Annotated in this window: 50 protein-coding genes; 33 read left to right on the top strand and 17 right to left on the bottom strand. The window is 36.2% G+C overall.

Annotated elements, in window-relative coordinates; all coding sequences use genetic code 11:
• Nucleotides 1-48: 48 nt before the first annotated feature.
• Nucleotides 49-687, top strand: coding sequence for a V-type ATP synthase subunit D (locus RQ907_RS00250; RefSeq protein WP_311491400.1), 639 nt, complete (start codon nt 49-51; stop codon nt 685-687).
• Nucleotides 688-754: 67 nt separating this feature from the next.
• Here the strand turns inward: RQ907_RS00250 and RQ907_RS00245 are convergent, their stop codons facing one another.
• Complete coding sequence (locus RQ907_RS00245; RefSeq protein ID WP_311491399.1) at nt 755-934, bottom strand: hypothetical protein; 180 nt, start codon at nt 932-934, stop codon at nt 755-757.
• A gap of 55 nt (nt 935-989) precedes the next feature.
• Complete coding sequence (locus RQ907_RS00240) at nt 990-1,397, bottom strand: hypothetical protein (protein ID WP_311491398.1); 408 nt, start codon at nt 1,395-1,397, stop codon at nt 990-992.
• Nucleotides 1,398-1,558: 161 nt separating this feature from the next.
• On the opposite strand from RQ907_RS00240, the gene RQ907_RS00235 reads away from it, so the two are divergent.
• The 3 genes from RQ907_RS00235 (at nt 1,559) to RQ907_RS00225 (ending at nt 5,606) form a co-directional block, all read left to right on the top strand.
• Nucleotides 1,559-3,157: a Na+/H+ antiporter NhaC family protein gene (locus RQ907_RS00235; RefSeq protein WP_311491397.1), complete on the top strand. Its 1,599-nt coding sequence runs from the start codon at nt 1,559-1,561 to the stop codon at nt 3,155-3,157.
• A 72-nt stretch (nt 3,158-3,229) separates the two neighbouring features.
• The gene (locus tag RQ907_RS00230; protein WP_311491396.1) at nt 3,230-4,180 is read left to right on the top strand and encodes a CorA family divalent cation transporter; all 951 of its coding nucleotides are present in this window, start codon (nt 3,230-3,232) and stop codon (nt 4,178-4,180) included.
• A gap of 67 nt (nt 4,181-4,247) precedes the next feature.
• Nucleotides 4,248-5,606 (top strand): hemolysin family protein, encoded by a 1,359-nt coding sequence (locus RQ907_RS00225; protein WP_311491395.1) that lies wholly within the window; start codon nt 4,248-4,250, stop codon nt 5,604-5,606.
• A gap of 63 nt (nt 5,607-5,669) precedes the next feature.
• On the opposite strand, the gene RQ907_RS00220 is transcribed toward RQ907_RS00225, so the two are convergent.
• Nucleotides 5,670-6,536 (bottom strand): hypothetical protein, encoded by an 867-nt coding sequence (locus RQ907_RS00220; RefSeq protein WP_311491394.1) that lies wholly within the window; start codon nt 6,534-6,536, stop codon nt 5,670-5,672.
• A gap of 485 nt (nt 6,537-7,021) precedes the next feature.
• On the opposite strand from RQ907_RS00220, the gene RQ907_RS00215 reads away from it, so the two are divergent.
• On the top strand, nt 7,022-8,056 hold the full coding sequence (locus RQ907_RS00215; protein ID WP_311491393.1) for a LacI family DNA-binding transcriptional regulator: 1,035 nt from the start codon (nt 7,022-7,024) through the stop codon (nt 8,054-8,056).
• Nucleotides 8,057-8,058: 2 nt separating this feature from the next.
• Nucleotides 8,059-9,543: a 4-alpha-glucanotransferase gene (gene malQ / locus RQ907_RS00210; RefSeq protein ID WP_311491392.1), complete on the top strand. Its 1,485-nt coding sequence runs from the start codon at nt 8,059-8,061 to the stop codon at nt 9,541-9,543.
• 122 nt (nt 9,544-9,665) lie between these two features.
• Here the strand turns inward: malQ and RQ907_RS00205 are convergent, their stop codons facing one another.
• Together RQ907_RS00205 and galE are read right to left on the bottom strand one after the other, a co-directional pair.
• The gene (locus RQ907_RS00205; protein WP_311491391.1) at nt 9,666-10,592 is read right to left on the bottom strand and encodes a sugar phosphate nucleotidyltransferase; all 927 of its coding nucleotides are present in this window, start codon (nt 10,590-10,592) and stop codon (nt 9,666-9,668) included.
• A 1-nt stretch (nt 10,593) separates the two neighbouring features.
• Nucleotides 10,594-11,619 (bottom strand): UDP-glucose 4-epimerase GalE, encoded by a 1,026-nt coding sequence (galE, locus tag RQ907_RS00200; RefSeq protein ID WP_311491390.1) that lies wholly within the window; start codon nt 11,617-11,619, stop codon nt 10,594-10,596.
• 143 nt (nt 11,620-11,762) lie between these two features.
• Between galE and RQ907_RS00195 the strand changes: the two genes are divergently transcribed.
• From RQ907_RS00195 to RQ907_RS00170, 6 genes are all read left to right on the top strand, one after another.
• Nucleotides 11,763-12,029 (top strand): type II toxin-antitoxin system RelB/DinJ family antitoxin, encoded by a 267-nt coding sequence (locus RQ907_RS00195; RefSeq protein WP_311491389.1) that lies wholly within the window; start codon nt 11,763-11,765, stop codon nt 12,027-12,029.
• The gene (locus tag RQ907_RS00190; protein ID WP_311491388.1) at nt 12,019-12,282 is read left to right on the top strand and encodes a Txe/YoeB family addiction module toxin; all 264 of its coding nucleotides are present in this window, start codon (nt 12,019-12,021) and stop codon (nt 12,280-12,282) included. The genes RQ907_RS00195 and RQ907_RS00190 overlap by 11 nt, the downstream gene beginning before the upstream one ends.
• Nucleotides 12,283-12,573: 291 nt before the next feature.
• Nucleotides 12,574-14,496 carry a threonine--tRNA ligase gene (thrS, locus tag RQ907_RS00185; RefSeq protein ID WP_311491387.1) on the top strand — a complete coding sequence of 641 codons (1,923 nt, stop codon included), beginning with the start codon at nt 12,574-12,576 and terminating at the stop codon, nt 14,494-14,496.
• An 8-nt stretch (nt 14,497-14,504) separates the two neighbouring features.
• Nucleotides 14,505-15,686 carry an ATP-grasp domain-containing protein gene (locus RQ907_RS00180; protein WP_311491386.1) on the top strand — a complete coding sequence of 394 codons (1,182 nt, stop codon included), beginning with the start codon at nt 14,505-14,507 and terminating at the stop codon, nt 15,684-15,686.
• A gap of 88 nt (nt 15,687-15,774) precedes the next feature.
• Nucleotides 15,775-16,947, top strand: a complete 1,173-nt coding sequence (locus RQ907_RS00175; protein ID WP_311491385.1) for a peptidoglycan bridge formation glycyltransferase FemA/FemB family protein — start codon at nt 15,775-15,777, stop codon at nt 16,945-16,947.
• A gap of 166 nt (nt 16,948-17,113) precedes the next feature.
• On the top strand, nt 17,114-18,475 hold the full coding sequence (locus tag RQ907_RS00170) for an MATE family efflux transporter (RefSeq protein WP_311491384.1): 1,362 nt from the start codon (nt 17,114-17,116) through the stop codon (nt 18,473-18,475).
• 88 nt (nt 18,476-18,563) lie between these two features.
• Here RQ907_RS00170 and RQ907_RS00165 read toward each other — a convergent pair whose 3' ends face one another.
• Nucleotides 18,564-19,736, bottom strand: a complete 1,173-nt coding sequence (locus tag RQ907_RS00165) for a hypothetical protein (RefSeq protein WP_311491383.1) — start codon at nt 19,734-19,736, stop codon at nt 18,564-18,566.
• A gap of 221 nt (nt 19,737-19,957) precedes the next feature.
• Between RQ907_RS00165 and RQ907_RS00160 the strand changes: the two genes are divergently transcribed.
• Both RQ907_RS00160 and RQ907_RS00155 read left to right on the top strand, forming a co-directional pair.
• On the top strand, nt 19,958-20,443 hold the full coding sequence (locus tag RQ907_RS00160) for a GNAT family N-acetyltransferase (RefSeq protein WP_311491382.1): 486 nt from the start codon (nt 19,958-19,960) through the stop codon (nt 20,441-20,443).
• A 76-nt stretch (nt 20,444-20,519) separates the two neighbouring features.
• Nucleotides 20,520-21,380: an ROK family protein gene (locus RQ907_RS00155; protein WP_311491381.1), complete on the top strand. Its 861-nt coding sequence runs from the start codon at nt 20,520-20,522 to the stop codon at nt 21,378-21,380.
• A 112-nt stretch (nt 21,381-21,492) separates the two neighbouring features.
• On the opposite strand, the gene RQ907_RS00150 is transcribed toward RQ907_RS00155, so the two are convergent.
• Nucleotides 21,493-21,666, bottom strand: coding sequence for a hypothetical protein (locus tag RQ907_RS00150; protein ID WP_311491380.1), 174 nt, complete (start codon nt 21,664-21,666; stop codon nt 21,493-21,495).
• 178 nt (nt 21,667-21,844) lie between these two features.
• On the bottom strand, nt 21,845-22,522 hold the full coding sequence (locus tag RQ907_RS00145) for a hypothetical protein (protein WP_311491379.1): 678 nt from the start codon (nt 22,520-22,522) through the stop codon (nt 21,845-21,847).
• 406 nt (nt 22,523-22,928) lie between these two features.
• Between RQ907_RS00145 and RQ907_RS00140 the strand changes: the two genes are divergently transcribed.
• From RQ907_RS00140 to RQ907_RS00130, 3 genes are all read left to right on the top strand, one after another.
• The gene (locus RQ907_RS00140; RefSeq protein WP_311491378.1) at nt 22,929-24,854 is read left to right on the top strand and encodes an acyl-CoA dehydrogenase family protein; all 1,926 of its coding nucleotides are present in this window, start codon (nt 22,929-22,931) and stop codon (nt 24,852-24,854) included.
• Between the two features lie 13 nt (nt 24,855-24,867).
• Entirely contained in the window at nt 24,868-26,121 is a 1,254-nt protein-coding gene (locus tag RQ907_RS00135) for an FprA family A-type flavoprotein (protein ID WP_311491377.1), read from the top strand.
• A 325-nt stretch (nt 26,122-26,446) separates the two neighbouring features.
• Nucleotides 26,447-26,860, top strand: a complete 414-nt coding sequence (locus RQ907_RS00130) for a hypothetical protein (RefSeq protein ID WP_311491376.1) — start codon at nt 26,447-26,449, stop codon at nt 26,858-26,860.
• Between the two features lie 265 nt (nt 26,861-27,125).
• Here the strand turns inward: RQ907_RS00130 and RQ907_RS00125 are convergent, their stop codons facing one another.
• The 4 genes from RQ907_RS00125 to RQ907_RS00110 form a co-directional block, all read right to left on the bottom strand.
• Nucleotides 27,126-27,713 carry a PepSY domain-containing protein gene (locus RQ907_RS00125; protein WP_311491375.1) on the bottom strand — a complete coding sequence of 196 codons (588 nt, stop codon included), beginning with the start codon at nt 27,711-27,713 and terminating at the stop codon, nt 27,126-27,128.
• Between the two features lie 150 nt (nt 27,714-27,863).
• On the bottom strand, nt 27,864-28,439 hold the full coding sequence (locus RQ907_RS00120; protein WP_311491374.1) for a PepSY domain-containing protein: 576 nt from the start codon (nt 28,437-28,439) through the stop codon (nt 27,864-27,866).
• Nucleotides 28,440-28,562: 123 nt separating this feature from the next.
• Entirely contained in the window at nt 28,563-29,177 is a 615-nt protein-coding gene (locus RQ907_RS00115; RefSeq protein ID WP_311491373.1) for a PepSY domain-containing protein, read from the bottom strand.
• 153 nt (nt 29,178-29,330) lie between these two features.
• Nucleotides 29,331-29,957, bottom strand: coding sequence for a PepSY domain-containing protein (locus RQ907_RS00110; RefSeq protein ID WP_311491372.1), 627 nt, complete (start codon nt 29,955-29,957; stop codon nt 29,331-29,333).
• A 221-nt stretch (nt 29,958-30,178) separates the two neighbouring features.
• Here RQ907_RS00110 and RQ907_RS00105 point away from each other — a divergent pair, with 221 nt between their 5' ends.
• The 7 genes from RQ907_RS00105 (at nt 30,179) to RQ907_RS00075 (ending at nt 35,208) form a co-directional block, all read left to right on the top strand.
• Nucleotides 30,179-30,859 (top strand): response regulator transcription factor, encoded by a 681-nt coding sequence (locus RQ907_RS00105; RefSeq protein ID WP_311491371.1) that lies wholly within the window; start codon nt 30,179-30,181, stop codon nt 30,857-30,859.
• Entirely contained in the window at nt 30,840-31,949 is a 1,110-nt protein-coding gene (locus tag RQ907_RS00100; RefSeq protein ID WP_311491370.1) for a HAMP domain-containing sensor histidine kinase, read from the top strand. Before RQ907_RS00105 ends, RQ907_RS00100 begins: the two co-directional genes overlap by 20 nt.
• A 54-nt stretch (nt 31,950-32,003) precedes the next feature.
• The gene (locus RQ907_RS00095; protein WP_311491369.1) at nt 32,004-32,141 is read left to right on the top strand and encodes a CD1871A family CXXC motif-containing protein; all 138 of its coding nucleotides are present in this window, start codon (nt 32,004-32,006) and stop codon (nt 32,139-32,141) included.
• The gene (locus RQ907_RS00090) at nt 32,134-32,997 is read left to right on the top strand and encodes a 4Fe-4S binding protein (RefSeq protein WP_311491368.1); all 864 of its coding nucleotides are present in this window, start codon (nt 32,134-32,136) and stop codon (nt 32,995-32,997) included. The genes RQ907_RS00095 and RQ907_RS00090 overlap by 8 nt, the downstream gene beginning before the upstream one ends.
• Complete coding sequence (locus RQ907_RS00085; protein WP_311491367.1) at nt 32,987-33,637, top strand: TlpA disulfide reductase family protein; 651 nt, start codon at nt 32,987-32,989, stop codon at nt 33,635-33,637. The genes RQ907_RS00090 and RQ907_RS00085 overlap by 11 nt, the downstream gene beginning before the upstream one ends.
• A gap of 103 nt (nt 33,638-33,740) precedes the next feature.
• Nucleotides 33,741-35,036 (top strand): C39 family peptidase, encoded by a 1,296-nt coding sequence (locus RQ907_RS00080; RefSeq protein ID WP_311491366.1) that lies wholly within the window; start codon nt 33,741-33,743, stop codon nt 35,034-35,036.
• A gap of 10 nt (nt 35,037-35,046) precedes the next feature.
• Entirely contained in the window at nt 35,047-35,208 is a 162-nt protein-coding gene (locus RQ907_RS00075) for a hypothetical protein (RefSeq protein ID WP_311491365.1), read from the top strand.
• 29 nt (nt 35,209-35,237) lie between these two features.
• Here RQ907_RS00075 and RQ907_RS00070 read toward each other — a convergent pair whose 3' ends face one another.
• Complete coding sequence (locus RQ907_RS00070; RefSeq protein ID WP_311491364.1) at nt 35,238-36,092, bottom strand: hypothetical protein; 855 nt, start codon at nt 36,090-36,092, stop codon at nt 35,238-35,240.
• 56 nt (nt 36,093-36,148) lie between these two features.
• Between RQ907_RS00070 and RQ907_RS00065 the strand changes: the two genes are divergently transcribed.
• The 5 genes from RQ907_RS00065 to RQ907_RS00045 all read left to right on the top strand — a co-directional run bounded on the left by RQ907_RS00065 (nt 36,149) and on the right by RQ907_RS00045 (nt 40,163).
• Nucleotides 36,149-36,769 (top strand): hypothetical protein, encoded by a 621-nt coding sequence (locus tag RQ907_RS00065; RefSeq protein ID WP_311491363.1) that lies wholly within the window; start codon nt 36,149-36,151, stop codon nt 36,767-36,769.
• The gene (locus RQ907_RS00060; protein WP_311491362.1) at nt 36,766-37,653 is read left to right on the top strand and encodes a CPBP family intramembrane glutamic endopeptidase; all 888 of its coding nucleotides are present in this window, start codon (nt 36,766-36,768) and stop codon (nt 37,651-37,653) included. The genes RQ907_RS00065 and RQ907_RS00060 overlap by 4 nt, the downstream gene beginning before the upstream one ends.
• An 80-nt stretch (nt 37,654-37,733) precedes the next feature.
• The gene (locus RQ907_RS00055; RefSeq protein WP_311491361.1) at nt 37,734-38,042 is read left to right on the top strand and encodes a helix-turn-helix transcriptional regulator; all 309 of its coding nucleotides are present in this window, start codon (nt 37,734-37,736) and stop codon (nt 38,040-38,042) included.
• Between the two features lie 53 nt (nt 38,043-38,095).
• Nucleotides 38,096-38,611: a hypothetical protein gene (locus tag RQ907_RS00050; protein ID WP_311491360.1), complete on the top strand. Its 516-nt coding sequence runs from the start codon at nt 38,096-38,098 to the stop codon at nt 38,609-38,611.
• 79 nt (nt 38,612-38,690) lie between these two features.
• Nucleotides 38,691-40,163: an ABC transporter ATP-binding protein gene (locus RQ907_RS00045; RefSeq protein WP_311491359.1), complete on the top strand. Its 1,473-nt coding sequence runs from the start codon at nt 38,691-38,693 to the stop codon at nt 40,161-40,163.
• A 45-nt stretch (nt 40,164-40,208) separates the two neighbouring features.
• Here RQ907_RS00045 and RQ907_RS00040 read toward each other — a convergent pair whose 3' ends face one another.
• Complete coding sequence (locus tag RQ907_RS00040; protein WP_311491358.1) at nt 40,209-41,480, bottom strand: glucose-6-phosphate isomerase; 1,272 nt, start codon at nt 41,478-41,480, stop codon at nt 40,209-40,211.
• A 349-nt stretch (nt 41,481-41,829) separates the two neighbouring features.
• Here RQ907_RS00040 and rbr point away from each other — a divergent pair, with 349 nt between their 5' ends.
• Together rbr and nagB are read left to right on the top strand one after the other, a co-directional pair.
• Nucleotides 41,830-42,423: a rubrerythrin gene (gene rbr / locus RQ907_RS00035; RefSeq protein ID WP_311491357.1), complete on the top strand. Its 594-nt coding sequence runs from the start codon at nt 41,830-41,832 to the stop codon at nt 42,421-42,423.
• A gap of 505 nt (nt 42,424-42,928) precedes the next feature.
• Nucleotides 42,929-43,651 carry a glucosamine-6-phosphate deaminase gene (gene nagB / locus RQ907_RS00030; protein ID WP_311491356.1) on the top strand — a complete coding sequence of 241 codons (723 nt, stop codon included), beginning with the start codon at nt 42,929-42,931 and terminating at the stop codon, nt 43,649-43,651.
• Between the two features lie 117 nt (nt 43,652-43,768).
• On the opposite strand, the gene RQ907_RS00025 is transcribed toward nagB, so the two are convergent.
• Nucleotides 43,769-44,233 carry a hypothetical protein gene (locus RQ907_RS00025; RefSeq protein WP_311491355.1) on the bottom strand — a complete coding sequence of 155 codons (465 nt, stop codon included), beginning with the start codon at nt 44,231-44,233 and terminating at the stop codon, nt 43,769-43,771.
• A 1-nt stretch (nt 44,234) separates the two neighbouring features.
• Nucleotides 44,235-44,750 (bottom strand): hypothetical protein, encoded by a 516-nt coding sequence (locus tag RQ907_RS00020; protein WP_311491354.1) that lies wholly within the window; start codon nt 44,748-44,750, stop codon nt 44,235-44,237.
• A 77-nt stretch (nt 44,751-44,827) separates the two neighbouring features.
• Between RQ907_RS00020 and RQ907_RS00015 the strand changes: the two genes are divergently transcribed.
• Entirely contained in the window at nt 44,828-45,853 is a 1,026-nt protein-coding gene (locus RQ907_RS00015) for a M42 family metallopeptidase (protein WP_311491353.1), read from the top strand.
• Nucleotides 45,854-46,043: 190 nt separating this feature from the next.
• On the opposite strand, the gene RQ907_RS00010 is transcribed toward RQ907_RS00015, so the two are convergent.
• Nucleotides 46,044-49,568 (bottom strand): adhesin domain containing protein, encoded by a 3,525-nt coding sequence (locus RQ907_RS00010; protein ID WP_311491352.1) that lies wholly within the window; start codon nt 49,566-49,568, stop codon nt 46,044-46,046.
• 269 nt (nt 49,569-49,837) lie between these two features.
• Between RQ907_RS00010 and RQ907_RS00005 the strand changes: the two genes are divergently transcribed.
• Nucleotides 49,838-50,314 carry a pyridoxamine 5'-phosphate oxidase family protein gene (locus RQ907_RS00005; RefSeq protein WP_311491351.1) on the top strand — a complete coding sequence of 159 codons (477 nt, stop codon included), beginning with the start codon at nt 49,838-49,840 and terminating at the stop codon, nt 50,312-50,314.
• Nucleotides 50,315-50,377: the final 63 nt, after the last annotated feature.

Below are 50,377 nucleotides of genomic sequence, written 5' to 3'. Positions count from 1 at the left end.
CTTAAGAGAATTGACGACGCCCTAATAGAAAAATACATGGACTAGCCTATGGCAAAGCTAAAAGTAACCCCTACTAGGATGAACCTAAACACTCTAAAGGGAAGGCTTGCCACTGCTAAAAGAGGATACAAACTCCTTAAAGACAAGCAAGATGAGCTAATGAGGCAATTCTTGGAGCTTATTAGGGAAAATAAAAAACTCAGAGAAGACGTAGAAAAGGAACTATCAGACTCCTTTGCAGCTTTTTTGATGGCATCAGCCTTCATGAGTCCAGAAATCCTCGAAGAAGCAGTTAGTTTTCCAACCCAGGAAGTTGGCGTTGATATTACAAGTAAAAACGTCATGAGTGTTAGGATTCCTAAGATGGAATTTAAGGTAAAGGTAAACGAAAAAGCTTCGATGTTTCCCTACGGCTACGCCACAACAAGCGTGGGCCTAGATGAAGCAATCCTAAAGCTAAACCATGTAGTAGACAGGCTTTTGCAATTAGCTGAGCTAGAAAAAACAACCCAGCTAATGGCAGATGAGATTGAATCCACAAGAAGAAGGGTAAACGCCCTAGAATACAGGACCATCCCTGACCTTGAAGAAACAATCAAATACATCAGAGCCAAACTAGAAGAAAACGAAAGAGCAACTATCTCTCGTTTGATGAAGGTAAAAGATATAATTTCAGAAGAAAGATAAAAAAGACCACCGATTTTTCGGTGGTTTTTATGGTTATTTATAGTTGGATGCCTACGACTTGAAAATCCTAAGCTTGGTTTTCTTTTTTGCGAACTGAAAAATACTTGCCAAAAGATCCTATAGCTATAAGGCTTGTTCCTATTATCCATCCGTACTCGATTTGGTGAGTTTTATAAGACATGTATATTGACACAAGCAAAACTATTAAAGCAAGGCTTCCTACAATTAAATCTCTGTATGTATTCATTATTATCCTTCCTGATATTTTTTTACCCGTTTTTTGAAATGATAATCATAAGACGTTAGTAAAATACTGAAACATTATCAGGGGTTTGTCCGCTTTTTTGATATTCCAGATTCAATTTAAAAATCAAATCTAAGGCTATTCTATCAATGCCGTTTTCTGACAAATAGCTGGCGTGTGTAGAGTTTTCGACAGAAATTTTCCCGGATTTTATGAAATCTTCCAATTCAACCTCAGGATATTTTTTCTTTTCAATCCACACCTTCTTTCCGTTTGATTTTTTAATTTTCTTTTTACTAATAGTAGGTTTTGGGAAATAGTCTTTATGGACTATAATTATTCCATCAAAAGTATTCTGTGCTTTTTCCGAATTCTCATTATTATAATTAAATGAACAATATTTGAACATAAGATAGTCTATATCTTTAGATATCAGTATACACTTTCCTCCAAAACCTAAACTCATAATTTTATCTCCTCTATTATTGATTATTATACTAGAAATTACAAATAAATATATTTAATATAGGTTTTCCTTTCTAATCTCTCAAAATTAAGTATAATGTTAACCGTGCTCTTTTTTGAGATATTATTTTATTTATTTAATTTTAGATAGAGGAAGGTTTTATGAAGAAGAAAAATATGAAACTTGCCCTTTTTGTGGGACTTGTTTCGATAATTTTATCAATATATATTTCCCTAAGTGGGAAGGATACTTTTGCCACTGCCTGGGCGCTTTTCCCGCCTGTGCTCGCGATTTTTATGGCGCTTTTGACCAAGGAAGTTTATTCGTCCTTGTTTTTGGGAATCTTAGTCGGAGGGATTTTGGGATCAGGTGGGTCCTTGTCCCAGTCGCTTGACAATGTTGTTGAAAAGGGGCTTATTGCATCAGTTTCTCAAACTGCGGGGATTTTTATTTTCCTAGTTGTTTTGGGAATCATGGTTGTTTTGATAAATCATTCGGGTGGGTCAAGAGCTTTTGGAGAATTTGCCCACTCAAAGATAAAATCGAGAAAGGCCGCCCAACTTTCGACTTTTTTCCTTTGCTCCATGCTTTTTATTGACGATTATTTTAACTGTCTGACATCAGGCTCTGTTATGAAGCCTGTGACTGATTCTTATAAGATTTCAAGGGCCAAACTTGCCTACATCATCGACTCAACTGCAGCTCCTATCTGTATGATTGCGCCGATTTCATCTTGGGCAGCGGCGGTTTCTGGCTATGCTGAGGGAATTTCTGGAATTGAGATGTTTGTAAGGGCCATTCCCTTTAATTTCTATTCGCTTTTGACCCTAGTTTTTGTAGTGTCAATTATACTTTTTGACAACGACTTTGGTCCGATGAAGGATGTTGAGAAAAAAGCCATAGAAACAGGCGACCTTGGCGCAGTTAAGACAACAAAGATTACAGCTGAAGATGGCAATCCAAATGGAAAAGTGATTGACCTTATCTTTCCGATTTTGGTTTTGATTGTAGTTTCTGTTTTATCTTTAGTCTACGTTGGCGGATTTTTTGATCCTGCAAGTGAGTTTTATAGAGACTTTGTAAATGCCTTTGCCAACACAGACTCATCTGTGGCCCTAGCCATGGGGTCCCTCTCTGCCCTAATTATTTCCATAATTTATTTTGTGATTAGGGGTGTGATTAGCTTTGAAAAGTCAATGGAAAGTCTGTCCGAAGGATTTTCTTCAATGGTTGGGGCGATTTTGATCTTAACCATGGCCACAAGTCTTAAAAACATTTCAAACGACCTTTTGGGTTCTCAAGAATTTGTTGCAAATCTCATGAAAGGAGCTGTTGGCAGCCTAAATTCATTTTTGCCTGCAGTTATCTTTGTGGTTGCGATTTTCCTTGCCTTTGCCACAGGAACATCTTGGGGAACTTTTGGAATCCTAATTCCAATTATAACTGCCATGTTTGAAATAGGTCAACCTCTGTTTTTCATAGGCATATCTGCTTGCCTATCTGGGGCGGTTTGCGGTGACCACATTTCGCCAATTTCAGATACAACCATAATGTCATCGGCAGGTGCTGGTTGCGTCCACGTTGATCACGTCAAAACCCAGTTAGCCTATGGGCTTACCGTAGCAGCCATTGCCAGCATTTCCTATATCGTAGCTGGTTTTACCCATTCGGCAATTATTTCCCTTGCCTTTGGGATTTTTGCAATCATGGTCTTTATGGTGGTTTTAAAATCTATAAACAAAAAGAAATCCCTAGCCTAAGTGCTGGGGATTTTTGACAAGGAAGTCACTATCCCATAGAATGATTAAGATATTTGAAAAATAGGAGTTTACATGGAATATATTTATAAATTTGATACGGACAATGGCTTTGAAGAAACGACCATGCCAAAGTTTTACGATGCCATAGAAGACGACGACTTTTACCTCATGTATTTGGGAAAGGCTGACTTTATTGATTTTGCAAAAAAATACAAGCTTGACAATGCCTTGGTTGACTTGCTTGTCACAGAAAATAGCAAAAAATCCTATGTGGCAGTTGAGGATACCTACACCTTTGCGATTTTGGAGCTTTTAGACATAAGGGGTAATCTTGACACCTCAGACCTCATAGGATTTTATATAGAAAATAACAGGCTAGTTGTAGTTGATATGTACGACAAGGACGATTCCACAACTCGTGCCTTCAATAAGATGGTGGCCAAGAAATTTTCATCAAGGTCGCCAGGTCGTGCCTTAAAACACTTCATCACAGCCCTAATTGACGGGCACACAGGGATTTTTGATTCAATAAAAAATTCTACAGCCCAAATTGAGGATTCGATAATAAATAACAAGTCAAGTAAGGATAAGATTGGAGTAATTTCAGACAATAGGCACAAGGCTCTAAATCTTTACACTTCCTACGAGAGACTCCTAGACACAATCGAAGTTTTTGTAGAAAATGAAAATGAAATCTTTGATGAAGATGACATCAAACACTTAAAATCCCTGGCCTACAGGGTTGAAAGGTATTCGGCGAATATTTCCTATTTGTCCGACTACATTACCAATGTCAAGGACTCCTATGATTCAAAAATGGATCTTTCCATGAACTCAACTATGAAAATCCTCACAGTTGTAACTACGATTTTCACCCCGATTACAGTCCTAACTGGCTGGTACGGAATGAACTTTGAAAACATGCCGGAACTTAGCTGGGAATTTGGATATATGTACATCATAGGCCTTTCTATCCTAAGCGTCATCATTTGCTATCTTTTATTTAAAAAGATTGACAAATAGGGTCTAGCTTTGACAAGGGTGAGGATTGTTGATATAGTCAAAGTGTATTATATTTAAAGGAGAAATTATGGACTCTGTTCCCTACCACAGTTTAATTTTGGTTTTAATAGTAATTTTTTTAGTTTTAATAAATGGGTTTTTTACAGCCCTCCATACTGGAGTGATTAGCCTTTCTCAGGATAAGCTCCGTGATTTAGAAGAAAAAGGCAGTAAGGATGCTGAGGTCTTGCTAAGGATAACTTCCAACCAAGATAGGCTTAACCAGTCTTTTTCTATGATAAATTCTGTCATATCTCTTGTCACAGTCGCTTTTATAGCCGATATGATTAGGGATTCGAGATTTATTATGACTTATGTTTCCATGAAGACTGCGCTTTTAATCACTATCTTGCTTTACATAGTAATAAAAATAATTTTTGTAGATAAGATTCCTCAAAGGATAGGGGTTAGAAATCCTCTGGGTTTTGCCCTTAATACCACAGGCACTTTGAGGTTGGCCCTTGCTTTAACCAAGCCTTTTGTTCTTGTTACTGACAAGGTAACAAATTTCATAATGAAAATTTTTGGCATAGAGGCAGGTGTTATCCAAAAGGAAGTTACCAACGAACAGATAAAATCAATCGTCCAAATCGGTGAAGACCAGGGTATTATTAGGCCTATGGAATCAAAGATGATCCATTCCATCATGAATTTTGATGACATAATCGTAGAAGAAATCATGACCGCAAGGACTGACGTCTTTATGATTGACATCAACGACAAGGATAGGGAGTACATGGAAGAATTTGTGAAAATTCGCCACAATAGGATTCCGATTTTTGAAGATGATGTTGATAATATCTTGGGAGTTTTGTACACAAAGGACTACCTCTTGGAGGCGACCAAGGTTGGACTTTATAATGTAGATATAGAAAAATTAATCAGGCCTGCCTACTTTGCGCCAGATAAAATCGAAGCTGACAAGCTTTTTTCAGATATGCAAAAGGGTCATATTCACATGGCGATTTTGATTGACGAATATGGTGGTTTTTCAGGTGTAATTACCATGGAAGACTTGATTGAAGAAATCGTAGGCGACATGGAAGATAGTTTTGACTACGATATACCAGAGATAAAAATCAACAGCAAAAACGTCTTTGTTGTTAAGGCTTCGATTGGAATTAAGGACCTAAATGAGAAAATTCCTATAAATATTGATGAAGATAATGAAAATTACGATTCGCTCGGTGGTTTTATTATAGACAAGCTCGGCTATATACCAGAAGCAGGTGACAATGAAACCATAATCTACAATGGTTATGAGATAAAAATCCTCTACATGGAAGATAACAGGATAAAGGCTTGTAGGATTAGGAAACTAAAGGAAAAACCAAGCGAAGAAAATTCTGAAAAAGAAGCAGGAGACCAAGTCAAAGAAGAAAAATAAAAAAAATCGTCCGTTTTGGGCGATTTTTTCGTATTAATTTTAAAACCATTAGCTATAAGGGTTTTATTTTTCGTCAGGACTTACTCCCAGGGAAATAAGTCTCATATCTTCTGTAAAAACAAAATCATAGACGATTTTTTCTATATGTTCAAAGCTATAGACAAGCCTAACCTGGACTAGGTTTAAGTTGGCAGGGGCTTTTTTAATGACGTCCTTAGCAAAAGAGACTTTTACAGATGACTTGTCTGTCAGGGGTTTTCCTGCCATTTTCAGGTCTTTTGCAAGACCTTGGTACATTTCATCAAATTTTTTCTCATCAAGACTTAGGCCAGCAATATCTTTGGCAAAAAGGTCCTTGTCTTCATTTTTTAGGGCATCGATTATTTCATAAGCCTTGTCTACAAAGGCTTGGTTGTCTTTTTTTAGCTTCTCATTTTTGGCAAGGGTCGAGCCAAGAGTGATATCTAATTTCTTTAGCTTATCCCCATCTTTATCAGCTGATATAAGTAGGGAATCATCTTCATTTTTAGTTGTGATTATAAAAGACTTATCCTTTTTTTCTAATTTTTTTATACTTAAAATAGGTCCTGCGATGTCAACTGGGTCAAGCTTGTTAGTTAAAACCCTAAGATCTCCTCCAACTTCGCTCTTAAGAGGGTCGCCTAAAATTTTTGATAATTTTTCTGAGTTTTTATTTTCTATATTTTTTAGAAGTTCAGCCAAAAAAGTTTTTTCTTCGTCGGTTAAATCTTTATTTGAATCTTCTATGAGTTTGTAAAAGTCATCGGTTACATTTTCGTCTTTGATTTCTTCTTCACTTTTGATTACAACTGATTTTTCATTTGAGGTATCTGGGGATTTATTTTCCTTGCAAGCAGAAAAGATTAAGCCAAGAGCCAAAAGTAAAACCAGGGATTTTCTATTTTTCATATATCCTCCTCTTATTATTATAACATAAAGGCCAGCTAAGAAAAATTTTTAAAAAAATTTTTGCCAATAAATTTAAGCGAAATCTCCAAATAAAAAAGGTAAATTAAGACGCGAAAAATTTTTGATAGGGATTGCTTTTAAAAGCAAGGGCAAGCTAATAATTTAGCAAATAAAGTAAGAAAATTTCTTATATTTACATAAAAAATTCTTCAGCTCTTGTAATTTATACAAAGATGTGATATATTAAAATTACGAAAACGATACCGAGTATTGTTTTCTTTGAGTACTAATTTATGCCAAATAAGGCTAGGTTAGGAAAAAAATTAGATTGTTAATTAAGAAATGTTCCTAAAAATTAGATACATAGAAATTTTAGCATATAAAAGAGATTTTATCAAAGATTTATAGAAAAATTTTTGGTCAAACTTCCATGAAAAGAGGGACATTTTCTTAAAAAAGGAATGATAATTATAACGAGGGAGCTTATGACTAATCCAACTATCAAAGATATAGCAAGTATTTGTGGCGTAAGCGTAAGTACAGTTTCTAGGGCGATTAATGACGCTGAGGGAATTAGCGTTTCAACAAGGGCAAAAATTCTTGCCACAATTGAAAAAATAGGATTTGTACCAGATACTAACGCAAGAAATTTAAAGATAAATAAAAATAAAACTATAGCTGTTTTAGTCAAGGGAATAACCAACCCCTTCTTTACACCAATGATTAAAGTCATTGAAGAAGAGATAAGTAAGACTGAATATTCCTTTGTCCTAACTAAGGTAGAAGAGCATTCTTCTGAGCTTGAGGTAGCAAAAAGGGCGACAAAGATTTTAAAACCTGAAGGGATAATTTTTTTGGGTGGCCATTTCATAAGCGATGCCGAAGAACTCGAGGCTCTTGATACACCATATTCAATGACAACTATTGTAAATAAGGATATCATAAATAAAAATGCAACCTGTGTTGGAATTGATGATTTTAAGGAAAGTGCAAGGATGGTTGACTACTTAATAAGCCTAGGCCACAGAAAGATTGCCTTTATAGCTGCTAGGGCTGATGATTTAAGTATTGGACATTTGAGGATGGAAGGTTATAAAAAAGCCCTTGCTGATCATGGCATCGACTTTGATGAGAATTTGGTTATTTATCCTCCAAAGGGCTTAAATCCATATTCCCTAAGCCATGGCTATGAGTCAGCAAAAAAAATTGTAAAAGAAGGGCTTGATTGCACAGCTATTTTTTCCATATCTGATTTTGTGGCGATTGGAGCAATAAAAGCCATCCACGACATGGGAAAATCCGTTCCCGAAGATTATTCTGTGACAGGTTTTGATGGGCTAGAGATAAATGAATTTCTCTTAAAACCAATTACAACCATAGCCCAACCGACAGTTAAGATTGCCTACACATCTGTTAGGGAATTATTCAAAATAATTAACAAAAAAGACCACGAAGAAGTAACAAGTTTTGACGCTGAACTTTTTGTTGGCGAAACAACTGCAAATATAAGGAAGGTGTGAATATGAAAAAAGCAGGAATTTTATGGCCCCTTGCAAGCCTTAACGGTAGCCATGGCATAGGGGATTTTGGCAAGGCAAGCTATGATTTTATTGATATAAGCAAGGAAGCTGGATTTGATATGTGGCAAATCCTACCTCTAAACCCACTTGGATATGGTAATTCTCCTTACCAACCATATTCATCTTATGCAGGAGATGAGGTTTACATCTCCCTTGATATGCTCTATGAAGATGGGTTGTTAGACAAGAGAATTGCTCCACTTAAGCCAAAAGACAGGGTGGATTACAATTTTGTAAGAGAATTTAAGGGTGAATACCTCAAAAAAGCCTATGAAAAATTCAAGGAAAAAGGTCTAGAAGAAAGTGATTCCTATAAGGAATTTTTAAAATTCGACTTTGTTTATGACTATGCAGTATTTATAAGTTTCAAAAAAGATAATGGACTTATAGCTTGGAATGAATGGCCAGAAGGGCAAAAGTCTTGGATAATTGATAGGAAATTCGACCTAAGCCCATATGAAGATCAAATTGGTTATGAAATTTTTATCCAATATATTTTCTATATGCAATGGATGAAATTAAAAGCCTATGCCAACGAAAATGGCATCAAAATTATCGGAGATATTCCATTCTATGTGGGACTTGATAGTTTGGATGTTTGGCAAAATCAAAAAGATTTTGAAATCACTGAGGAAGGCAAACCAATCCTAATAGCAGGAGTGCCACCAGATGCCTTTTCAGATGAAGGACAAAGATGGGGCAATCCTATTTATAGGTGGGACGAGCTCGAAAAAGATGGTTTCAAATTCTGGATAGATAGACTTGCCTACAATGCAAAGCTATATGATATTGTAAGATTAGACCACTTTAGGGCCTTTGATACCTATTGGCAAATAGATGCGAAAAACGATACAGCTGTTGAAGGTGAATGGATTTGTGCACCTGGTTTTAAACTTTTTGATAAAATCACAGAAGAACTCAAAGACGTAGAATTTATCGCAGAAGACCTTGGTACAATGATGCCAGGAGTTTACAAACTCCGTGACCACTACGACCTAAAGGGTATGGTAATCATTCAAGAAAACCTAAGACCTTGGGAAGACCATTATATAGAAGCTAGGGAAAATTCTGTTGCCTATCCAGGTACCCACGACAACAAAACTCTCTTCCAATGGTATGGCGAACTAAACGAAGCCCAACACGAATCTATAAAAAAATATTTCAAAGACTTGGGCATAGACCACGGAGACATCAAGGAAGATTTCTTTGACTATGTTATGAGCACAGCTAGTGATTACGTAATTGTCTCACTTGCAGACATCCTAGGACTTGGAGAAGAAGCAAGAATCAACGAACCAGCAACCTTAAGCGATAAAAACTGGTCCTACAAATTAAAAGACTTAAAAGACTACGCAAAAAAAGCTAGCTTTATAAAAGAAACCATAGAAAAAAACAAGAACAAGCCAAGAAATAAGGCTGAGAAATAATTTTAAAATACAAGCGAACAACATTAATCCTATACAATTAAAATCCTAAAAAAAACCCCACCTTACTACCAACTCCAATTGGAGTTTGGGTCAAAGGTGGGATTTTTTTTCCTAAATTAAAATTAATCTTTCTTCCAAATATCAGCTGGGTAGGTTTTTTCTGCAAACATCTCCCCAAAGGCCTTCTGGGCTGGCTCTAGGTCTTCCCTATAGGTAATGCCAATCCATTTTTCGTTGGTAGGAATGATTGTAATATCGGCTAGGTCTTCTTTAATCCACTCACCAACCATATCTGGCAATACGTATTCACAAGTTTCTAAATTTTCCCTATTTTTTTCCAAATAGGCAGAAAAATGTTCTTCGGCAAGGTCAATGAATTTTGGAAAAGATGCCCAAAGGTTCATGGAAACCAGACTTTCAAAATTCAATAAATCTGGGCCCAGCTTTTCCTTTGAGGAAAAAGTCCCATCTTCCTTGTTGTATTTGATTTCGTGGGTTTCTATGATATTAACAAGCTTGTTTTCCTTATTTCCTACAGAAACGCCCCTGGTAACAGTGCCATTATCAGATAGGGTATTTTTTAACTTGTAGCCTGCCATGGCTACTTGGAGCCTTCCGTCAATATCTGCTGGTGAATTTAGCAAAAAGTTATGAAGGTCTCTAAAAACTCCCTTGCCGTAGTAGTCATCTGCATTTATTACCAAAAATGGCTCATTAACAAGCCCCTTGGTTGCAAGAACAGCGTGGACTGTTCCCCAAGGCTTGGTTCTGGATTTTGGAGAAGTAAAGTCGCCAGGCAAGTCTAATTCCTGGTAGGCATATTCGACCTTGATAAATTTTTCAATCCTAGAGCCGATTACTTCCTTAAAATCTTTTTCTATATCTTTTCTAATGATAAATACGACTTTATTAAAGCCAGCTTCGATGGCATCAAAGATTGAATAATCAATGATTGTATAGCCGTTGGCATCCATTTTGGCTAGTTGTTTGATCCCTGCCTTGTACCTCGAGCCGATACCTGCTGCTAAAACAACGAGGCTAGTATCCATTTTATTTCCTTTCTTCATAACCATTAGGGTTTTGAGATTGCCATCTCCATGAATCTTCGCACATCTCTTGGATTCCATTTTCTGCTTTCCAGCCTAAAAGTTGGTAGGCTTTTTTTGCGTTGGCAAAGCATTTAGCTATGTCACCTTCCCTACGACCGACAATCTTGTAAGGAACCTCTCTGCCAGAAGCTTTTTCAAAGGCCTTTACCACTTCAAGGACTGAGTATCCATTGCCTGTAGCGAGATTTATTATAGAAACTCCGTCAAGGTCATCAAGCTTATCTATAGCACAAACGTGGCCTTTGGCGAGGTCTACAACGTGGATGTAATCCCTAACCCCAGTGCCGTCTACTGTGTCATAGTCATCCCCAAAAACTCTGAGGTAGTCAAGTTTGCCAACAGCAACTTGGGCTATATATGGGAGTAGATTGTTAGGAATACCTCTTGGGTCTTCGCCAATCCTGCCTGACTTGTGAGCGCCAATTGGGTTAAAATACCTTAGTAGAACGATTTTCCACTCTGGGTCTGATTTTTGAAGGTCAATCATAATTTGTTCCATCATAGACTTTGACCAACCGTAAGGGTTGGTGCATTCGCCCTTTGGAAAATCTTCTGTAATTGGAACGCTTGCTGGATTACCATAAACAGTTGCAGATGAAGAAAATATAAGGTTTTTACAGCCTACTTCCTTCATGGCTTCGAGAGTTGTTAATGTTCCTGTTAGGTTGTTGTGGTAATATTCAAGTGGTTTTGAAACTGATTCGCCAACAGATTTGAGGGCTGCACAGTGGATTAAAACGTCAATTTTTTCCTTGGTTAAAACCTCTTTGAGCCTTTCCTTATCTAAAATATCTGCCTCATAAAAACTTATTTTTTTGCCTGTAATTTCTTCTACCCTGTCAACAGCAATTTTTGATGAGTTTGAGAGGTTGTCATAGATTACAACCTTATAATTTTTGTTTAATAATTCTACAGCGGTGTGGGTGCCAATATAGCCAGCCCCACCGGTTATTAGGACATTTTTCATAAATCTACCTTTCTATTTACATATATTATGATTATACTATAATGTGGTGAAATTTTGAAGTTTTGAAAAAAATGTTGGTTTTTCCTGACTTGTTTACTTTTTATATAAAATTGGTATAATATTTATAGAAAAGAGGTGTATTTATGGCTCAAATAAATGTAAAAATTGACGATGATGTAAAAAAACAAGCAGATTTAGTTTTAAGCGAACTTGGTCTTTCTATGTCAGCTGCTATTAACATTTACCTAAAAAAAATAGGCAAGGAATACAGGATTCCTTTTGAGTTGAATGTGGATCCTTTTTATAGCGAAAAAAACCTGGCTTATCTTGAAAAATCTTATGAGGACTACAAAAAAGGAAAATTAGAGCTTGTAAACCATGACATCATTGAGGATTTTGATGAAGATTAACTATATAAATTGGAAATACCAAGCCTGGGAAGAATACTTGTACTGGCAAAAAACTGATAAGAAGAATTTTGCCAGAATAAATAAAATAATAAAGGATATTAAAAGGTCACCTTTTGAAGGCCTTGGCAAGCCAGAAGCTTTAAAAGACAATCTTTCAGGTTTGTGGTCAAGGAGGATTGACCAGGTGCACAGGATAGTTTATTTTATAGACGGCGATGTCCTAGTAATTCTCCAGGTTAGGGGCCACTATTAAGAAATAATTTGCAAAATTTTTCCACATGAGTAAAGTAGTTACATGATAAAAGACGATGACGGGACTAGTAGGTCGGATTTAACTTACAGAAAGAGGTGCTAGCTGAGAAGCCTTAGTGATATTTCGATTGAATACCAACCCTGAGTTTCTTGTGACTAAGCAAGACGTATGACTACGATACAGTCCTAATGAGTAGTAAATTAGGTGGAACCACGGAATATTGCCGTCCTATTATCCGAGAAGGATAGTGGGGCGGTTTTTTTATTCGTGATAAAAAAATAAGGAGAAGACATGATTAAGATTAAATTACCAGACGAATCAGTAAAAGAATATGAAGCGGGAGTCCTTGTTGGTGACGTTACAAAGGACATCTCAATGGGACTTTATAGGGCAGCTTTAGGTGCTGTTGTAAATGGAAAAGTTATGGGCTATGCTGAACCAATTATGGAAGATAGCGACTTTAGAGTTGTAAAATTTGAAGATGCAGAAGGCAAGGAAATTTTCTGGCATACAACAAGCCATGTAATGGCTGCTGCAATCAAGGAACTTTGGCCAGAAACAAAATTCGCTATAGGACCTGCCATAGCAGATGGTTTCTACTATGATATGGACCTTGAACACAGATTTACTCCAGAAGATTTGGAGAAAATCGAAAAGAAAATGAAAGAGATTGCCAAAAAAGATCTCAAATTAGAAAGAATTGAAGTTTCAAGAGACGAAGCCCTAAAGATGTTTAAGGAAGAAGGCCAAGACTACAAGGTAGAACTAATCGAAGACCTTCCAGCAGATGAATTAATCACTCTTTATAAGATGGGAGATGCTTTTACAGACCTTTGCAGGGGACCACACCTTGAATCTACAAAGGAAATCAAGGCTATAAAACTAAAGACAATAGCTGGTGCTTATTGGAGGGGAGATTCTGATAAGGCTATGCTTCAAAGAATCTACGGTATTTCCTTCCCAAAGGCAAAAGACCTTGAAGAATACGAAGAATTACAAAAAGAAATCGCTAGACGTGACCACAGAAAGATTGGTAAGGAAATGGACCTATTTGCCTTCCACGAAGAAGGACCTGGCTTCCCATTCTTCTATCCAAATGGCATGATCCTAATGAACGAGCTTCTTGGTTGGTGGAGAGGTGTCCTTGACAATTCTGGCTACGGAGAAATTAAAACTCCACTTATCCTAAATGAAGACCTATGGCACAGATCAGGTCACTGGGATCACTACAAGGAAAATATGTATTTTACAAAGATAGATGACGAAGACTATGCAATTAAGCCAATGAACTGCCCAGGATCAGTTTTAACTTACGCATCCCGCCAACATTCCTATAGAGACCTACCAATCAGACTTGCAGAATTTGGCCAAGTTCACAGACACGAATTATCTGGTACTTTACACGGCCTATTCAGAGTAAGAACTTTCACCCAAGACGATGCCCACGTTTACTGTCTTCCATCTCAAATTAAGGAAGAAGTTTACAAGATGATTGACCTTGCAGACCTTCTTTACTCTACATTTGGTTTTAAATACACTATGGAATTATCAACAAGACCAGACGACTACATGGGAGATATCAAGGATTGGGACTTCGCAGAAGAACAACTAAAACTTGCCCTAGAAGAACGTGGCATTGATTATCAAATAAACCCAGGTGATGGTGCCTTCTACGGTCCAAAAATCGACTTCCACTTATTAGATGCAGCTAAGAGGGAATGGCAATGTGGTACAATCCAACTTGACTTCCAACTTCCAGCCAATTTTGAGCTTGAATATATAGACGAAAACGGCGAAAAGAAGAGACCAGTAATGCTCCACAGAGCCCTACTTGGATCAGTTGAGAGATTTATCGGCGTTCTTACAGAACACTTTGCAGGCAGATTCCCACTTTGGATTAACCCAAGACAAGTAGAAGTAATCCCAGTAGCAGACAGATTTGCTGACAAGGCTCATGAAATAGCTAAAGAAATCGAAAAAGCAGGTTTCAGGGTAGGAGTAGATGAGAGAAGCGAAGGTGTTGGCTACAAGATTAGGTCAGCTCAAATGATGAGAACAAACTACATGCTAGTAGTAGGCGATAAGGAAATCGAATCAGGCCTCCTCACAGTTAGAAATAGGGACGGCGAAGAGACAAAGGATGTAAAACTAGCTGACTTTATCGAAAAAATTTCTGAAGAAAGAAAAACCAAGTCACGTGAATCAATTTTTTAGGTGATTTGATGAAAAAAGTAAAAGCTTTAATCCTAGGAACAGATGACAATTCTTATTCTGTTGCTAGGAGCTTCTTTGAAGCCTATGGAGAAAAAGCTGTCACAGTCGGGGCAGGTGTCCTAAACGTATATAAGGATACAAAAATATCAACCCTAACCTATGAAAAAGGATTTTCAAGTAATGATGACAAGTTTGTTGCCATGCTAAATGAAGAAGCAAAAAAATATCCAGATACTAAATTTATAATATTTGCGCCAAATGAAATCTATTTGAATATCTTGTGCAAAAACTTAGATAGACTTGATTTTGACTTTGAACCAGCCTATCCTTTTGGATCTATATATAAAAACTTATTTTATAAGTCAAAATTTTATGCATACCTAGATACAATCGGTATTAGGTATCCTAAGACAGAGATTATAAATAAGGATAATATCGAAAGCCTATCCCTAGATGGGGACTTATTTATGAAACCAGATGACTTTCCAGCCCTCTACGCCTTGGATTTTAAAGAAAAGCAAAAGGGCTATAAGCTAAGCTCAAATAGGCAAGCCAAGGAAGTTCTTAAAAAGATTTACCAGGCAGGCTATCCAGGAGAAATGATTGTCCAAGAATTTGTCAATGGTGGGGACGGGTCAGAGTATTCCCTAAATGGCTATAGGTCAAGCCAAAAAGATACCTCTATGGTTCTAGCAAGAAATATCTTATCTGACGAAAGACCACTTACAGTCGGCAACCACTTGGTTCAAATCGACCACAATGATTCGAGGATGTACGAAATGGCAAAGAAAATCGTGGATAGTCTTGATTATGTAGGCTTATTTAATATTGATTTCAAGGTTGATTCTAAAACCGGGGAAATTTTTGTTTTTGAAATGAACCAAAGACAGGGAAGAACCTTCTATTACTCAACCCTTGCTGGAGTTAACCTCATAAAATTAGCTATAGAAGATAAGGGTTACCATAGGAGCGAAGTCCTAAGGCCAAGCAAGAAATTTAGGCTAATAAAACTAGGCGAAAAATGTTTGGAAAATCACATGAATAAGGAACTCTTGCCAGAATTTAAGGATAAGGACCGTGTTACCAACACTGCCAACCCAAACATTATGGACTACGATAGGTCTATCAAAAGAAATTTTATGCTTTTCAGAGAGATGAATAGACGCGAGAAAGAAATATTTCCTAATTAACTTGGCTAGTTGATAGCTTTTGGTTTTATAAAAATATGGCTTTGTGTTAAAATAGGACTAAGAGTTATGAAAAAACTGAGGGGAAGATATGATAATTAAAGAAATTTCAAGAAAAGAATATGATGATTACCTAGCTAGGCTTAGGAACTATTCTTTTTTACAAACCAGCCAAATGGCTGAGGTACTAAAGAGCAATAACAGAAAAACCAAGCTTTTGGCCCTCCACGATGAAGGGGAAATCCTAGCTGTGGGACTCGCCTTCATGAGGAAATTTTACGGTGGCGAGAGAATGGACCTTATGGTTGGAGCAAGCTCAGAAGTTAAGGAAAATGAATATATTTTTTATGACAAATTAAAAGACTATGCCAAGGAAGAAGGCTATCTGAAATTAGTTGTAAAACTTGATAGCGACTACCAAGAAATTGATCAAGAAGGCGAAGAAATCCTAGCAGAGGATGGGTCATTTTTTGAAAAAATGAAAGAAGTTGGTTATATAGGAAATGATGGTTCTGTTCCAACTTTTGATGGGTCGCCAGACTACCAATTTATAAAAAATTTGGGAGAATTTTTGCCAGATAAGGACGAAGAACTTTTAAAATCTTTTAATAAAAATGCCCAAAGGAAAATCAAAAAAGCCTTGGAGTTGGGACTTAAGGTCAGAAAAATATCTAAGGACGAATTGGAAGAATTTAGGACTCTTACTTCTGAAACGGCAGAAAGACAAGGATTTGGAGATAAGTCCATAAATTATTATCGTACATTTTTTGATGAATTTGGACCAAGTACAGAATTTTTAACATCAGAAATAGATTTCGCCTATTCTATAGGAAAGATGAGAGACTTGTTGGATAAAATAGGAGATACACCTAAAAATAAACAAAGAAGGGAATCTCTCGAAAATGATATAAAGATGTTAGAAGATTTCGAAAAGGAAGCGAATAAGCCAGTTGTTCCTTTAGCAAATATGATTTTAGTCTATGGTGAAAAGGAGGTCATCTACTTTTTGGGAGGATCTCTCACCAAGTACCAAAAATTGCCAGGTGCCTTTATCCTTCAATACGAGGCGATGAGGAGAATCATGCAAAGAAACATACCAATTTACAACTTCTTTGGAATTGACGGGGTCTTTGATGGTAGCGATGGGGTATTAAGATTTAAGCAAAATTTCAATGGCTATATACTCAGGAAAACTGGTGCCTTCATCTATTATCCATATCCAGAAGAGCTTGAAAAGGCTAGAAATAGTAAAAAAAAAGATTGATTTCCGCCCTTAAAAAAATATATAAGGCGATTTTTAGATAATAATTAGTATAAATCTTTTCAAGGGGTATAGTGACTTAGTAATTTATATGATATTAGTGAATTATAACGGCTTTTGCCGTTATTTTTCTGTTGAAAAATTTATTAGATTTTTAGAAGGGGGTTATATGACAGAAAATAAAATTGAAAAAAACAGGATGGGAACAGAGGCCATTCCATCCCTCTTATTTAAAATGAGCCTGCCAATTATTATTTCATTCTTGGTCCAATCAGTTTATAACTTGGTTGATTCGATTTTCGTAGCGAGGCTTTCAGAAAAGGCTCTAACAGCTGTTTCCCTTTGCTTTCCAGTCCAGAATATCATGGTAGCTTTTGCAGTAGGAACAGGTATAGGTACAACAGCCTTGCTTTCCAGATACTTGGGCATGAATGATAAAAAAAGAGTAGGGGCGATTGCAACCCACGGCCTAATCTTGGCGGCAGCTTCTATGGTGACTTTCATTTTATTTGGCATATTCTTTACAGATTTTTATGCAAAAAGCCAGTCAACAGACCCAGAAATCGTTGAATATACCAAGGACTACCTCTATGTTATCTTGCTATTTTGTGGTGGGGTGTTTTTCCAAATATTTTTCGAAAAGACCCTCCAATCAACAGGCAATACCGTCTACACCATGGTTACCCAAGGAACAGGGGCGATTTTAAATATAATTCTTGACCCAATTATGATTTTTGGGCTTTTTGGTTTTCCAAAGCTTGGCGTGACTGGTGCGGCTCTTGCAACTGTAATTGGACAAATAGGTGGATCTTTAGTTGGGATTTATTTCCATACCAAGAAAAATAGGGATGTGAATTTTATTTTCAAAAATTTGCACTTTCACCTTGATAATATCAAACAAATCTTTTCAATTGGCCTTCCTTCTGTTTTGATAAGTGGGATTGGCTCAGTGGTTTTGTTTTTTATAAATAATATGCTCTATACTTTCGGCGCTTCAGCTGTAGCTGCCTATGGAATTATGTACAAGCTTCAGTCATTTTCCTTTATGCCTATGTTTGGGATTTCAAATGCCCTTTTGGCCATAGTTTCCTATAATTATGGGGCAAAAAACAAGGATAGGATTAGGGAAGCTATTAGGATTGCCTTTATAGCCTCCTTTGCTATTGTTGGTACGTCAGTCGTTTTGATGTGGGTATTTTCTAAACAATTGTTTGACCTCTTTTCTGCAACAGATGTCATGAGGGAAATTGGAGTGCCAATGATTAGGATAGTTTCACTTTCCTTTATCATTTCCATCCCATCAGTAGTTGGAGTTGGAGGGATTTTTCAGGCTATCGGCAATTGGAAGTTCCCAGTTATCCAGTCTTTTTTAAGGCAGGTTATCCTACTTTTGCCAATCTTTTATCTTTTTACAAGGCTTGGCAGCCTCAATTCTGCCTGGTGGGCCTTTGCTATAGCGGAAGTTTTAAATGCTATAGTTTGTGTTATATTTTTAAAGAAGGATATTAGGGAAAAAATTGATATCCTTTAGGATTAAAAATTTGTAAAAAAAGACCAGAAGTCGTTAACTTTTCCAATCAAAGGAAAGGATTAAGGCTTTCTGGTCTTATTTTTATTTTCTATTTTGTGGCTGTTTTGTAGATTTCGTCTAGGTAGCCAACTGTGCTTGAAAGAGTTGCTTCTGAGATGGCGTCTACTGGTTTACCTGGTTTGTTGCCGTCAACTAGGCCCTTGATTTCTTCAGGAGTCTTGCCTACAACATAGGCTTCGATAGCATTTAGGTTTTCCCTTAGGGTGTGTTTTGCCTTGGCGATATCTTTCATTTGCTTAGAATATGCTTCGTTGTTTTCTAGTTTGGATGCTAGAACTTTTTTAGAATCAGCGTAGTTTTCGCCAAATTTCTTATCAGAGTTTGGCACGCCCTTTCCTTCCATGTATTGGTATTCATCGATATTTGCTGCGATAATTTTGCCATCTTCCATAACTACAAAGGTATCTGTGATTGCATTTTTGTTGCCAGCTGTACCAAAACTTTGCTTGATTTGGATATCATTGGCCTTATTAGCTTCAAAAACACTTGTGTTTTCGTCATCTTCTGCTGTTTCGATTATTGCTTCTAGGTAGCCTTTTGTATCAACAAGAGTAGCTCCTGTGACAGAATCAATTGCCTTGCCAGGTTCAGCTCCAGCTACAACTTTCTTAAGTTCATCTATAGTTTTACCCTTAGCAAAATTTTGGATTGCCTTGTAGTTATCTGCAATAGAAACTGTTGCCTTAGCTTTTTCTTTCATAAGGGCTGAATATTTCTCATCATTCACAACCTTTGATCCGAGAAATTTCCCTGATTTATTGCCAGATTTGAATTCTGTATCCTCATCTTGATTTGGAAGGGCAAGGAAACCTGAACCCTCATCGAAATATTGGAATTCATCGATAGCTGCATCTACAATCTTATCTCCATCTGTAATTACAGCGATTCTTGCAAAGGAACCTTCTCCATGGGCAGCCTTTAGGCTTCTTCTAAGAACTAGTTTGCCTTCTAGGGTTGATTTGGCCTTATCTAAAGCATCACTTGCCTTATCCTTGGCTTCATCTTTTGCATCTTCAGCAAGATCTTTGGCATCTTCCTTGGCCTCGTCGGCGGTATCTTTGGCGTCATTGGCTACTTCTTCTACCTTTTCTTTAGCATCGTTAGCTGCATCATCTACTTTTTTGCCTGCTTCTTGGGCACATCCCGCAAAACCCAATGAAAGGGCCACAAGTAGTGCTGTTAACTTATATTTGTTCTTCATAAATTCCTTCCTTTTCAAAATATTCTTCTCATGTGAACATTTACCCTATGAATTATACTGAAACACCAGCGATTTGCAATCGTTTAGCAGGTATATTTAAACAAAAAAAGAAATATAAAACGCTAAAAATCATTAAAACATGGTTTAAAGTGGAATGCTTATTAAAATCCTAGTTTAGTAAGTAATGAAAATATAGATTATTTCATATAGGAGCATATAAGGTGGAAGCAGTCATAACCAATAAAATAGAAGGCATAAATTTAGATAAGTTAATGGATTTATATGAGGAATCTAATCGGGAAAATCTATCCATGGTAGAATCGAATCCTGGTGAAAAAACCGATAAAAATATTTTATATCAAAAAGTAAGGGAGTCCTACAAGGCCTATATCAAAAATGAATTCCTAAAAGAAGGCAAAAATCGTCTGGCAATTTTAATCGATGGAGAAAAGTATCTTGCTGGTCTTAGGATTTATGATGAGGGGAAATTTTACCTCCTTGAGGCCCTTGAAACAAATACTATTTACAGGAGGATGGGTTACGGAGAAAGGCTTGTAAGGCAAGTAGTGAAATCCTTAGAAAAAGGCAAGGAAATAAGGGTAGAGGTTAGTCTTTCTAATAAAACATCCTTGGCCTTCCACAAAAAAGTTGGTTTTAAGCCTAAGACCAAGGAAGAAAATCACTGGGTTTTATCAATAAGAGGATAAACATTTGGATTTTCTTGACTAAAAATAAGGATTTCGGGTAGAAATATTAAAAATGAAAAGTTTACAAGGAGAGCTTATGTTTGGAATATTAGAAGCTGGTGGAACTAAGATGATTTGTGCTGTAGGTAATCGTGATTTAGAGGTTTTGGACGAAATAAGGATTGAAACAAGAAGGCCAGAAGAAACCTTCGCTGAAATAAAAAAATTTTTTGCAAAATATAAGGCAGAGATAGAATCTATTGCCGTTGGTTCTTTTGGTCCTATTGAAATAAACCCTGATTGCAATGATTATGGCAAGATTTTAAATACTCCAAAAGAAGGATGGAAAGATTTTAATATTGTAAAATGCTTGGAAGAAGATTTCCCTGTTCCGATTTTTGTGACAACAGATGTCAATGCCTCAGCCTACGGTGAATATAAAATTGGTCGAGGAGAAGGAAAGGCAAGCCTAGCCTACTATACTGTTGGAACAGGTGTTGGTGGGGGTGTAGTCCAAAATGGAAATTTTGCAGGAGGTATAAGTCATCCGGAAATGGGACACATGATTATAAAAAAAGACCCAAGAGATACTTATCAAGGTGGTTGTGCCTGCCACAGCGATTGCCTAGAAGGACTTGCATCTGGCCCTAACATTGGCAAAAGATTTAAAAGATCAGCTGAAAGTCTAGATCCAAATGACGAATTTTGGGATATAGAAGCAAGTTACCTAGCCCAAGCAGCCTACAATACTAGCCTAATGTTTAGCCCAGCTGTCATAGTTTTTGGTGGAGGAGTTATGCAAGTTGAGGGCTTAATCGAAAAAGTTAGGGAAAAATTCAAAGAATTGATGAATGGATATATAGAAATAAAGGATTTAGAATCTTATATAGTAAGACCAAAATATGATGGCAAGTCAGCCACCTATGGACTTTTAATCCTAGCCCAAGAAATTTTATAAAAAAACATGGCCCCGTAAAGGGGCCTTTATAATGTGCAAGAACAGTTAAAAGAATTTAATAAAGCGTCTTATCGACTAAAAGGGAGGAAGGCCTTGCTCATTATATCGAATCTTAGTATTTCTTATCTAGGAAAAGACCAAGCAGATAACCAAATCCTAGGCAAGCAAGGAATACTAAAATTATATTTTCTTTTAAAACCAAGCTTGAAAAAGCTCCGAGACCTGCTCCGACTTGGGTAAAAAACATCTTAAATGAAGTAAAATCGTTTTCTTTATAGTTGAACATAATGGATTCCTTTCTATACAAAATACAGGTTCGTTTTGTAAATTATTCAGGTAACTTATTGATACGTATATTCTACCACACTTTTATTACTTTATCAAGATAATATGATAATTTTTTAATAAAATAAAAAAACCTCCAAAAAGCGGAAAAATTCGCCTTTGGAGGTTCTAGTTTTTTTCTAAGATGAGATTGATACAGTTTTTGCAACTCCATTTTCTACGAAGATTATTAGGGCAAGACCAGAATCCTTGCACTCTTCTAGGTATTTTAAGAAGTCTTCACGGCTAAATTTTTTGGCAGGGGCCATGCCACCTACGGCTTCAAATTCAGTTTTATCGGTAATTACAAATCTTTGTTCAGTTTCATTTTTGATTGCTGTGGCATTTTCATAGTCATCTGGGTTTTTGAAATAGTCAAAGGATCCAGATACTATAAACCTATCGTCTTCTATCTTGTAGGCGTAGGCTGTTGATGTGATATAGTCGCTAGGTTCTCCCTTAAATTTGGAAACTAGGGTTGTTACATACTTGCCGTCTTCCTTGTGGAGATTTTTTTCTTTATCGTCTTTTTTTGTGGATGGAGCTTGGTTTTTTTCTTCCTTTTTGATATCTTCTTTATCTTCTTCTTTATCTTCTTCTACATCTTCTTTTTTATCTTCTTCTGTATTTTCTGCTTTAGAGTCTTTTATCTTATCTTCTGCTGGTTTATTTTCTGTGTTCATATCTTCATCTTTAGCCTCTACAATCTGGTTTTCATTGGAATCCTTATCAGCCATTGCATGTTCATTTGTATCGCAACCTACAAGGCTTAGGGCCAATAATGATAAAAGTATTGGTTTAAATAATTTATTTTTCATATTACACCTCTACTATAATTATACCCCAAAGCTATAATTAATAACTTAAAAATTTTTTAAGCTTTATAAGTTAGAGCAAAAGCAAGCTAGTTTCTAAAGCCAGTATTTTAAAAAATACTTAAATATTAACCCGATATTTTTTTGTTTTTGTTTTAAAATAGTGGAAATTGGTTATATATAAGAGTAGGAAAATGTTTTGTAAGCCGGATAAGAAATAAGTTTGTTAGATAATTGCTAACTTTTTTTGGTTATGTAGAATTATGACAATTAACTTTTAGTTATTTTGCAAGAAGAAGGAGTTTTAGCAAACAAATTTATAAGATATTTGTAAAGAAAAATATTCTTGACAAAACGTTTTCTTGAGGCTACAATATTATTATAAGGATAATAATGTAAGGAGGATTATATGCTTTTTAAGACAACAGAACAACACGAAGAGCTCAGAAAAAAAGTCAGAGCTTTCGCAGAAGAGAAGGTAAAACCTATAGCCTTTGAGCTTGACCAAAAAAACGAATTTCCTGATGATATAGTTAAGGAAATGGGCGAACTTGGACTTATGGGTATCCCATATCCAAAGGAATATGGTGGAGCAGGTCTTGATGTAATTTCTTACGCAATAACAGTAGAAGAACTATCTAGAGTAGATGGTGGTGTAGGTGTTATTTGCTCAGCTCATACATCTCTAGGTAGCTGGCCAATTTTTGCTTTTGGTACAGAAGAACAAAAACAAAAATATCTTGTTCCTTTAGCTAAGGGCGAAAAAATAGGCGCTTTTGGTCTAACAGAAGAAAACGCTGGTTCAGATGCTGGTGGTACAGAAACAACAGCAGTTCTTAACGGCGATCATTATATATTAAATGGTAAAAAAATATTTATCACAAACGCTCCTAAAGCTGATACTTATGTAGTATTCGCAGTTACAACACCAGGTATAGGTACCCACGGTATTTCAGCTTTCATCGTAGAAAAAGAATTTGAAGGATTTACTTTCTCTGATCACTATGACAAATTAGGTATCAGATCATCTTCTACAGCTGAATTACATTTTGATAATGTAAAGGTTCCAAAAGAAAACCTACTTGGTAAAGAAGGCCAAGGTTTCGCTATAGCTATGGCTACCCTAGACGGTGGTAGGATTGGTATAGCTTCTCAAGCCCTAGGTATTGGTCAAGGTGCATATGAATCCGCTCTTGCTTATGCAAAAGAACGTGAACAATTTGGTATGCCAATAGCTCACTTACAAAGAAATACATTTAAACTTGCTGATATGGCAACATACTTACGTGGCGCAAGACTTATGATCTATTCTGCAGCAGAACTTAAAGAAAATCACGAAAGATATTCTGCAGAAGCAGCTATGGCTAAACAAGTTGCATCAGATTTAGCAATGAAGATTACAACTGAAGCTGTTCAACTTTACGGTGGTTCAGGCTTCATCAAGGGTGTTGACGTAGAAAGATTCTTCAGAGATGCCAAGATTACCCAAATCTACGAAGGTACTAACGAAATCATGAGAGTAGTAGTTGGTGCCCACACTGTAGGTCGTGCTCCAAAGATGACAAGAGCAAAATCAAAGGGAGCTGCTGCTCCAATCGCAGGTGTTCGTAAAGGTGAAATCTTTGAAGGAGACCCAAAAGAAGCAGTTAAAAACCTAGTAGCAGCTCTAAAGAAAGATGGCTATGACTTTACAGTAGGTATCGACCCAATGACACCAATTGCAGAAGCACCAAGAGTTGTTGTAGCAGGTCGTGGTATAGGTGAAAAGAAAAACATGAAATTAATAGAAGAACTTGCTCACCAAGCAGGAGCTGCTATTTCATCATCTAGACCAGTTGCAGAAACCTTAAAATACGTTCCACTTGATAGGTACATCGGTATGTCTGGACAAAGCTTTAAAGGCAACCTCTACATCGGCGTAGGTGTATCAGGAGCTGGTCAACACTTAAAGGGAATGAAAGACGCATCAACAATCGTTGCAATCAACAACAGCAAAAATGCACACATCTTTAACAATTGTGACTACGGTATAGTAGGCGATGCTATGGAAATCCTTCCACTATTAATCAAAGAACTTGATAATGGACAAGAAAAGAAACCAGCACCAGCCCAACCAAAAATCAAGAGAAGCAAACCAAGAAAAATGGCTCCAAAAGAAGACATTTATGTAGACTTAGGTTCAGGCTATGAATATGACCCTCAAGTAGGAGATCCAACTCAAGGAATCGAGCCAGGTACTCCATTTGACAAACTTCCTGACAGCTGGGTATCACCTGTTTCTGGCGAAGCCAAAGAAGAATTCATTAAAATGGAATTCCCAGCAGATAGAAAGTAAGTAGGAGGAAATAATGTATACAGTTAGAAAAGTAACAGATGACTTATATTATGTTGGTGGAGATGATAGAAGATTAGCCTTATTCGAAAATATATTCCCAATTCCAGAAGGCGTATCTTACAACTCATATCTATTAATGGACGAAAAAACAGTCCTAATTGATGCAGTAGACTGGGCAATCACAAGAGAATACATGGTAAACGTAGCAAGAGTCCTAAACGGAAGAGACCTAGACTACTTAATCGTTCACCACATGGAACCAGACCACTGCTCATCAATAGAATTGATGCTACAAAGATATCCAAACCTAAAGATAATTTCTTCTGAAAAAGGAGTTATGTTCATGAGACAATTTGGTTATCACGTAGATGACAGATACATCGAAGTAAAAGAAGGCGATACAGTAAGCTTTGGTAAACACGAATTCACCTTCGTAGAAGCACCAATGGTACACTGGCCAGAAGTATTAATGTCATACGACTCATACGACAAAGTCCTATTCTCAGCAGACGCCTTCGGATCATTTATCGCAAACAACGGTAGATTATTCGCAGACGAAGTAAACTGGGATAGAGACTACCTAGACGAAGGACGTAGATATTACACAAACATCGTAGGCAAATATGGCACATTCGTACAAAAAGCCCTAGCAAAAGCAGGTGGCCTAGACCTTAAATACATCTGCCCACTACACGGACTTGTATGGAGAGACAACTTCGGCTATATCATTGACAAATACGTACATTGGGCAACCTATGAACCAGAAGAAGAAGGTGTCCTAATCGTATATGCATCAATGTACGGCAATACTGAATTTGCAGCCCAAGCATTAGCAAGCAAACTATGCGAAAGAGGCATGACCAACATCTCCCTAAGAGACGTATCAAGCACACACGTATCAACCCTAATCGCAGAAAGCTTCAAATACTCAAACATCGTCCTAGCATCAGTAACCTACAACCTAGGCATCTATCCAGTAATGCTAAACTACCTAGAAGATATGAAGGCTCTAAACCTACAAAACAGAGCAGTATCAATCATCGGTAACGGAACATGGGCTCCACAAGCAGCAGAAAAAATGGAAAAATTCCTAGACGAAGAAATGAGACTAATGGACGTCCTACCAGAAGGCCTAGACATGGTATCTTCACTAAAGAAAGCAAAAGAACCAGACATGGATGCAATGGTAGACGGTATCTTCGACTCAATGAAGAAGAGAAGAGAAGAAAAAGAAAAAACAGCTTCTCAAAACAAAGGCAAAAAATAAATAAAAAACTAAAGGCGGGGGAAACCTCGCCTTTTTGCATATTATCTAAAAATTTTAGCCACCGACTGCTGTATTAACACTCAAAGTAGTAAGAATGAAAATTTTCCTATTTCAAATACCTCACTACTTTCATAATATTTTTGAAAAGCTAAGTTAAAGACTAGCCAATTAATAAAAAGTTAGCTTTTATCATACATAAGGAGGATGATTTACATTATAGAAAATATCCTAAATTTAAAAGGAGCTTTCAAATACTTACAAAATTTGTAATTGTATTTTTTTTATTTCATGTTATTATTTAATTAACAAAAATGAGGGGGGGATTATGAAAAAAATAATTATAATCTTAGCCCTAATATTGATACTAACAGCCTGCTCATCCCAGGGCAAAGTAAAAAATCCAGCCACCCAGGAATACAAGGCAGGAACAGGCAATATTCAGGGGAATGTTGATGTAGAAAAGTATTTGAAAATAGATCAGAGGTTTGAAATAGGGGCAGATAAAAACGGAATGGCAGTATTCAAAGACCCAAACAAAGCCTACCAAGCCCTAACAGAAAAATACTCCGACGGCATAAAACTAATCCAAAAGGAATTTAAGTTAGAAGATTTAAGCGAAAACTCTTACCAAAACTACAAAACCTACGGTTGGCAAGTAGAAACAGGCACAAAAGAAGAAAAAGACCAAGCGAAATTTGTATCGGAATTTTTTGATATTTATGAAAATAGTTTTGAGTAGAAAAATACACGACTATTAAAAACTGACAAAAGGTTCCTTAAAATTTAATAGATAAGTACAAAATGACCTCTAATTTTTATATTGAGGTCGTTTTTATATTGGAATATTTTGGAATTATAGATTTTTAGATTGGTAGAATATCATATGAATATTCAAAATAAAAGAAATAAGAAATCCAATTATTAAAGGCTTATGAATAGTAATCTTATATTTTATCAAATATGGGTCTAAAAAGCCCGAGAAATTTGAATCCCCGAGCTTTGTCTTACATTACTTTTTTGTTTATAGCGTTGACTTTGATTTCCTTGCCGTCTTCTAGTTCGATTTCGTATTTTTCGCCCTCGCCGTCATTGTAAAGTTTCCATTCTTTTACAGTGCCACCACCGTTTGATTTTAGGCCTATGTTCATAGCTTCTTCTGGTGGGATGGACTTTCCAAGATCAACAGGATGTTCTTTGTCATCCATCTTTTCCTTTTCAGCTTCGCTTGCTTCTGCTGTGTTGGCATTTACCTTTAGGCTGTATTCTTTGCCATCTTTTTCGCCTTCAAATTCGTAATAAGCTTCTCCCTTATCTTCAATTTCGTAGCTTACTTCGGTTAGCTTATATGGTGCGCCTCCTACATGGGCTTCAAACTTATAGCTTGCTGCCTTTAGGCTAACCTTGTTGTCTGGAAGGGTGAAATTAACTGCTTCTTTTTTGCTTTCGTCCTTAGCTTCTTCTTTTCCTTCTTCAGCAGGTTTTTCTGCTTGTTCTTCTTGCTTTGTTTCTTCTTTGTTTTCTGTTTTATTTTGATTACATCCAGCAAAAACAAAGGTTCCTGCTAATAGTAAGGCTAATAATTTTTTATTCATACTTACTTCCTCTTTTTAATTTATTTACATGTATGACTATACCAAAGAGAGAAAATTTTACAAATTTTAGAGTTTAATGCCAAAACTTATCAATAAAAGTGAAATTTTGTAAAGCTGGCAAACAAATAGACCCATAAGGGCCTATTTGTTTTAGTCTCTTTCGATGATTTCACCTGTGACAGCATCTATTTTTATATCTCTGCCTTCGGCTATATCTATATCATAGATTGCCTTGCCGTCTTCGATTTTCAACTCATAGCCTTTGACCCAAGCTCCTTTAGCTTGTCCATTCAGAGAATTTTCCATGGCTAAAGTGCCAGGAATAATATTTTTAAAGTCTAGAGCGAGTGTCTTATTGTCCTTATCATCTTCAATTTTTTCGTCAATTATTTGGGCATTATCATCGATTGTTAGCATGTATATTTTCCCATTTTTAAAGCCCTCTATTTTTAGGATGAAGAGCTCATTGGTAAATTCCATTTTGATTTTATCTATATTTATTGAATCCATGTTTGCCTCACCAAAATTGTGGTTGTGGAAGATTTTCAAGGCGTCGTCTAAGCTTTTTGCAAAATCTGGGACGGATTCTTTTTTTATTTTAGAAATTTTCGTATCTTTATTTTCGACTTGTCTTATCCCTGTTTCAGTATTTTCCTTATTTGTACTATTACATCCCGTTAGCAGGGAAACAATGGCTAAGAAAGCTATTAACACTTTTTTAATCATCTATATCTCCATTAGAATCTCTTTCTTATTGAAATTATACTAAATAGCTTTGCCTTATCAATTTTTGTTGGTTTGCTTTGACTTTAGCGAAAAAATAGACCCAACCGGGCCTATTTTAATGTTTTAGTCTCTTTTGATTATTTCGCCAGTTGTGGCGTCAATTTTTACGTCCTTGCCATTATCTAGTTCTACTTCGTAGACTACCTTGCCGTCTTCAATTTTCAATTCATATTCTTTGACTTTAACATCTTTAGCTTGACCTTCTAGGGATTTTTCCCAGGCGTCCACACCAGAAATTATCTTTTTTAAGTCTATGGCAAGTTTTTTCTTATCGTCATCATCTTCGATTTTTTCTTCTAAAATTTTGCCATTGTTGTTTATCTTAAGCTGGTATGCTTTGCCATCCTTAAAGCCTTCAATGCTGTAGATTATATCCTTATCTAGGATTTCCACCTTAAGTTTATCGAAATTAAAAGAATCAGCTGATGCATCTCCAAAGTTGTGTTCGTGGAAGATTTTAATTGCATCTTCCATATTCATGGCAACTTCTGGCACTTTTTCTTTTTCTTCTTTATTTGGCTTTTTGTCATTATTTTTTACTTCTTTTACGCCAGTTTTTGTTTCGTCTACTTGAATTTCTTCTTGCTTTGTTTCTTTGGCTGGATTTGGTGTTTTATTTCCACAAGCTCCTAAAAGAAGGCTTGCTAAAAGAATTAGGCTTAAATTTTTGATTTTCATATTTTACTCCTCTTATATAATATTAGATTAAAAAAGGAATTCCTGTTTTCTTATATATATTATATCATAGCTTAAGAAAGTTTAGTGTTTCTTACAAAAGTTTTAAGAATTGTAAGTTAACAACAAAAATAGACCCATAAGGGCCTATTTGTTTTAGTCTCTTTCGATGATTTCACCTGTTACAGCATCTATTTTTATGTCTTGGTCGTTTTCTATGTCTATGTCATAGATAGCCTTACCATCGTCTATTTCTAGTTCATATTCAACTACCCAAGCGTCTTCTTTTTGACCTTCTAAGGCCTTTTTCATTGCATCTTCTGCCTTTATTATTTTGCTTAGGTCTAGAGCTTCTTCGTCTTTATCGTCATCTTTTTCGGTTTTCTCATCAACGATTGCACCGTTATCGGCTGCAATTCTTAATTCGTATTCATTGCCCTCTTTAAAGCCTTCGATTACATAGTCTAGGGCTTCGTTAAAGAAGTCGAGCTTGATGGATTTGATATTGATTGCTTCATCTTTGAAGTGGTCGTGGAAAATTTTTATGGCATCTTCCATAGATTTATCTACTTTTGGTATCGGATTTCTCTTAAATTCTCTTAAGTTTTTATCGTCATCAGGCTTTTTATCGTCATTTGCTACTTCTTTTACGCCGTCTTTTGCCTTTTCTTCTACGGCTGGTTTTTCTTCTTGGGCCTTATCTTTTGGGGTTGCTGTTTCTTTACCACATGCACCTAAAACTAGGGTTGTTGCTAATAGCAGGATTAATTTTTTATTTTTCATAAATTTACCTCCATGCAAATTTTCTCTTATATATTTTTAGTTTCAATCTTACAATACTTATACCCATCACAACTAAAATTACGCTTAAAATCTAGGGCGTTGCATTATTAGAAAAAATCTTAAGAATCAAAAATTTAACATGGAGCAAGAAATCTTAACAATAATTTAATTGATTTGTGATATAATCAAAATGAAATAAACTACTTTCAAGGAAGGTAAATATGAAGGTATTAATAGTAGAAGATGAATTAGACTTACTTGATTCCATAGCTGAGGGGCTCACCCTTTTAGGTTATGTGACAGATAAGGCGAGTAACGGTGACGATGCAATTGACATGGCTTTTGTAGAATCTTACGACCTTATAATTTTGGATGTGAATTTGCCGGGCAAGGATGGATTTGAGGTTTTAAGGTCCATTAGAAAAGATAACAAGGAAGTGGCAATAATCATGCTAACAGCCAGGTCCGACATAGAAGACAGGGTCAAAGGTCTTGATCTGGGGGCGAGCGACTATATGGTTAAGCCCTTTGCTCTTAGGGAACTTGATGCCAGGATGCGTTCACATTTGAGGGGTAAAAAAATCCACCAAGCAACAGAGATAAATATTTCCGGCCTATGTTTTGACACAATCAAGAGAGAGGCATCTTTTGATGGGAAAATTATCCCTCTTACAATCAAGGAAACAGGAATTTTGGAATATTTGTTTTTAAATTCTGAGCGTTTTATTTCGGCAGAAGAGCTTATCGAACACGTTTGGGATTCAAATGCAGATGGATTTTCAAATACGGTTAGGGTTCATATGTCATCCCTCAGGAAAAAGCTAAGGGCTGCCTGCGGCAAAAACCTAATCGAAAACGTAATTGGCAAGGGATACAGGATTCATGAAACAGAAAATATATGATTCCGTAGTTTTCAAGCTGATTTTGGCTGTTGTGGTGATTTTTATAATCATGGTCTTAGCCACTATGTACCTAATCAATCGCAAGCAGGCTATGGTAATTGATGGGGTAATCGAGGATATAAACGCAAATATGGAGAATATGGACAGGTCCATGGTCCTCTTTGTTGATACAACCAAGGTTCAGTCATCAAGCGACTTTACTATCTATTTGATTTTTGTAATGTCTGTGGTGATTATTTTGGGTTCGCTTTCCTTTGCTTTTATTATAAAGAAAATCCTATCTCCCCTAAAAAAACTTCAGAAAAAATTAGGCGATGTTGATATTGACAAGCCAGAAAGTTTTGAAAACTTAATTATCCTTGATAATACTTCTAGCGAAATTGTTGAACTTTCCCACACTTTTGATAAGATGCTTAAAAAAATTTACGCTGATTACAAGAGGCAGAAGGATTTTTCTTCAAATGTTGCCCACGAACTAAGGACACCTATAGCTGTTATGAAAAGTCAGCTTGATGTCTATAGGCAAAAGGCGAATGACGAAGATGCCCTAAAACTTTTAAGGGTGCTTGATAATAATGTAAATAAGTTAAATGGGCTTGTGGATGCAATTTTATCCTTAAGGAAAAAGGCCAATCTCAAACTTGTGGATGTAAACCTGGACGTTTTGCTAGATGAAATCATCCTAGACCTAGAAGATAAGGCCGATTCCAAGGATGTTGAAATAATTACAAGTGATACAAATATTAGCCTAGTAACTGACGATAGCCTCCTTCAGAGGTTGGTATTTAATATAGTTGATAATGCGATTAAGTATAACAATCCCAAAGGCAAGGTGGAAATTTCTGCCAAAGAGGATGCTAAATCAGTAAAAATAATAATAGCTGACACAGGGCTTGGTATTTCGCCAGCAGATAAGGACAGGATTTTTGAGCTTTTTTATCAGATTGACCCATCTAGGGGCCAGGAAGGCTTTGGAATAGGACTTTCCTTGTCAAAAACAATTGCAGATATGCTTGGTGCAAAAATCGAAATTACAGATAATAACCCCCAAGGTTCGATATTTACAATAAATATTCCCAAAGCTTTATGAGAATTTAACATAGGCTTTGATAGAATATAGTTAATGAAAGAAAAGGTGGAAAAGATGAAAGAAAGAAAAATTACATTGGCCCTTTTTGCCCTGAGCCTCGCCTTCATTGGCTTTGGGATTTATAGGAAAGAAGTCGATACAGTTTTTATGAAGGCAATCAATTTGTGTTTGGAGTGTATAGGAATTGGATAAGTTAAGAAACTACAAAAAAATAATCATCCAGGCCCTATCTACCCTAGCCCATAACTTTCACTTGGGTAATTTCTTAAAAGGCAAAATCTACCAGGGAGCCGGCAAAAAGGCTTGTTTACCAGGCTTGAATTGCTATTCATGCCCGGGTGCTGCAGGATCTTGTCCCATAGGAAGTCTCCAAGCGGTTATAGGATCAAAAAAATATAAGTTTTCCTATTATGTAATAGGATTAATCATGTTTTTTGGGGTGATTTTTGGGAGACTCATTTGCGGATTTCTTTGTCCCTTCGGATTTTTCCAAGATTTGCTCCACAAGATTCCAAGTAAGAAATTTTCGACAAGAAAATTGAAAATTCTTAGGTATATCAAATACATAATCCTAAGTGGAATCCTAGTAGGAATTGGTTTTGCCCTTAAGGGTAAATTTGAAGTTGTACCTCCATTCTTTTGCAAGTATGTATGCCCTCAAGGCATAATGGAAGCAGCCATTCCGCTAGCTTCTAGGAATATGGCCTTAAGAGCAGCTCTTGGTCCTCTCTTTAGGTTTAAATTTGTAATTTTAATAATTACAATCATCCTATCCATTGGATTTTTCAGACCATTCTGCAAGTGGATTTGCCCTCTGGGTGCCTTTTATTCGCTCTTTAATAAATTTTCCCTCTACCAATTAAGATTGAGCGATCATAAGTGCATCGACTGTGGCAAGTGTGCAAGGGTATGCAAGATGGATGTTGATATTAGGAAAAATACTGCACATTTAGAATGTATTAGGTGTGGAGATTGCGTAAAGGCCTGCCCAACCAAGGCCATCACCAGTGAATTTATAAGAAAAAAAGGAGAAGAAAATGAAAAATAAAATAGTTTTAGCCCTAATGCTCGCAGGAATTCTTGTGGCGTGTGGACAAAAAAAGGAAGAAAAACCAGAAGAAGTAAAACAAGAAGCAATAAGCCAAGCTGAAATGCCAAAAGGAGCAAAGATTACAAATGATACAGAAACTCCAATCGAAGCACCAAAAGTAGAAGGTGAAAAACCAACAACTCTCGGAACTTTTGAGGCCAAAGACCAAGAAGGCAAGAAATTTACCAACGAAGATTTCAAAAACTATGACGCTACAGTTATCAACCTATGGTTTACAGGCTGTTCTGCTTGTATAGAAGAAATGCCAGAGTTAAACAAGGTGGCAGATGACCTCAAAAAGGATAAAAAAGTAAACTTCATCACCCTCTGCACAGATGCTGAGTATGACCAATCAACTATGGATGCCTTCAAGAGAATAGTTGGCGAAAACAAACCAAGCTACCAAGCTCTTGGCATCAAACAAGAAGGCGAAATCAAAAAATACCTAGACCACGTATTTGCTTATCCAACAACAATCGTAGTTGACAAAAACGGCAATATTGTCGGCGAAGATGTGGTAGGAGCAATCACAAGCGATGATCAAATAGCTAAATTAAAGGCAAATATAGACCTAGCTAAGGAAGCATCAAACAAATAAAAAATCATTCCCCTATAAAAATTCTGTTTATCCCGACTCTGTCGGGATTTTCTTTTGGTAAAAATAGCCAATCTTTGATATAATATAAGGAAAAGGAGGCGAAATGAAAAAGAAATTATTATTTACAGGCATCCTGATATCGGCAGCCTTAAGTATAAATTCGGCTTTTGCATCAGAAGATATTATATATTATGATCCAACAAGCCTAGACAGTATTTTACAAAAATATGAAAGCCCAGGCAAGGAAGCCAAACCTACAAGTGAAGAAAATCAAGTGGCTCAAAAATCAGATGAAGGCACAAGGGAAGATGTCTACCACTATCACGAAGATGGCAGTATGGCAAAGGGTCTTACAGATACAGGCGAGGTGCGCAGGTATTTTGACAAGACCACTGGTCAAATGATAAAAAATAAACGCTTTGCCAATGAAAATATCCATGTAGATGCAAATGGCGAAGCCCACTACATTGGTTGGGATTATTACAATGGCAAACTTGGTTACTATGACCCAGAAACCGGCTATGCTAAGGGATTGAAAAAGATAGGAAATATCACCTATGGTTTTGACCAAGATGGGTCTATATTTAGGAAGCAAAACAGGGTCTTCAATGGAGTTAACTATTACTTTAACAACTATGGCGAAGCAACCAGGACCGATAGCAAATATCTAAGAGGTTGGGTTGGCGATAGGTATTATTTCAAAGATGGCAAACCTGCAGAAGGACTCGTAACCATCAATGGAAAAAAATATGCCTTTCACGAGAGAAGTTTGAGACTTCTTCGCAATGTAAACAAGGTTTTTGATCATAAGATGTATTGGATAAATGGCAACGGGGAGGCAATTTACAAGTACAAGGTCGCCCACGCCTACCTATCAAGGGGAACAGGTGGAGAATTTAAGCCGGGCTTTACTCAAAATTTAATGAGAAAAACCCCATATTTTAGTCAATTTGATAGTCGTTGGGCAAATAAGGCCTACGCCTCATCAACTATGGGCCAACTTGGTTGTGGACCAACAGTTATGGCAATGGTTTTAAACAGAAAATTAAATACCAATAATATTTATCCGACAAACACCATGGCAGTTGCCAGAGATTATTCATCTTGGGATGGAACTGATTGGCAATATTTCATAGAAGGAGTTGAGGCCTACGGTTTTAAATCTTATGATGTGCCAGTCCACAAGGAGGCCTTCACCCAAGCTCTTAAGAGAAATCCAATAGTTATAAGAGTTGGTCCAGGAGCCTTTATAAATGGTGGACATTATATGGTTGTAGATTCCTATAAGAATGGGAGTTTTGTTGTAAATGACCCTTACCATATGAGAAGAAATACCCTAGAAAACATTCCTTGGTGGAAATTAAGGGGAGAAGTAACTGTAGCTTGGGAAATCAAATAAGGAAGGGAAAATGAGGTATATACAAACAATAATTATAGCCTTGGTAGTTTCTATAGTCTTGGAGCTTTTGTCAAAAATCCTTATAAAAAAATTCGGCAAAGACAAAACCCTATCTATTATAACAACTACAGCTGTAGTGGCTATTACCATGTTTATCAAAGAAATAATATAAAAAAATGCAGGTTCGTTTGACCTGCATTTTTAATTGATTCCTAAAAGCAAATAGGAAAGGTACTTGTTTTTGATTTTGTAAATTCCTTGGCCAAGAATATAGGAAGCAAGGATTGCTATTATTGAAATGGCCAAGCTTTCTAGGTCAAGGCTAGTTTTTATGATTACAAAAAGGGCCGGATAAATATAGGTAAGGGCCAAGGCCAAATAGTCTGCAAAAGTAAAAACTGCTTCATATGTGATGGTTTTAAGGATTAGATAGGTAAGGGGAAAAATTGTAAATAAAAATCCATAGTCGAATTTGTATCTTTCTCTTAGGTAAATTTCACCTATAACCAATAAAATAGCGAGGACTAGGAGGGCTGGGTTCAATCTGGCAGCCGACCTTAACCTAATTGCCATTACATAAAAACTAAAATAGAGGAAGAAATCCTCAAAAGGCCTTAAAATGTCAAGCTTTTTGCTAAAAATTATGGCAAGAAATATTAAAAATGACAGCCCTCCTAGGACAGATGTGGCAAGGCTTCCGACTAGTTTATTGAAGATTAACTCTAGGATAAAAAACACTCCTACCATGACCATTAGTTTGTAAAGACTGGTCATGATTTGCAAGCTATCCCTAGGGATTCTTGTTGATATACCTTCATTTATGATAAGGGCCAGACTTAGGCTGTAAAAAATGAGAGGTATAAAGATTAGCCCTACTTTTTTTGTTTCCATAAAGGAGATTTTAAAGGCTAGGTAGGCTATGAGGTAGGAAGTAAGAGCCCTTGTTATTAAATTTTCATTAGCTTGTAGATTTTTGGCGATAAGGGCCTTAAAGATTAGACCTATAAAGGCTAAGAGGAAAAGGCCTGTCGCAAAATTATTTTTTAGGTACTTCATATATTTATCATATCATAAAATTACAGAAATGGTATAATATTTAAAAGGATGGAATTATGGATAGACGTAAAAGAAGTGAAAGTAAAGAATATAAAAATCCTAAGACCCGAGAGAAGAAGAGAAGAATCAGGGAAAAAAAGCGTAAGAGAAGGACTTTTGGACCTTATTTTTTAATTTTTATTCTCTTTGTTGCTGCCATATTTTTTGGTGCGAGAAGTCTCTCCCACAATGTTGACAGGACTGTGGCTAGGATTGAAAAGGCGATTAAAACTGATGATACTGCCTTCATGGAAGAAAATATGGATAGGCTTGATGTGATTTTTGAAGTCCTCAAAAAATCTTATTCTGATGATAAAGAAAAACAGGACGAGTTTGTCAGGAATAATTTTAAAAATCTTGATATTAAAGTATTAAATAAAGTCGATATAGATGGGGGTATGGAAGTGAGCCTAAAGATTTCAAATGTGAACTATATCACTTGTTTTGATAAGGTGAAAAACCTTGAAAAGGAAAACCAACACGAGGCCTACATGAGAGAACTTTCTAAAGATGGTGCAGAAGTCAAGAGCATGGACGCAAAGATTTTCCTCAAGAAAAAGCTCTTTGGCTATGAAATTTTCGAGTCAAGAGATTTTATTAATGGCATAATCGGCGGGGCCTTGGATTTGGTCAAATGATAGAGAATAAATCAATAAGTCAGGCCAAGTATGCCCGCAACCTAAATATAGTAATTATTACCGTCATCCTTTCACTTCTGGTAATACTTCCCCAATATGGACTCGGACAAATCGCAGGTCTTGCCCCAAAATACAAGTATATTGAAAGATTTTTTTCGTTCATAGACTCAAATAATTTGTATTTCTTGCTGATAGTTTATTCCACAGCCCTAACTCTTATTTTAGCCTACATATTTGCAAGATTTGGCCTAAAAAGAAATAACCACTCCTTAGGATTGGTGGATAATGAGGTTTTCAAATCCTATGGCAAAGGTATTTTGCTGGGCTTTATCCTCTTGACCCTTGTAGTTATAAGCTTAAAGCTAATTGGCTTTGCAGAAATAAGGAAAAACGAAATTGACCTAAAACTCTTTTTAGCCTTCCTCCCAGCTTGGATGATCCAAGGATTTGAAGAAGAATTTCTCTTAAGGGCGATTTTGATGAACCAAATGGCAGCCAGTGGCAAAATAGGACTTGCAATTATAGCCAATTCCCTAATATTTTCAATCTTACATTTAGGAAATGCTGGCTTTAGCCCAATGGCCTTTGTAAATATTTTTTTAGTAGGGGTAATATTTTCCCTTGTATTTTACATAAGTGACTCCATATACATGTCGGCAGGCGCCCACACCTTCTGGAACATGACCATGGCAAATATATTCGGCATAACAGTCTCAGGATACAAACCAATAGGCGAAACAATATTAAAAACCAGCCTAAAAGGCCCAGCCCTAATTTCAGGAGGAGACTTTGGCCTAGAAGGCTCGATAATAACAAGCCTGGTCCTAGTAGGAATTTTGATAATTTTAATGAGGAAAATAAAACAAAAAGATTCTGCCAAATAGCAGGGTCTTTTTTTGCTGGGAAATTTAATTTTGTTTGTCGGGCTAAAGTAGTATATTATAATAAAGCAAAAGGAGGATTTATGTCTATTTATAAATTTGGAAATGACCTTACAAAAATTAGGGAAAATAAAAGACTAAGCCAGGAAGACTTGGCATTTTTATCTGGCATCAGCCGTAGATCCATATCTAGAATAGAAAACGGACTTATAAAGGAACCAAGCATCGACACCCTCCTAAAATTATCAGCTGTCCTGGATATCGACCTAGTTGATCTATGTATAAAAGATATCTATGAGTCCCACTACTTATATAAGGACCTTTTATCAAGCTTTGATATCCTATGCGGCTTTAAATCCAGGGAAGAAATTCTCCTTTTAGAAAAAAACTAAATATTTTAGAAGCTGACCCAAGTTTTAAGGGAAAAGACTACGAACTAGCCCTAATGAAGCTTTTTATAAAATCTTTAAAAATTCCAAATTTGCTTAGTTTAACAGAGGAGTTTGAGGAAATCACGAGCGCTAGGATAAATAAAAATAATATACTAACTAGAGATTTGAGCTTTTTAGAAGCAAGACTTCTTATAAATGTTTGTAATAATAAAACTTATTTTAAAAATATTGATAGGAAAGAGATTTTATCATCCATAATAGATAAAAACGACGAAAGTCTTATAAAACTAATTGCCTACTACTCTCTTGTTAACGTCATGGATATGGAGAGGGATTCTCTTAATGGATTAGAAAAAATTAACGAAGCAATTTCTTTTGCAAAATATTCTAATCATAGCGAGATGTTTGCATTTTTATATTATCTGAAATTTTTATGCCAACATGAATTGGGAGATGAAAAATATAGAAACTCAATAGAATTATCTAGAATTTTTGCAAGCCATCTTGGAAAAGATGAGGCATTAAAGTCAATAAACCAAGGCATAGGAGACGTTCTAAGTAATAATTAAAATTGGGACATCCATGTCCCTTTTTAATTTGTTTGACTTAAGTATATTGAATTTATAACAAAAATAAAGGAGGCTCCCTATGTTGAGATTTTTTTATTTGACGGATAAGAAAGAATTTATAAAACTTTTAATAATTAGGCTAATCGTAATTGGACTTGGCTTATTAATTCCAATCAATACGGCAAAGGCCATAGACTTTGCTATTGCTAAGGACTTGGACCAGACTATTAAGCATATCGCAATCATGGTTGTACTTGATATTGGTATCCATATTTTTTATGTCTTAGAAGATTATTTTTTTGGGAAAAATGACGCCAAGGCCTACCTTAATCAATTTCAAAGGCTTGATCAGGCCCTAAAATCCTATGACAGTAAGGTTTATAATATTGACCAGGCGAGGATAAATCAGGAACTAGGCCAAAATTTTGAAATCGTCCAGCCCTTTATCTACAAAAATACCTTGAGGATATTTTTGAATGCCCTAAAGTTTGTGGCAATTTGTATAATTGTATTTTTTATCTCACCATATCTTTTGATAGCCTTTGTGATTATTGCTCCAATTGCAGCCCTTGTTTCCTATAAGAGTGAGGAGAAGATTTCAGATTATTCTTCAAATCATTTGGATGATATGAAAAATATCAAGGGCTATTTGCTTGATTCTAATAGTCTTAGCAAGGAAGAGAGATTTTTGGAAGAGAAGCAACTGCCGGAAATTAAGGATTTTTTTAAGGGATTTTTCAATAATCTTATAAAAAAAGTTCGCTATGAAAGTGTGATTTATAATATTTTCGTTTATGGAACCCTAAATATGGCCATTACCCTTACAACCATTATTTCAATTATCCTTATCATAAAAGGTAAGATGACCCCAGGTTCTTATGCGGCTGTGTCAATCTATATCAGCTCCCTTTGGGATCCTATGCTTGATACCTTTAATACTAGAAGAGAATACGTCTCAGGCAAGCCTGCCATGGATTCCTATTATGAATTTATAAATATGACCCCTGTAAGCTTTGATAAGGCTAAGATAAATTCCTTAGAAATAAGAGATTACATAAGTCTTGGAAGTGGAGGCGAAAGACTCCACCAAGCCTTTAGCGAAAACTTTGAAAAGGGAAAAATCAACCTTATAGTCGGGGATAATGGGATAGGAAAAACCACTCTGGTAGAGGCCATAATGAACCTAACGACAAGGTATGAGGGAGAAATTTTTGTAAATAATAAACTAGTTGATAAAAACTCAGACGTCTTGTTTGAAGATATGGTCTACATTCCAGCAAACCCACTCATAAGCGAATACGGCTCCCTAAAAGATAAAGTAAAAGGCTCATCAGGCCAGAAGAAACTCGCACAATTAAAACAAGCCATAAAAACCGACAAATCCCTATATATATTCGATGAACCAACAAATTTCTTAGACATTGAAGTTAAGGGAAAGGTCTTAGACCTAATTATGGACCTCAATAGAAAAGGGAAACTAGTTATAGTTATAAGCCATGATGAAATATTTACGAAAAATTCTAATTTTAATATTATTAGGATTAGTAAATAAAGACAAAGCAAAAAAGACCTCGGCTGAGGTCTTTTTGTGTGCCATCTAGTATCCAGGTTTACCAAGTAGTTTAAACATTGCTTTTTTGTAGGCTTCTACTCCTGGTTGGTTGAATGGATTTACTCCTAGGATGTAGCCTGATACTCCTACTGCTATTTCAAAGAAATAGAAAAGTTCAGCAAGTTTTCTTTCGTCTACCTTGTCTAATTTAATTCTGATGTTTGGTACTCCACCTTCTACGTGGGCCATAGTTGTGCCTTCCATAGCTTGTTTGTTTACGAAGGACATATTTTTGCCTGCTAGGTAATTTAGGCCGTCTAGGTTGTCGGCGTCTTCTTTGATTGCTATGTCTTTGTCTACATTTTCAACTTCGATTACAGTTTCAAAGAGGTTTCTCTTGCCATCTTGGATCATTTGGCCTACTGAGTGAAGGTCTGTTGTGTTGTTTACACTTGCTGGGAAGATTCCCTTGCCATCCTTGCCCTCAGACTCGCCATAGAGTTGTTTCCACCATTCAGCTACGTATTTTAATTTTGGTTCGTAGTTTACGAGGACTTCAATTTCCTTGCCATTTTCGTGGAGCATATTTCTTACTGCTGCATATTTGATGGCGTCATTTTCCATTGATTTTTCGCTGTATTTTTCTCTACCATCAGCAAAACCTGCCATAAATTCATCAATATCAATGCCTGCTACAGCTAGTGGCAAGAGTCCTACTGCTGATATTACAGAAAATCTACCGCCGATATCATCTGGAACTACAAATGTTTCATAGCCTTCCTTTGTGGCAAGCTCTTTTAGGGCACCTTTTGCCTTGTCAGTTGTAGCGAAAATTCTTTCTTTTGCGCCTTCCTTGCCGTATTTTTCTTCTAGGGCTTCTTTTAAAAACCTTAAGGCAATAGCTGGTTCTGTTGTTGTGCCTGATTTTGAGATTACATTTACAGAATAATCCTTATCCTTTAAATAAGCTAAAAGCTCTACTAAGTATTGGCCAGAAATTTGGTTGCCTGCGTAAATTACCTTTGTATCTCTTTTTGAATCGAAGTAAGTATCACAAGCTACATCTACTGCCTTGATACCAAGGTAAGATCCACCTATACCAATAGAAACAAGAACATCAGAGTTTTCTCTGATTTTTGCTGCAGCTTTTTTAATTCTTTCGAATTCGTCCTTGTCATAGTCGACTGGTCTATCAATCCAGCCTAGAAAGTCGTTACCTTCGCCGTTTCTGCCCATAAGGGTATCAAAAGCAGCAAGGGCTCTTTCTTCGTATTTATCTAATTTATCTAAATTAACATTGCTAAAATCTACTTTCATATAGCCTCCTTTGCTTTATATAATTATACCTCAATTTGGCCCGATAGAGAAAAACCATCCTGAGGTAGAAACAAGAATAATCAAAAATTTTGGATAATATACAAATTGATAATTATTATCATTTCTTTTTGCCGTTAGAAATGCCCTCAAAAATATAAAATTAAACATGAGTGGAGTTTTATAAAAATGGCAGAAAATAAATAAATAAAAGCTAGCAATTGTATAATGATAATGATTATATGTATCAAATTTAGATTGATTAAAACTTTAGAATCATTCTTGACAAACGAATAATTAATAATATAATATGAATATAAGTTGAAGAAATAAATTTATAAAGGAGATTATTATGGCAGAACTAAAGGGAACAAAAACAGCACAAAACTTAATTACTTCATTTGTTGGCGAATCACAAGCTAAAATGAGATATACATACGCAGCAAAAACTGCAGAAAAAGAAGGTTATAGACAAATCGCAGCAATCTTCAGAGAAACAGCTATGAACGAAGGTGAACACGCTGCAAGATTTTATAAATTCCTAAGAGAAGAATTCAAACTTGAAACAATCGAACTTACAGAAGGTTACACAGCTTGGCCAGTAATTTGGCATGACACATTAACAAACCTTCAAGGTGCTATCGACGGTGAAAACGAAGAATGCGAAGATATGTACCCAGCATTTGCAGACGTAGCAGAAAAAGAAGGCTTCGATGAAATCGCTAGAGCATTCAGAAATATAGCTAAGGCTGAAGGTGCACACAGAGATAGGTACCAAAAATTACACGATAACATCGAAAACGGCACAGTATTCGAAAAAGAAGAAGCAGTAATCTGGAAATGTGGAAACTGTGGTTTCTTATATGAAGGCAAAAAAGCACCAAAAATCTGCCCAGCATGCCACCACCCACAAGAATGGTTCGAAGTAGCTGCATTTAACTATTAATTAATGGTAGCAAAAATTTTGTAAGCAAAATTTTTGCGATCTTCACAATTTCTCAAGGTGTTAAGCACCGCAGAAGAAATTTATGAAGAACCTTATGTAATTTTTTATTTAAGTCGCGACGAATAGGAGTGACTGGAATAAAAACATTACGAACTTTACAACCCCGGCTCGTCCGGGGTTTTTTGAAATTTATATGATTTTCACAATATAACCGAGTGCTTAGCACGAAGGTTAGATTGATGAAAAAATTTATGTAATTTTTTCATAAGAACGCGACGAAAAGGAGCGTTCGTTGAAAAAGATTACGTACCTTACCCCCGGCCTTGGCCGGGGATTATTCAAACCTGGCTATCAGCTAGGTTTTTTATTTTGTCTAATTTTAAGTAAGGACTTTGCAAGTTAAATCAGATTCTTAAACTCATTAAAAGCGGGTTTTTTATTTCCCTATAAAAGGTAAAATAAGAATATAAGTGATAATGATATAATTTTATATGAGGAGAAATAGATGAAATTAATAGTATGCAAAGATTATGATGATATGAGCAAAAAAGCGAGTGAGCTTGTTATAAGCAATATGGTGGAAAAACCACAATTGAAGTTTGGTTTTGCAACAGGATCAAGCCCAATCGGTTTATATAAAAATCTAATAGCAGCCCAAAAAGAAGGCGAGATTTCTTTTAAATATGCAAAAAGCGTGAATTTGGATGAATACGTAGGCATAGGTGCAGATAATGAACAATCCTATTCATATTTCATGCACAAAAACCTTTTTGACCAGGTAAATATCAAAAAAGAAAATATTAACTTGCCTTATGCACCAGAAAATGATGAAAAATATGCCTTAGAATACAGGAAAGTTCTTGATGAATTCGGACAAAGGGATATCCAAATCCTAGGTCTTGGAGAAAATGGCCACATAGCCTTCAATGAACCAGCAGAAAAGCTAAATAGACGTGCTTCTATTATAAAATTAACAGAATCAACCATAGAAGCAAATGCAAGATTTTTTGAAAATGAAGACGAAGTTCCAAGATACGCCCTATCAATGGGAGTAGAGGAAGTTTTTAATTCAAGAACCCTAATAGTCCTAGCCAGTGGCAAAAATAAACATGAGGCAGTAAAAAGACTCCTAAACGACGATACAATCTCAACCGAACTTCCATGTTCACTTCTAAATCTCCATCCAAATGTTTATTTGTTTGTAGATGAAGAAGCCTATAAGGGTTAGGTAGTAAATTTTAAATATTTTTACTCAAAAAAGACGAGCCTGCCTGCTCGTCTTTTTGGTTTATACCAATACCATGGTACTAGTAATATAAGAACTAAGTCTATTTTTTAAATTCACCTAATTAATAACATTTACTTTCTGATTTTTCAAAATTTTTACCAAATCTTTTTCCTTGGCGAAGGAAAATCTCATGTTGTCTTGGCTGTTGGCTGTTTTGAAATTTATTATTAATAAAAGATTTTTTTCGGCTCTGGATATGGTTACTGATTGTATTTCTGAGAGGGGAACTTTTTTGTTGATGAAGGGGTTTAACTTATTTGTAAAGACGTACTGGTCGCTTAAACCTCTTGATATAGTTGCAGAGTAGTTCCAAAATAGCATAGAAAGTCCTATTGCTAGTGTATTTATTGGATATGGCTTAAAGACCCAATTGTATATCCAAAATAAGGCTATCATCATAGCGAAGACCCCGAGGTCTAGCTTTGTTAGTTTCACTCTTTGGCTGATTTTTCCGAACAAATATAAGTTATAAAGCCCCGCCAAGGCAAAGATGCCTGCTAGGATAAAAACTAATTCTATCATTTTATTGACCTCCACCACTTGCAGATGCGGCTGCAGCGCTTGCTTCATCGTCGTGGATTTTGTTTAGGCAAATTACAAGGGCAATCATCGCCAAGGTGTAGTCTTCGTTGAAAACTGTGAGGACGTAGTGGTCGGTTAGGGAAATAAATTTCCTGTTAACTTCGCCGATTTTTTCTCCATTTAGACTAATAATGAAATCATAGTCAAAAATAGATCCCTTAAGGTTAATTGTCCCAAAATCGCAATCTACATCTATGGACTTTCTTAGGAAGGTAAATCTCTGATTGATGGTCATTTTTGCCCCATCTTCAAAGTCTACAAAAAACTTTGGCAAAAGTGAAAGGATTTTCTTTTCTATCCTAAAAAGTCTTTGCCTATCAGGCCCGAAAACTGTGGCCCTATAGCCAATAAAGGTAAAATCTTGGTCAAGGTAAAAGGAGTCTTTTCCGTCCTCGTCCTTAATCCAATATTTATCTGTTATTTTCAAAAATTTTTCCTTAAAAATATATTTTTTCATTTTGTATTCCTTTATAAATTCACATCTTATAATATAATATTGTATTGACATTATACTATAGATAAGAGGAGAAAAAAATGGAAATATCTACAATTACAAAATATATAGAGAATCTTGTGAACACTCCATCTCCAACTGGTTTTACCAAATTTGCTGAAAAATATTTGATGGATGAATTTACAAACTTAGGCTATGCGCCTTACCAAAACAACAAGGGCAATGTGATTGTCCCTATTAATGAGATGGAAGGGGAAAATGGACTTTTGCTTTCTGCCCACGTTGATACCTTGGGACTCATGGTAAGGTCTATCAAAGAGAATGGAGCCTTGAGGGTGACTACCCTTGGTGGTTTTCCTCTTAATTATGTGGAATTTGAAAATGTGAAAATCCACACCCGTTCCGGCAAGGAATATACAGGTGTTGTAAGGCTTAATAATCCTGCAGTTCATGGGTCAGATGAACCTAGAGAAGCGAAGAGAAATGACGAAACTATGGAAGTTGTAATCGATGCTATCACCCATTCTAAGGAAGAAACTGAAAAACTTGGCATAGGAAATGGAGATTTTATTTCCCTTGACCCAAGATTTAGGATAGATAATGGTTTTGTAAAAAGCCGTCACCTCGACGACAAGGCTAGCGCAGGGATTTTATTAGCCCTAGCCAAGGAAATCAAGGATAAAAACATAAAAATCAACCGTCCACTTTACATGATGTTTACTATCTATGAAGAAGTGGGCCATGGAGCTGCATCAGGCCATCCAAAAGGAATAAGAGATATGGTTGCAGTGGACATGGGAGTTGTCCATGAAGATTTAACTTGCGATGAATTAAAACTTTCAATCTGCGCTAAAGATTCATCAGGTCCATACAACTACGACCTAACAAATGACCTAGTAGCTATCGCCAAAGATTTAGACTTAGATTTCGGCCTAGATATCTACCCACACTACGGTTCAGACGCCTCAGCAGCAGTTGCAAGCGACTACGACTATAGGCACGCCTTAGTTGGTTGCGGCGTAGCAGCCAGCCATGGCTACGAAAGGACTCACGAAAAGGCAATAAAATCGCTTTTTGATTTGTTGGTAAACCTTGTGGGTAAATAATTTTTAGAATTTTGTTTTGACGTAAAACCAAGTTTTTTGTCTTTAAGATTTTTAAAATCTTAGGTAAAATGCTTGGTTTTTTATTTGAAATAATCAATCATTTTGTTTTTTAATACAAAAATAAATATTAAGTTAATCTTAGATAAAAAAAGAGAGCTTTTTTGCTCTCTTTTATCACCAAAATCAGATTTTATTGGTCTTCTTTTTTCTTTTTCTTTGTTGCAAATAGTCCTGATATTGAAAGTCCCATGCTTGTGAAGATTGGGGCAATTGAGCTTATACCAGTTTTTGGGTTGGTTGACTTTTTCTTTGCCCTCATTGATAATTCATCAGAATCTGAGTTTTCTGATTCTTTTTTATCCTTTTTTGATAATACATCTGAGAAGTCTACTTTGCTTTCTTCCTTAGAATTTTCCTTGTCCCTAGGGATTTCAAATTCCTTAGAATTTTCAATTTCCTTTGAAATTTTATTTTCTTTTTGATTTTCACTTGGATTTTCAATAACTATTGAGTTTTCGAGGGTCAATGAATTTTGATTAGGTTTTTCAGAGACCTTTGACTTATTCATTTCAAATGAATTTTCTTGGTTAGCTTTAGATTGAACTTGTGGTTTCACAGGATTTTCTCCTGATTCACTTGGCTTAGCTTCCTCTTGCTTACCAGGTTTTTCTGGAGATTTCGGATTTGAGCCTGGGTTTTCTGGTTCACTTGGTTTATCCTTCTCTTTTTTATCTTCGTCTGGCTTTGATGGTCCTTTTGGATTTTCTGGTTTTGTTTCAGGTGTGGTTGGTGTGTTGCCCTCAGTTTTTTCAGGATTTTTATTATTATCCTCTGGAGTTTTCGAATTATTTGGTTTCTCTCCCACCGGATTGTGTGGACTTTCATCTTCTGGTGTGTTTGGTAAGCCTGGTACTGGGCAGGTGTTTTTAGTTAGTTTTTTACCTACTCTAATAACCGCATTTACAGGCTTTTCGATTTTCTCGGTTGGGTCGCCAACTATTTCAGAATTCTTTATAGTCCAAGTAGTGGTTTTACTTCCCTCTTTTCCTTTTTCATCTACGACATATTTTCCTGCTTCTAGATTTTCGTCGTATTGAATTTCATATCCAAATGGAAGTTTTTCTTTGTGGACCTTGGTTCCTTCTGTACCTGCTGGAATACTCAATTTCCTATTTGTAGCCTCTTTAGTTACTTCTTGAGTGATTTTTATTTCGCCAGTTTCTGGATCTCTTGTAGTCTTGATTGTGACCACACCTTTTTTACCCTCAGTAACTTGAGTTGGTTCTTCACCTTTTTTCTTGGTATAGTCAAGTTCGTAGTCAGTATCAAATGGTATTTCTACAGTTATTTCTGCAGGTTTTGTACCGATTCTAATAATCTTATCTTGAGCTTTTTCTACCACTTCAGTTGTTACAGCTTCCTTGCCTTCTACAAATTTTCCGTCAATTATAGCACCTTTTTTGTTGCCTACGACGATTTGAGAAAAGACCATTTTTTGCTTGCCAACTTTTCCGCCTTCTTCTATAACTTTACCTGCTGGGATTGTTTCGTCGTAAATAAGTTTTGTTTCAAAAGGAAGTTTTGTTTCGTATTCCTTCTTTACTTCTTGTCTTGTAGAAGGGATTGAATAAAATTGGGCTCTTGTCTTTTCGGTGTAGGTTTTTGTTTCTTTTTTATCACCTACTTCAACTTCTTCTTCGTAGGTCACTTCTACATCGACATTAAGCTTTGTTCCGGTTTCTGGGATTTTATCATTGCCAGGCACTGTAGCTGTTACTTCACCTGTTGTTTCATCAATGCTTACATTCCAAACATTGCCCTTATCATCTTTGTATTCAGTTTTAGCAAGCTTATAAGATTTTGGTTGAAGTTTCTTTTTAGCTGCATCAGTTTGAGAAAGCTCTGGAGTCTTTTTAAGTTCTTTTCCAGCTATTCCCGCTTCTGATTCGTACTTTGGAACATTATTGTCAGATTCCTTTACTACAAAGTGGAACCAGTGGATATTCTTTGATCCATTTGTGTAGGTATATTCAACTGGTATAGCTATAAAGTCTCCTGCCTTTGCAGATGCTGGAGCAGTAATTGAAAACTCTGATATATTATTAGGCGATGCTTCTATCTTCCACTTATCATCTTCACTTTTGCCTTCATTTGCCTTCTTGATGAAGTCCATAATAAGTCTACCATTAGCTTCTCCTCTGTTATCTGCCGCATTCATCTCTTCTGCAGACTTATCTGTTTTGCTAGGATCTTTAGGAGTAAACATATGAACTTTAAAAGGTTCGTTTGGTCTTATGTTTGATGATGTGTTTTTGGATGTATCATCACCATTTTGGTCTTCAAAGCTTTGGTTGTAATAACGGGTGTCATCTAGGTTTAGCTTAAATCCGCCGATAAGGTTGTAGTGGTCGTAGCGGTCGATACCTTGCTTGTCGATATTTACTTTTTTACCTGCATGGTTAATTTCTTCAGTACCAGCTCCTGAGCCTGTGTATGTTCCTGTTTCACCAGATTCGTCTGGTGTTTCTGCTATGGTTTTAAATTCTTCAGCTGTTCTTGGACGAGCAAAAAATTTGACATCTAGGTTTTGAAGGGCCTTGTAGTCAGGTGTGTTAAAGATTGAGTCTTCATTGATGACAGTCTTGCCAGATTCATCCTTCTTTAGAGCACCTTCCGGCATTTTGATATGGATGTTGCCATCATCTCCTATATAGGCGCTTGCTCCTGGGACAATTTTTCCTGTAATAGGGTTATAGACTTGACCTACTAGTCTTTCCTTGGCGTTTGCGTCAATATTGTCTACCTTAACCTTGGTGTCAATGTCTTGACCTTGGACAAATACTTTTTTATTGTATTCGCCATTTAGCTTCATTAATTGAAGCTTATCATTTTCATTTGGCCATGGATTGACCTTGTAGGTTATGGCGAAGCTTTCATCGAAATACTTTTTTGGCGGATTATCTTTAGTGTAGTTATCCTTCATACCAATAATAGTGGTGTCATTGTCCTTGCTGTTGATATGCTTTAGGGTTTCTTCACTTGCTTCGTAGTTATATAATTTTTGTCTTTTTCCTGATATATCACCATCTTCATCTGGCTTGTAGGTAACATCAGGAGAATCAGGAGTAAGTTTTTCTCCCTCTCCCATCATTGGCTTATCCCCTGTATTTACAAGAATACGACCGGAATCTGTTACGTTAATCTTGGTATAGGTCCTTTGGCCGGTTTTCTTGTCGATAGAAATTAGGTAACCATATTCCGTCTTGCTTGGGGAAGTTGGTGATGGGTTTTTGGTATCAAACTTAAAACCGTCCTTTACGACTCCCTCATCTGTATTTACATTTCCAACAATTGTTGATCCTGGTGTAAGGTCGGTTTCCTTATAACGTTCGCTGTCACTATAGTCTTTGATGTTCTTCTCTTCTTCAGAATAGTTTGGCTCAGAATTCTCTGCAGCTGCTTTTTGAGCTTTTGGAGTTTTTTCCTCTGATATTTCCATGCCTAGTGGTTTTGCGTCTGCAGTTTCTGATTTTTCCTCTGATTTAGCTTCATTCTTGGAAGCTTGACCTTGTGGAAGGTCGGCTTGGGCCTTATTATCTATAACTTGACTTACATTTTCAGTTTGAACTTGCTCATTAGCATCTGCTACATTTGCCCCAGCTAGGACAAAGGAGGCGGATAGGGCTATGGCAAGGAGTTTTTGTTTCTTGTTCATAGGATTCCTTTCTTTCTCTAATTTCCAACTAAAAGTAAAATGAACTTTTAGATTAATTTAAAAATATGAAATAATACTTATATTTTACTTGATTCGTTACAAATGTAAATAAAGATTGCCAAAAACAACCACTAGTTTTGCTTTTGACGAAATCTTGTTATTATATATTAAGTTATAAAAATTCGATAGCATTGATCAATTTTATAAAATTGTGTTCATAGATAGGAGAATCACATAAAAGTATAATAATAAATAAAAAAGGAGTAATCATGTTTAGAAAAATTAGAAAAGTTAAAAATGAAATTTGTCTTGAAAAAATAAAAGAAATCCTAGAAAAATCGCCAAGGGGAGTTCTTGCCTTAAATGGAGAAGATGATTACCCTTACGCTTTTCCCTTAAATTTTGTTTATGATGAGGAAAACCAGTCTATTTACTTTCATGGTACCAAGACTGGCTATAAGATTGACTGCATAGAGAAAAATCCCAAGGCTTGTTTTACGGTAATTTTGGAAGATGGCTTGGCCGATGATGGTTGGTCAAAAATCACATCTTCTGTAGTAGCCTACGGCCTGGTAGAAGAAATAACAGACAGAGACTTTGCTAGAGATGCCATGATAAACTTAGCAAAAAAATATTACCCAAACGTGGACCTAGTTCACGAAAATATGGAGGCAGGCTTTAAAAATACAAAAATGTTGGCCTTTCATATTAGCTACATGACAGGGAAAAAAGTAAATGAAAGATAGGAAATTCTAAAAAGGGGCTGTTGCAAAAGTCCTAATATAGAAAAAAGACGAGGAAACTAAACA

This window comes from uncultured Anaerococcus sp. (genome assembly GCF_963510575.1).
Classification (GTDB): Bacteria; Bacillota; Clostridia; order Tissierellales; family Peptoniphilaceae; genus Anaerococcus.
Note: the sequence above shows the minus strand (reverse complement) of the source record. Positions and strands in the feature narration are given on the sequence as shown.

Coding starts and splice junctions, on each gene's coding strand:
- RQ907_RS00250 (WP_311491400.1), top strand. CDS start 49: ATGGCAAAGCTAAAAGTAACCCCTACTAGGATGAACCTAAACACTCTA.
- RQ907_RS00245 (WP_311491399.1), bottom strand. CDS start 934: ATGAATACATACAGAGATTTAATTGTAGGAAGCCTTGCTTTAATAGTT.
- RQ907_RS00240 (WP_311491398.1), bottom strand. CDS start 1,397: ATGAGTTTAGGTTTTGGAGGAAAGTGTATACTGATATCTAAAGATATA.
- RQ907_RS00235 (WP_311491397.1), top strand. CDS start 1,559: ATGAAGAAGAAAAATATGAAACTTGCCCTTTTTGTGGGACTTGTTTCG.
- RQ907_RS00230 (WP_311491396.1), top strand. CDS start 3,230: ATGGAATATATTTATAAATTTGATACGGACAATGGCTTTGAAGAAACG.
- RQ907_RS00225 (WP_311491395.1), top strand. CDS start 4,248: ATGGACTCTGTTCCCTACCACAGTTTAATTTTGGTTTTAATAGTAATT.
- RQ907_RS00220 (WP_311491394.1), bottom strand. CDS start 6,536: ATGAAAAATAGAAAATCCCTGGTTTTACTTTTGGCTCTTGGCTTAATC.
- RQ907_RS00215 (WP_311491393.1), top strand. CDS start 7,022: ATGACTAATCCAACTATCAAAGATATAGCAAGTATTTGTGGCGTAAGC.
- malQ (WP_311491392.1), top strand. CDS start 8,059: ATGAAAAAAGCAGGAATTTTATGGCCCCTTGCAAGCCTTAACGGTAGC.
- RQ907_RS00205 (WP_311491391.1), bottom strand. CDS start 10,592: ATGGATACTAGCCTCGTTGTTTTAGCAGCAGGTATCGGCTCGAGGTAC.
- galE (WP_311491390.1), bottom strand. CDS start 11,619: ATGAAAAATGTCCTAATAACCGGTGGGGCTGGCTATATTGGCACCCAC.
- RQ907_RS00195 (WP_311491389.1), top strand. CDS start 11,763: ATGGCTCAAATAAATGTAAAAATTGACGATGATGTAAAAAAACAAGCA.
- RQ907_RS00190 (WP_311491388.1), top strand. CDS start 12,019: ATGAAGATTAACTATATAAATTGGAAATACCAAGCCTGGGAAGAATAC.
- thrS (WP_311491387.1), top strand. CDS start 12,574: ATGATTAAGATTAAATTACCAGACGAATCAGTAAAAGAATATGAAGCG.
- RQ907_RS00180 (WP_311491386.1), top strand. CDS start 14,505: ATGAAAAAAGTAAAAGCTTTAATCCTAGGAACAGATGACAATTCTTAT.
- RQ907_RS00175 (WP_311491385.1), top strand. CDS start 15,775: ATGATAATTAAAGAAATTTCAAGAAAAGAATATGATGATTACCTAGCT.
- RQ907_RS00170 (WP_311491384.1), top strand. CDS start 17,114: ATGACAGAAAATAAAATTGAAAAAAACAGGATGGGAACAGAGGCCATT.
- RQ907_RS00165 (WP_311491383.1), bottom strand. CDS start 19,736: ATGAAGAACAAATATAAGTTAACAGCACTACTTGTGGCCCTTTCATTG.
- RQ907_RS00155 (WP_311491381.1), top strand. CDS start 20,520: ATGTTTGGAATATTAGAAGCTGGTGGAACTAAGATGATTTGTGCTGTA.
- RQ907_RS00150 (WP_311491380.1), bottom strand. CDS start 21,666: ATGTTCAACTATAAAGAAAACGATTTTACTTCATTTAAGATGTTTTTT.
- RQ907_RS00145 (WP_311491379.1), bottom strand. CDS start 22,522: ATGAAAAATAAATTATTTAAACCAATACTTTTATCATTATTGGCCCTA.
- RQ907_RS00140 (WP_311491378.1), top strand. CDS start 22,929: ATGCTTTTTAAGACAACAGAACAACACGAAGAGCTCAGAAAAAAAGTC.
- RQ907_RS00135 (WP_311491377.1), top strand. CDS start 24,868: ATGTATACAGTTAGAAAAGTAACAGATGACTTATATTATGTTGGTGGA.
- RQ907_RS00130 (WP_311491376.1), top strand. CDS start 26,447: ATGAAAAAAATAATTATAATCTTAGCCCTAATATTGATACTAACAGCC.
- RQ907_RS00125 (WP_311491375.1), bottom strand. CDS start 27,713: ATGAATAAAAAATTATTAGCCTTACTATTAGCAGGAACCTTTGTTTTT.
- RQ907_RS00120 (WP_311491374.1), bottom strand. CDS start 28,439: ATGATTAAAAAAGTGTTAATAGCTTTCTTAGCCATTGTTTCCCTGCTA.
- RQ907_RS00115 (WP_311491373.1), bottom strand. CDS start 29,177: ATGAAAATCAAAAATTTAAGCCTAATTCTTTTAGCAAGCCTTCTTTTA.
- RQ907_RS00110 (WP_311491372.1), bottom strand. CDS start 29,957: ATGAAAAATAAAAAATTAATCCTGCTATTAGCAACAACCCTAGTTTTA.
- RQ907_RS00105 (WP_311491371.1), top strand. CDS start 30,179: ATGAAGGTATTAATAGTAGAAGATGAATTAGACTTACTTGATTCCATA.
- RQ907_RS00100 (WP_311491370.1), top strand. CDS start 30,840: ATGAAACAGAAAATATATGATTCCGTAGTTTTCAAGCTGATTTTGGCT.
- RQ907_RS00095 (WP_311491369.1), top strand. CDS start 32,004: ATGAAAGAAAGAAAAATTACATTGGCCCTTTTTGCCCTGAGCCTCGCC.
- RQ907_RS00085 (WP_311491367.1), top strand. CDS start 32,987: ATGAAAAATAAAATAGTTTTAGCCCTAATGCTCGCAGGAATTCTTGTG.
- RQ907_RS00080 (WP_311491366.1), top strand. CDS start 33,741: ATGAAAAAGAAATTATTATTTACAGGCATCCTGATATCGGCAGCCTTA.
- RQ907_RS00075 (WP_311491365.1), top strand. CDS start 35,047: ATGAGGTATATACAAACAATAATTATAGCCTTGGTAGTTTCTATAGTC.
- RQ907_RS00070 (WP_311491364.1), bottom strand. CDS start 36,092: ATGAAGTACCTAAAAAATAATTTTGCGACAGGCCTTTTCCTCTTAGCC.
- RQ907_RS00065 (WP_311491363.1), top strand. CDS start 36,149: ATGGATAGACGTAAAAGAAGTGAAAGTAAAGAATATAAAAATCCTAAG.
- RQ907_RS00060 (WP_311491362.1), top strand. CDS start 36,766: ATGATAGAGAATAAATCAATAAGTCAGGCCAAGTATGCCCGCAACCTA.
- RQ907_RS00055 (WP_311491361.1), top strand. CDS start 37,734: ATGTCTATTTATAAATTTGGAAATGACCTTACAAAAATTAGGGAAAAT.
- RQ907_RS00050 (WP_311491360.1), top strand. CDS start 38,096: ATGAAGCTTTTTATAAAATCTTTAAAAATTCCAAATTTGCTTAGTTTA.
- RQ907_RS00045 (WP_311491359.1), top strand. CDS start 38,691: ATGTTGAGATTTTTTTATTTGACGGATAAGAAAGAATTTATAAAACTT.
- RQ907_RS00040 (WP_311491358.1), bottom strand. CDS start 41,480: ATGAAAGTAGATTTTAGCAATGTTAATTTAGATAAATTAGATAAATAC.
- rbr (WP_311491357.1), top strand. CDS start 41,830: ATGGCAGAACTAAAGGGAACAAAAACAGCACAAAACTTAATTACTTCA.
- nagB (WP_311491356.1), top strand. CDS start 42,929: ATGAAATTAATAGTATGCAAAGATTATGATGATATGAGCAAAAAAGCG.
- RQ907_RS00025 (WP_311491355.1), bottom strand. CDS start 44,233: ATGATAGAATTAGTTTTTATCCTAGCAGGCATCTTTGCCTTGGCGGGG.
- RQ907_RS00020 (WP_311491354.1), bottom strand. CDS start 44,750: ATGAAAAAATATATTTTTAAGGAAAAATTTTTGAAAATAACAGATAAA.
- RQ907_RS00015 (WP_311491353.1), top strand. CDS start 44,828: ATGGAAATATCTACAATTACAAAATATATAGAGAATCTTGTGAACACT.
- RQ907_RS00010 (WP_311491352.1), bottom strand. CDS start 49,568: ATGAACAAGAAACAAAAACTCCTTGCCATAGCCCTATCCGCCTCCTTT.
- RQ907_RS00005 (WP_311491351.1), top strand. CDS start 49,838: ATGTTTAGAAAAATTAGAAAAGTTAAAAATGAAATTTGTCTTGAAAAA.